The sequence below is a fragment of the Desulfoplanes sp. PS50 genome, assembly GCF_053851535.1.
This window is the reverse complement of the sequence record NZ_JBSPZA010000001.1, coordinates 115,344-173,014: the sequence shown is the minus strand read 5'-3', so window position 1 is coordinate 173,014 and position 57,671 is coordinate 115,344. Positions and strand designations below refer to the sequence as shown.

42 protein-coding genes and 1 tRNA gene (2 of these 43 cut by a window edge) are annotated in these 57,671 nt (G+C 54.9%); 14 read left to right on the top strand and 29 right to left on the bottom strand.

Features of this window, described 5'->3' with window-relative positions:
• Positions 1-1,937, top strand: partial view of an FAD-dependent oxidoreductase gene (locus ACTVJH_RS00745; protein ID WP_455986460.1) — the 3' portion only. It extends 1,093 nt beyond the left edge of the window; the window shows 1,937 of its 3,030 coding nt (coding positions 1,094-3,030); the start codon falls outside the window, past its left edge; its stop codon occupies positions 1,935-1,937.
• Between the two features lie 213 nt (positions 1,938-2,150).
• Positions 2,151-3,284, top strand: coding sequence for a DUF362 domain-containing protein (locus tag ACTVJH_RS00740; RefSeq protein WP_455986458.1), 1,134 nt, complete (start codon positions 2,151-2,153; stop codon positions 3,282-3,284).
• Between the two features lie 504 nt (positions 3,285-3,788).
• On the opposite strand, the gene ACTVJH_RS00735 is transcribed toward ACTVJH_RS00740, so the two are convergent.
• Genes ACTVJH_RS00735 through ACTVJH_RS00715 form a run of 5 tightly spaced genes read right to left on the bottom strand, consistent with a single transcriptional unit; the run spans position 3,789 to position 6,933 of the window.
• Positions 3,789-4,487, bottom strand: coding sequence for a cytochrome c biogenesis CcdA family protein (locus ACTVJH_RS00735; protein WP_455986456.1), 699 nt, complete (start codon positions 4,485-4,487; stop codon positions 3,789-3,791).
• A 3-nt stretch (positions 4,488-4,490) separates the two neighbouring features.
• Positions 4,491-4,916 (bottom strand): thioredoxin family protein, encoded by a 426-nt coding sequence (locus ACTVJH_RS00730; protein WP_455986454.1) that lies wholly within the window; start codon positions 4,914-4,916, stop codon positions 4,491-4,493.
• A 49-nt stretch (positions 4,917-4,965) separates the two neighbouring features.
• Positions 4,966-5,199 (bottom strand): thioredoxin family protein, encoded by a 234-nt coding sequence (locus ACTVJH_RS00725; protein ID WP_455986452.1) that lies wholly within the window; start codon positions 5,197-5,199, stop codon positions 4,966-4,968.
• A gap of 11 nt (positions 5,200-5,210) precedes the next feature.
• Positions 5,211-6,512 carry a permease gene (locus ACTVJH_RS00720; protein WP_455986450.1) on the bottom strand — a complete coding sequence of 434 codons (1,302 nt, stop codon included), beginning with the start codon at positions 6,510-6,512 and terminating at the stop codon, positions 5,211-5,213.
• Between the two features lies 1 nt (position 6,513).
• Positions 6,514-6,933 (bottom strand): hypothetical protein, encoded by a 420-nt coding sequence (locus ACTVJH_RS00715; RefSeq protein ID WP_455986448.1) that lies wholly within the window; start codon positions 6,931-6,933, stop codon positions 6,514-6,516.
• Between the two features lie 146 nt (positions 6,934-7,079).
• Between ACTVJH_RS00715 and ACTVJH_RS00710 the strand changes: the two genes are divergently transcribed.
• Genes ACTVJH_RS00710 through ACTVJH_RS00695 form a run of 4 tightly spaced genes read left to right on the top strand, consistent with a single transcriptional unit; the run spans position 7,080 to position 10,083 of the window.
• A complete protein-coding gene (locus ACTVJH_RS00710; protein WP_455986446.1) occupies positions 7,080-7,475 on the top strand; it encodes a response regulator in 396 nt (131 codons plus the stop codon).
• Positions 7,465-7,905 (top strand): potassium channel family protein, encoded by a 441-nt coding sequence (locus ACTVJH_RS00705; RefSeq protein ID WP_455986444.1) that lies wholly within the window; start codon positions 7,465-7,467, stop codon positions 7,903-7,905. Before ACTVJH_RS00710 ends, ACTVJH_RS00705 begins: the two co-directional genes overlap by 11 nt.
• Entirely contained in the window at positions 7,902-8,564 is a 663-nt protein-coding gene (locus ACTVJH_RS00700) for an NAD-binding protein (protein WP_455986442.1), read from the top strand. The genes ACTVJH_RS00705 and ACTVJH_RS00700 overlap by 4 nt, the downstream gene beginning before the upstream one ends.
• A gap of 16 nt (positions 8,565-8,580) precedes the next feature.
• A complete protein-coding gene (locus ACTVJH_RS00695) occupies positions 8,581-10,083 on the top strand; it encodes a TrkH family potassium uptake protein (protein WP_455986440.1) in 1,503 nt (500 codons plus the stop codon).
• Between the two features lie 104 nt (positions 10,084-10,187).
• On the opposite strand, the gene ACTVJH_RS00690 is transcribed toward ACTVJH_RS00695, so the two are convergent.
• From ACTVJH_RS00690 to ACTVJH_RS00675, 4 genes are all read right to left on the bottom strand, one after another.
• Entirely contained in the window at positions 10,188-11,498 is a 1,311-nt protein-coding gene (locus ACTVJH_RS00690) for an HlyD family type I secretion periplasmic adaptor subunit (RefSeq protein WP_455986438.1), read from the bottom strand.
• 248 nt (positions 11,499-11,746) lie between these two features.
• Positions 11,747-13,471, bottom strand: coding sequence for an ATP-binding cassette domain-containing protein (locus ACTVJH_RS00685; RefSeq protein WP_455986436.1), 1,725 nt, complete (start codon positions 13,469-13,471; stop codon positions 11,747-11,749).
• A 32-nt stretch (positions 13,472-13,503) separates the two neighbouring features.
• On the bottom strand, positions 13,504-18,195 hold the full coding sequence (locus tag ACTVJH_RS00680; protein WP_455986434.1) for a tandem-95 repeat protein: 4,692 nt from the start codon (positions 18,193-18,195) through the stop codon (positions 13,504-13,506).
• A 168-nt stretch (positions 18,196-18,363) separates the two neighbouring features.
• A complete protein-coding gene (locus tag ACTVJH_RS00675) occupies positions 18,364-19,644 on the bottom strand; it encodes a TolC family protein (RefSeq protein ID WP_455986432.1) in 1,281 nt (426 codons plus the stop codon).
• Positions 19,645-19,940: 296 nt separating this feature from the next.
• Between ACTVJH_RS00675 and ACTVJH_RS00670 the strand changes: the two genes are divergently transcribed.
• Positions 19,941-20,504 carry a hypothetical protein gene (locus ACTVJH_RS00670; RefSeq protein ID WP_455986430.1) on the top strand — a complete coding sequence of 188 codons (564 nt, stop codon included), beginning with the start codon at positions 19,941-19,943 and terminating at the stop codon, positions 20,502-20,504.
• Positions 20,505-20,727: 223 nt separating this feature from the next.
• Here the strand turns inward: ACTVJH_RS00670 and ACTVJH_RS00665 are convergent, their stop codons facing one another.
• The 4 genes from ACTVJH_RS00665 to ACTVJH_RS00650 all read right to left on the bottom strand — a co-directional run bounded on the left by ACTVJH_RS00665 (position 20,728) and on the right by ACTVJH_RS00650 (position 22,903).
• Positions 20,728-21,102 carry a helix-turn-helix domain-containing protein gene (locus ACTVJH_RS00665; RefSeq protein WP_455986428.1) on the bottom strand — a complete coding sequence of 125 codons (375 nt, stop codon included), beginning with the start codon at positions 21,100-21,102 and terminating at the stop codon, positions 20,728-20,730.
• Positions 21,059-21,355 (bottom strand): cytotoxic translational repressor of toxin-antitoxin stability system, encoded by a 297-nt coding sequence (locus ACTVJH_RS00660; RefSeq protein WP_455986426.1) that lies wholly within the window; start codon positions 21,353-21,355, stop codon positions 21,059-21,061. Before ACTVJH_RS00660 ends, ACTVJH_RS00665 begins: the two co-directional genes overlap by 44 nt.
• Before the next feature lie 604 nt (positions 21,356-21,959).
• Positions 21,960-22,532, bottom strand: coding sequence for an ATP-binding protein (locus ACTVJH_RS00655; protein WP_455986424.1), 573 nt, complete (start codon positions 22,530-22,532; stop codon positions 21,960-21,962).
• Between the two features lie 295 nt (positions 22,533-22,827).
• A tRNA-Ala gene (locus tag ACTVJH_RS00650) sits at positions 22,828-22,903 on the bottom strand.
• 158 nt (positions 22,904-23,061) lie between these two features.
• Here ACTVJH_RS00650 and ACTVJH_RS00645 point away from each other — a divergent pair.
• The 6 genes from ACTVJH_RS00645 to ACTVJH_RS00620 all read left to right on the top strand — a co-directional run bounded on the left by ACTVJH_RS00645 (position 23,062) and on the right by ACTVJH_RS00620 (position 30,318).
• Positions 23,062-24,636 (top strand): ABC transporter ATP-binding protein, encoded by a 1,575-nt coding sequence (locus ACTVJH_RS00645; RefSeq protein ID WP_455986422.1) that lies wholly within the window; start codon positions 23,062-23,064, stop codon positions 24,634-24,636.
• A 693-nt stretch (positions 24,637-25,329) separates the two neighbouring features.
• A complete protein-coding gene (locus ACTVJH_RS00640) occupies positions 25,330-26,325 on the top strand; it encodes an ABC transporter permease (RefSeq protein WP_455986420.1) in 996 nt (331 codons plus the stop codon).
• A 33-nt stretch (positions 26,326-26,358) separates the two neighbouring features.
• The gene (locus ACTVJH_RS00635) at positions 26,359-27,198 is read left to right on the top strand and encodes an ABC transporter permease (RefSeq protein WP_455986418.1); all 840 of its coding nucleotides are present in this window, start codon (positions 26,359-26,361) and stop codon (positions 27,196-27,198) included.
• Positions 27,199-27,292: 94 nt separating this feature from the next.
• Positions 27,293-28,924, top strand: coding sequence for a DNA repair protein RecN (locus tag ACTVJH_RS00630; protein WP_455986416.1), 1,632 nt, complete (start codon positions 27,293-27,295; stop codon positions 28,922-28,924).
• A gap of 34 nt (positions 28,925-28,958) precedes the next feature.
• Complete coding sequence (locus ACTVJH_RS00625) at positions 28,959-29,225, top strand: hypothetical protein (protein WP_455986414.1); 267 nt, start codon at positions 28,959-28,961, stop codon at positions 29,223-29,225.
• A 172-nt stretch (positions 29,226-29,397) separates the two neighbouring features.
• A complete protein-coding gene (locus ACTVJH_RS00620) occupies positions 29,398-30,318 on the top strand; it encodes a dihydroorotate dehydrogenase (RefSeq protein ID WP_455986412.1) in 921 nt (306 codons plus the stop codon).
• Positions 30,319-30,673: 355 nt separating this feature from the next.
• On the opposite strand, the gene ACTVJH_RS00615 is transcribed toward ACTVJH_RS00620, so the two are convergent.
• The 6 genes from ACTVJH_RS00615 to hisS form a co-directional block, all read right to left on the bottom strand.
• Positions 30,674-31,975, bottom strand: coding sequence for a transcription antitermination factor NusB (locus ACTVJH_RS00615; RefSeq protein WP_455986410.1), 1,302 nt, complete (start codon positions 31,973-31,975; stop codon positions 30,674-30,676).
• A 166-nt stretch (positions 31,976-32,141) separates the two neighbouring features.
• A complete protein-coding gene (locus ACTVJH_RS00610) occupies positions 32,142-33,032 on the bottom strand; it encodes a DUF116 domain-containing protein (protein WP_455986408.1) in 891 nt (296 codons plus the stop codon).
• A 32-nt stretch (positions 33,033-33,064) separates the two neighbouring features.
• Positions 33,065-34,030, bottom strand: coding sequence for a methionyl-tRNA formyltransferase (fmt, locus tag ACTVJH_RS00605; RefSeq protein WP_455986406.1), 966 nt, complete (start codon positions 34,028-34,030; stop codon positions 33,065-33,067).
• Positions 33,994-34,515 (bottom strand): peptide deformylase, encoded by a 522-nt coding sequence (gene def, locus ACTVJH_RS00600; RefSeq protein ID WP_455986404.1) that lies wholly within the window; start codon positions 34,513-34,515, stop codon positions 33,994-33,996. Before def ends, fmt begins: the two co-directional genes overlap by 37 nt.
• Before the next feature lie 234 nt (positions 34,516-34,749).
• Positions 34,750-36,555, bottom strand: a complete 1,806-nt coding sequence (aspS, locus tag ACTVJH_RS00595) for an aspartate--tRNA ligase (RefSeq protein WP_455986402.1) — start codon at positions 36,553-36,555, stop codon at positions 34,750-34,752.
• 402 nt (positions 36,556-36,957) lie between these two features.
• Entirely contained in the window at positions 36,958-38,208 is a 1,251-nt protein-coding gene (gene hisS / locus ACTVJH_RS00590) for a histidine--tRNA ligase (protein ID WP_455986400.1), read from the bottom strand.
• Between the two features lie 195 nt (positions 38,209-38,403).
• Between hisS and ACTVJH_RS00585 the strand changes: the two genes are divergently transcribed.
• Positions 38,404-40,212, top strand: a complete 1,809-nt coding sequence (locus ACTVJH_RS00585) for a chloride channel protein (RefSeq protein ID WP_455986398.1) — start codon at positions 38,404-38,406, stop codon at positions 40,210-40,212.
• 574 nt (positions 40,213-40,786) lie between these two features.
• On the opposite strand, the gene ACTVJH_RS00580 is transcribed toward ACTVJH_RS00585, so the two are convergent.
• The 10 genes from ACTVJH_RS00580 to drmD form a co-directional block, all read right to left on the bottom strand.
• Positions 40,787-41,530, bottom strand: a complete 744-nt coding sequence (locus ACTVJH_RS00580) for a Fic family protein (protein ID WP_455986396.1) — start codon at positions 41,528-41,530, stop codon at positions 40,787-40,789.
• A 123-nt stretch (positions 41,531-41,653) separates the two neighbouring features.
• Entirely contained in the window at positions 41,654-41,857 is a 204-nt protein-coding gene (locus ACTVJH_RS00575; protein WP_455986394.1) for a hypothetical protein, read from the bottom strand.
• Between the two features lie 248 nt (positions 41,858-42,105).
• Positions 42,106-43,005: an Abi family protein gene (locus ACTVJH_RS00570; protein ID WP_455986392.1), complete on the bottom strand. Its 900-nt coding sequence runs from the start codon at positions 43,003-43,005 to the stop codon at positions 42,106-42,108.
• Positions 43,006-43,380: 375 nt separating this feature from the next.
• On the bottom strand, positions 43,381-43,638 hold the full coding sequence (locus ACTVJH_RS00565) for a hypothetical protein (RefSeq protein ID WP_455986390.1): 258 nt from the start codon (positions 43,636-43,638) through the stop codon (positions 43,381-43,383).
• Between the two features lie 432 nt (positions 43,639-44,070).
• Positions 44,071-44,487 (bottom strand): very short patch repair endonuclease, encoded by a 417-nt coding sequence (locus ACTVJH_RS00560; protein ID WP_455986388.1) that lies wholly within the window; start codon positions 44,485-44,487, stop codon positions 44,071-44,073.
• Positions 44,487-45,263, bottom strand: a complete 777-nt coding sequence (gene drmC, locus ACTVJH_RS00555) for a DISARM system phospholipase D-like protein DrmC (protein ID WP_455986386.1) — start codon at positions 45,261-45,263, stop codon at positions 44,487-44,489. Before drmC ends, ACTVJH_RS00560 begins: the two co-directional genes overlap by 1 nt.
• Entirely contained in the window at positions 45,260-47,167 is a 1,908-nt protein-coding gene (gene drmB / locus ACTVJH_RS00550) for a DrmB family protein (RefSeq protein WP_455986384.1), read from the bottom strand. Before drmB ends, drmC begins: the two co-directional genes overlap by 4 nt.
• Entirely contained in the window at positions 47,164-51,093 is a 3,930-nt protein-coding gene (gene drmA / locus ACTVJH_RS00545) for a DISARM system helicase DrmA (RefSeq protein WP_455986382.1), read from the bottom strand. The genes drmB and drmA overlap by 4 nt, the downstream gene beginning before the upstream one ends.
• A gap of 15 nt (positions 51,094-51,108) precedes the next feature.
• Positions 51,109-55,185, bottom strand: coding sequence for an Eco57I restriction-modification methylase domain-containing protein (locus ACTVJH_RS00540; protein WP_455986380.1), 4,077 nt, complete (start codon positions 55,183-55,185; stop codon positions 51,109-51,111).
• Between the two features lie 2 nt (positions 55,186-55,187).
• Positions 55,188-57,671, bottom strand: partial view of a DISARM system SNF2-like helicase DrmD gene (gene drmD, locus ACTVJH_RS00535; protein ID WP_455986378.1) — the 3' portion only. Its footprint extends 684 nt past the window's final position; the window shows 2,484 of its 3,168 coding nt (coding positions 685-3,168); its start codon lies off the right edge, out of view — the gene reads right to left on this strand; the stop codon is at positions 55,188-55,190.

The window sequence follows — 57,671 nt, the reverse complement described above, 5'->3', positions numbered from 1 at the left end:
GCGCCAACGTTCAGAATGCGGCCATGGCCGAAAAAATGGGGCTCGACCTGAACCACTACCGATTCGTGGCCACCTCCTCCTTCACCCCGGTTCAGACCTCCAGGCCAGGGATCTATGTCTGCGGTTCCTTCCAGGCCCCCAAAGACATCCCCTCCTCGGTCATCGATTCCAGCGCGGCAGCCGGGGCCGTGGGCAGCCGGCTCGCCCCGGCCCGGTTCACCAAAAGCAGATTCCCTGAAGAGCCGTCCATCCGGGAAACCCGGGGAGAACCGGTCCGCATCGGGGTCTTTCTCTGCCGCTGCGGCACGAACATCGCCGGGGTAGTCGGCATGGACCGCCTGGAAGAGGCGACCCGCAAGCTGCCCGGAGTGGTCTATGTGGGTACGAACATGTTTTCCTGTTCCCAGGATACCCAGGAAAGCATCGCCTCGGAAATCCGGGAAAAGGGCATCAACCGGGTCGTGGTGGCGGCATGTACCCCCAAGACCCATGAACCCCTGTTCCAGGAAACCCTGATCAACGCAGGGATCAACAAATATCTCTTTGAGATGGCCAATATCCGCAACCAATGCTCCTGGGTGCACAAAGCCGATCCCGAGGCGGCCACGGACAAGGCCATCGATCTGGTGCGCATGGCCGTGGCCAAAGTTGCCCTGCAGGAAGCCCTGGATGAACCGCAGTTGTCCATCGGTCAGGCCGCATTGGTCATTGGCGGCGGGGTGGCCGGGCTGGAAGCTGCCCGCAATCTCGGGGATCAGGGCTATTCCACCTATCTGGTGGAGCGGTCCGACCGACTCGGGGGCAAGGCCTGGTTTCTTCAGCAGACCTGGCGCAAGGAAGATGTGCACGCCTATCTTCGCTCGACCATCAAGGCCGTTTCAGACCATCCCAATATCACCGTGCTCACGAACACCCGGATCATTGACGCCTCCGGATTCGTGGGCAATTTCACCACGACCATCGAGCGTGCCGGTGCGGTCAGCGATCTGCACCACGGGGTGACCATCATCGCCACCGGGGCCGAGGAACTCAAACCCGAAATGTACCTCTACGGCGAGGACCCCCGAGTGCTCACCCGTCTCGACCTGCACAAGAAATTCATCGAGGATGAGGCCTCCCTGGCCAGGACCAACACGGCCGTGCTCATCCAGTGTGTGGGATCGCGCATCCCGTCGCGCCCCTATTGCTCCAAGCTCTGCTGCACCCAGACCATCAAGAGTTCCCTGCATCTGCGCGAACTCAATCCGGACATGAACATCTACGTCCTCTACCGGGACATGCGCCCCTACGGATTTCAGGAGGACATCTTTCGTCAGGCCCGGGAAAGCGGCATCCATTTCATCCGCTATTGTTTTGAAAAACCCCTTGCAGTCACCCGGGCGGACAATTCCCTGCAGATCGATTTCAGTGACTGCGTGCTCCGAAGAAACATGCGCATCCACCCGGATCTGCTGGTCCTGGCCACGGCCATTGTCCCGGAAAAGAAAAACGCCCTGGCCAATATGTACAAGGTCAGCCAGGACGAATACGGATTTTTCTCCGAGGCCCACGTCAAATTGCGGCCCGTGGATTTCGCCACCCAGGGCGTCTTTGTCTGCGGTCTGGCCCATGCGCCCAAGCCCATTGACGAGTCCATCGCCCAGGCCCAGGCCGCTGCCGCCCGGGCCGTAACCCTGCTCGCGGCCAAGGAGATCCACGGCTCAGGCAGCGTGGCCCAGGTGAATCCCGCCTATTGTGTCAGTTGCGGGGTCTGCGTGACGGTCTGCCCGTACGGGGCCCCCATGATCGACGCCCAGTCCGGCAAGGCAACCATCCAGCCCTCCCTGTGCAAGGGATGCGGTCTGTGCGCGGCGGCCTGCCGTTCCGGCGCCATCCAGCTCAAGGGATTCACCGCGCCGGAGATCATGGCCGAGATCAACGCCTTCATGGATCTCTGATCTCCCTCCCCGGACGGCACCAGACACGTACCCTCTCAAAATTCTTAACACATCGAAATTTCTGAAATCTCTAAAATTTCTTAAATCTCTAAAATCTCTAAAATTTCTAAAATCTCTTAAATCTCTTAAATTTCTTCATCTTGCCCAGCATCGTATATTTTTGACTGGCATGCTGACTCAAAATACTATTCACCTCAAAAAAAGGGGAATCTCATGCATAAAGCACACGTCTATTTCACGAACTTTCGCACCAAGGCCTTTGGTGACGGTCTGCCCACCAAACTCAAGAAGATGATCCTACAGGCCGGGATCGGAAACATCGAGCTCCAAGGCCGATTCGTGGCCATCAAACTCCATTTCGGCGAGCTGGGAAACATCAGCTATCTCCGCCCCAACTATGCCAGGGCCGTGGCCGACGTGATCAAGGATCTGGGAGGCAAACCCTTTCTGACCGACTGCAACACCATGTATCCGGGCAAACGGAAGAACGCCCTGGAGCATCTGGAATGTGCCTGGGAAAACGGGTTCACCCCCCTGACGGTCGGGTGTCCGATTCTCATCGGGGACGGACTCAAGGGGACCGACGATATCGCGGTCCCGGTCACGGGAGGCGAATATGTCCAGGAGGCCAAAATCGGCCGGGCCATCATGGACGCGGATGTCTTCGTCAGTCTGACCCATTTCAAGGGGCACGAGATGACCGGATTCGGCGGGACCATCAAAAATATCGGCATGGGCTGCGGGTCCCGTGCGGGAAAGACCGAACAGCACAGCAGCGGCAAGGCGAACATCAACGAAGAACTGTGCACGGGCTGCAAGGCCTGCCTGAAGGAGTGCGCCAATGATGCCCTGCACTTCAACCCCGAAACCAAAAAGACCACCGTGGACCACGACAATTGTGTGGGCTGCGGCCGCTGTCTGGGTGCCTGTAATTTCGATGCCATCTCCTTTGAAAACGACGACGCCTATGAACTGCTCAATCGGCGCATGGCCGAATATACCAAGGCAGTGGTGGATGGCCGCCCGCACTTCCACATCTCCCTTATCGTGGATGTCTCCCCGAATTGCGACTGCCATGGGGAAAACGATGTCCCCATCCTGCCCAATATCGGCATGTTTGCCTCATTCGATCCCCTGGCCCTGGATCAGGCCTGCGTGGATGCCTGCCTCAAGGCCAAACCCCTGCCGGGCAGCCAGCTCGCCGACAATCTCTCCCATCCGGACTTTACAGACCACCATGACCATTTCACCAACTCCACCCCCGAATCCGAATGGCGCTCGTGCCTGGAGCACGCCGAAAAAATCGGCCTGGGAACCCGGGAATACGAATTGATCGTGGTCAAATAGATCCCCCTGCACGACTTATTTCCCGGCAGAACAACAAAGCGATGATCCCGGTTACCTCCATGGAGGTAACCGGGATCATCGCTTGAGAGCCAGGGCCAGGGATTCAAGCCGGAAAGCATGGAACGACCCCGATCAATTGGAAAAAACTCCCTGCTGCAGCCGGTCACCACCAGAACTCGGGATATTGCCTCGCGGAGGCCGCATTGTTGACCGGCAGGGCAACGGCTCTACCGCTCTCCTGCAATGCTCTTTGCGAGACCGTGTTTTCGTATGATCCGCTCCACCTCCTGGCGGACATCGGCAAGACATCAGCGTCCGTGTGGATTTTGGGTGGCGCACGAACACCCATTGGATCGCTTCTTGCTGACAATCCGTTCAAGAATGGTTGATCTTCCGTTTGTAACGATATCCTTCTCAATGTCGCTACGGCTATATCCAAAACAATAACACACACGCTCCTTCATAATTCTCCCATAAAGATCCGAACAATTTGCCATGCTGTGACTAGAGAAACGGCTGGATGATAAAATAGACACCAAGAATCGCTATCATCCCGCCCGCGATGCGTCGAAAGATCATGCCGCCCCGCTGCCAGGCAGAGTTGGCGAGAAGTCGTTTGACCATGGCGGTGGAACCACCGGCCACGGCAATGGGGATGCAGTGACCGATGCCGAAGAGGACGATAAAGGCGATCCCGGTGAAAATCTTTTCCTGCACCGTGATGATGGCGAGGATGGGGGCGATGAAGCCGAAGGTGCATGAACCGGACAACACGCCATAGGCAAGCCCGAGCAGAAAGGCTCCGAACATCCCCCGCACCTTCAGCCTGGTCATCATGCCGCCGGACAGGGAACATCCGGCAACGCCGAACATGTCCAGGGCGACCCAGAGCAAAATCAGCCCCACCGCAATGGTCCAGTACGGCCCGACATCGCCGAGCATCCGCCCCAGCAGGGAACAGGCGATGCCGATGACCGCGATGGTGATGAACAGTCCGGTGGTGAAAAGGATGGCATAGACCGTTGCCTGACGGCCTTTGACGATCCTGTCCTGTCCGGCCACATAGCCGACGATCAGAGGGATGGAGGCAAGATGGCAGGGGCTGAAGAGCACGCTGACCATGCCCCAGAGAAAACATCCCAGCGCCCCGAGGAACACCCCGCCTGTCATCCATTGATTGATGAGAAGAAATATCTGATCCATGGCCTAGTCCACGCCCAGTTCGTGCAGCACCTTGACAATGGAGGCCTTGTCCAGAAACCCCTCGTGCCGGAGCTGTTCGTTGCCCTCTGCATCGTAGAAGATCTGGGTGGGTATGGTCCGGATGCCGAACTGTCCGGTGACGTTGAGATTTTCCCAGACATCGATGAACACAATGGCGGCCCTGCCCTCATACTCCACGGCAAGTTCCTTGAGGATCGGGGTCATCATCTTGCAGGGAATGCATTTGTGGGCTCCCAGATCGAGCATGGTCACCTTTCCCGGGATGGGGACATCCTGCACCGCACCGGAAATCAACTCCGAGGGTGTCGGCTCAGAGGCATGGGCCGTGACAGCAGGCAGACTGACCACCAACGCGCAGAACACACCCATGACACAAGAAAGAAGAATGCTTCGGATAGACTGATTCAATGTACAACCCCCGGCGTTTTGCCCGCCGTGCCGACCACACACATTGTGATCAGGCGAGCATCTTTTTGAGTTCATCCACAGACGGCACCTTGCCGACCACCTTGACCTTTCCGTCCACCACCAGGGCGGGCGTACTCATGACACCGTACTGCATCATCTCGTTGATGTCGGTGATCTTGGCCAGTTCATAGTCCATGCCCAGATCCTTAGCCGCGGTTTCGACCTCTTTTTTCAACTTTTCACATTTGGGGCAGCCAGGGCCCAGAACGAGAATCTTTTTCATTGTCGTCTCCTTTATCCGAAAAACGTTCCATAGAACACGCCGCTTAGAGTGGCCATGGCCATGACCAGCAGCACGAAAACAATTGTTTTTTGCGTCCCCATGACGCTTCTGATGACCAGCATGTTGGGCAGGCTCAGGGCCGGGCCGGCCAAAAGCAGGGCCAATGCCGGCCCCTGGCCCATGCCGTTGCCGATGAGCCCCTGGAGAATGGGTACCTCGGTCAGGGTGGCAAAGTACATGAACGCCCCGGCAAAGGAGGCCACAAAATTGGACAGCAGGGAATTGCCGCCTACGGCCTGACTGACCCACGCGGAGGGAATCAGCCCTTCCTGGCCGGGACGCCCTAAAAGCAGTCCGGCAATGAGCACCCCGAACAGGAGCAGCGGCAGGATCTGCCTGGCAAACCCCCAGCTCTGATCGAACCAGTCACCCAGCTCGCCCTCACGGGTGGAGGTCAGCACGGACAATCCCAGAATCCCGGCCACAAAGGCCAGCTGCGGCATCTGGGGGAACAAGAATCCCAGGGCCACGGCAGGCACTGCGGCCAGGACCATCTGCCACACCCGGATTTGGAACCAGAGCACCAGACAGGCTGCAAAACCCAGGGAGAACAGCGAGGTGATGACCCACTTGGAGGCGTGGATGGCGTGCCACAGGCCTGCAGGTTCGGAAGGTCTGCCCCAATTGGCGAACACGAGCACCCCGATCATGGTGGCGAAATAGATCCCGTTCTGCCACAGGGGGCGATCCACCTCGGCCTCGGGGAGACCGGCCATCTGCGCACCCTTTTCCTGTTCCTCCTTGCGAAAGAAAAAATGCATGAGCAGGCCGATGACGATGCTGAAGACAATGGCCCCCACAGCCCGGGCCAGACCCAGACCCGGACCCAGGACGCGCGCCGTGAGGATGACCGCCAGGATGTTGATGGCCGGACCGGCATAGAGAAAGGCCGTGGCCGGACCGAGCCCCGCGCCCATGCGCCAGATCCCGGCAAAGAGCGGCAGGATGGTGCAGGAGCATACTGCCAGAATGGTTCCCGAACAGGAGGCCACCCCATAGGCCACACACTTGTTCGCCCGGGGCCCGAGGTACTTCATGACCGCGGCCTGACTGACAAACACGCCGATGGCCCCGGCAATAAAAAACGCGGGCACCAGACAGAGAAGCACATGCTCGCGGGCATAATCCCGGGCCAGATACAATGCCTCGAACACGGCGTTATCAAAGCGCTCCCCGCCAAGGGGGAGATAATAGAATGCCAGAAACACGCCCACAATGACGAGCAGCGGTTTCCATTCAGATCTCCAGGTCATTTCAAACCTCTTCAACGCTATATTTGCATTTTTCGCCAACTAATGGCGCAAAAAAATATCCTTCGCCAGGCTTCGTAACTCCTACTTTTTGGCAATATTGCCAATTAACGAGCTTGTCAAGACTCCCCAAATCACGAGTCTGACCCGCACAGCATAGCGGCCTTCCCGGAAGGGCGAAAAACATTATCGCGACCTCATGACCTGAAAGACAGTTTTGTTTCATCCAACCGCCTGGAATATAATGGCTGGTTTGCCCCGTTTTGGACGGTTTGACTGTCCGACCGAGCCAGGCATCGTTCATCGAGCCGTTGCCTGACATCGCCCGGAACATCTTGCCTGTATTGAGCAAAGGCTTGATGGTACGAGGCCCGCGAGGGAGTTTCAAACCGCCCAAAACAGGGCGAACCGGCCATAAGGACATATCAGCCCGCCTTCGATCTGAATAATCGCGAAAGATTGTTTCTTGGCCGCTTGCTATGGGCTGACAAAAAACGGTAGGGTGGATACATCCACTTCAAGATATATAGAATCGATCCAGATCCTGCCGACAACCGCCGGGACAAGCTCATGGAAAAACCATGCATATTGATCGTTGACGATGAAAAAAACATCCGTCTGACCCTGGCACGCGCCGTAAAACCGCTTGAGATTCCCGTCCAAACGGCAGTGAACGGCGAGGAGGCGCTTCAGAAATTACAAGACACATCTTGCGACCTGGTCTTTCTGGATTTGAAGATGCCCGGCATGGACGGAATGGAGGTCTTACGGAGAATTCGGGCCCGCTGGCCCTTTATTCCCGTGGCCATCGTGACCGGTCACGGGACCATTGAATTGGCCGTGGAGGCGATGAAACTCGGGGCGATCGACTTCATCCAGAAGCCCTTCTCCCCGGCCGAGATCCTGGAAGTGGCCAGAGCGGTTGTACCGCGAAACGACCGCAACGAGGGCTCCGATGACACATAGCCGATACATCGTCATCGTGGGGTGCGGACGGCTCGGATCGCATCTTGCGAACCACCTCAGCCGGGAGGGGCATGCCGTGGTCGTCATCGATCAGACCGAAAAGCGGCTGAACGAACTCTCAGCGGATTTCAGCGGATTCAAGATCAATGGCGACGCCACGCACATGGCGGTCCTCGAGGAGGCCAAGCTGAAAGATGCCGACGTGCTCATCGCCACCTCCCACGAGGACAACGTCAACCTGATGATCGCCCAGATCGCCCTGAAGATATATAACGTCCCCCAGGTGCTGGCCCGGGTCTTCGATCCCCAGCGGGAGGAGGTCTATGCCCTCTTGGGAATCGACACCATCTGCCCGACCTCGCTGGCAGCCGAGATATTCCTTCGGGACCTTGCCCAAGGAGAGAAACGCCGCCAAGAGGACGAGGCATGAAAGTGATTCTTGTCGGAGGGGGCAAGACTCTGTTTTTTCTGTGTCGCAGATTTGCGGCCAAAGGCTACCAGGTCGTGGTTGTCAACCGGGACAGGGACGAATGCGTTCAATTGAGCCGTCAGCTCTCCGCCCTGGTCGTCCTTGGAGACGGAAGCGACGCCGAAGTGCTCAAGGAGGCCGGGGCCATGGAGGCGGACGCCCTTTTGGCGATCACCCCCAATGATCAGGACAACCTGATCATCTGTCAGCTGGCCGCCATCAAATTCGGCGTGCCGCGCGCCGTGGCCCTGGCCAACGACCCGGACAACGCCGGGATCTTCGAAAAGCTGGGTGTGTCCGCCTTTTCCACGACGCAGATCGTGGGCAGTCTGATCGAGCAGCAGGCCTCCCTGGAGCCGATCCTCAATCTCCTGCCCGTGGGGGAAGGCCAGGTCAACGTGACCGAGCTTGTCCTGGAAGCGAACTCCCCCGTGGTCGGCAAACACCTCAAGGACATCGATCTCCCTGACAATGCATTGATCGCCGTGGTCATCCGCAACAATCAGCCCATCATCCCCCGGGGAGAAAACGATCTGCAAACGGACGACCGCGTGGTGCTGATCACCCTGCCGGAAAACCACGGACCGGTTCTCAAAACCCTGACCGGGGAACCGGACTAGCAAAGGAACGCCCACTGTGCGGGAAAAGGAATATCTCAGACAGCGCTACACGGCCATGCTCTCGGCCACAGGCCTGATCCTCTGCCTTGTGAGCGGGATCCCCCTCATCCCGCTCATCCTGCTCGTCCCCCATCCGGAAGAATTTTCAAACGCGCTTTGTTTCTGCCTTCCTGCAGCATGTCTCGCCCTGATGGGATTCCTGCTCCGTCGCATCTTCAAGTCACAAACAGATCCGACCCTGTCGATCCAGGAGGGCGGGATCATTGTTCTTGTAAGCTGGGTGGCGGTGATGATCGCCTCGGCCTGGCCCTTTGCCGCTGTCCTGGAGATGGAGTTCTCCAGGGCGCTTTTCGAATCCGTGAGCGGATGGACAACCACGGGATTGACCGTTGTGGATGTCACCCGGGCAGGTCCGATGATCCTCTTCTGGCGGAGCCTCATCCAATGGGCCGGCGGGGCCGGGCTGGCCTTCATCATGCTCTCGGCCATTGTCGGTCCCTCGGGCGTGGGCATCCCGAGTGCCGAGGGACGAAGCGACCAGCTCGTGCCCCAGGTCAGGCAGTCGGCCCGCCTGGTCCTGATCATCTATTCCATCTATGCCCTGGCAGGAACCCTGGCCTACTGGGGCGCGGGGATGTCCCTCTTCGATGCGGTGAACCACGCCTTCACCGCTGTCTCCACAGGCGGGTTTTCCACCAGGCCGGAAAGTATCGCCCATTGGGACGCGGTCTCCATCGAGGGGGTGACCCTGGTGCTCATGCTTTTGGGCAACCTGAGTTTCGTGACCGCCTGGTTCCTCTGGCGGGGTCGATTCAAGGTTGTCCGCAAAAACGGCGAAATCCGCCTGCTGGCCGTTCTGATCCCCCTTTCTGCCGCGGCCCTCTTTTTTCTGACCTGCCGAACCCTCTATCCGCACATTGACAAGGCCATGCGGGCCGCCATCCTGGAAACCGTGTCCGCATTGACGACCACGGGATTCTCCACAGTCAGCCATGCCGAATGGAACTCCTTCGGGATCCTCCTTGTGATCATCCTGATGGTCATAGGAGGCGGCACCTGTTCCACGGCCGGTGGGATCAAGCAGTTCCGCATCCATCTCCTGTTCAGGATGACCCTCTGGGAGATCCGGCGCCAGCTGATCCCGAAAACAGCGGTCACCGAGCTCCCCCTGTGGGACGGTGACAGACGCATTTTCGTGGACGAGGCCAGGCTGCGGCAGACCGCGGTCTTTGTCTGCATCTATCTGGGCGCCTATCTGGCGGGGGTCATGATTCTCTGTTCGTACGGGTACAGCCTGAGCGATTCGCTCTTCGAATTCGCCTCCGCCCTGGGAACGGTCGGACTCTCCGTGGGGGTGACTTCCGCCACAATGCCCGACGGCGCCCTCTGGGCCGAAATCCTGGCCATGTTCCTGGGACGGCTCGAATTCATGGTCGTCATCGTCAGCCTGCTCAAAATCGGCCAGGACATGGCCCAGATGGCTCACACGGGTTCAGGAAGATCGGCGGAGGCAGGATAGATGTCCTTCCTCTGAGATGAATGCACTGATACATGCACAGGGTAGACGCATAGGGAGGATGGAAACACCATGTGTATCAACGGAAACGATATTTTGTCTTGGACTTATCTTTCCTGCAAGGCCTGATCCAGGGTGTTCAGGTAGGGTTCGATGAAGTATTCCAGTACGGTTCGTTTACCGGTATGGATGTAGGCTACCACCTGGACACCGGGATAGAGACGGTATTCGTGCCCGTTGGAGGTGAAGGATCGGGCAGCTGTCTCGATGCGGGCGGTGTAGAAGGTCTCTCCGTCTTGTGCCGCATAGGCATCCGGGCTGATTCTGGTCACCTTGCCTTTTATGCTCCCGAAATATCTCGCATCCCGCGAGGCGAGCCGGATGACCGCCTTCTGGCCGGTCTGGACGAAACCGATATCCCTGATGGGCAGGCGGGCGTCCACGACCAGTCTGTCATCCTTGGGAACGATATCCAGAATCGGTTTTCCCGGAAGGACGATGCCCCCAGTGGTCACCAGGTAGATGGTCTTGACGATTCCATTGACCGGTGAGCGGATGATTGTTCGTTTGAGGGTGTCGGAAAATTTTTTCAGCCGCTGTTCGAATTCCTTGAGCTCCTGCCGGGCCTGATGGAGACGTTCCCCTGCCTTTTCCCGGAATTGCTGTTTGAGAACCGAGTGCTTTTCCCGTGCACCTGCCAGGGCGGACCGGGCCTTTTTGAGTTCGGATCTGTCCTCCTGCATTCTGCCGTCCAATTCGGCTTTTTCCCTCAAAAAATTGAGATGCTTGTACTGGGTGGTCAGGTTGTCTTTCAGCAGTTCCTCGCTGATGGCAATCTGCTCGTTGAGCAGTTTCAGGCTCTGGCTGTTGTGTACGAGTCGATCCTCGATCCGGGTAATATCCTGCTGACGCTGCCGGATATGCTCGGTCTGTTCGGCCAGCTGGCCGGTATGGCGGCGGCGACTGGTCACAAACTGCTCTCGTGCCTGTTGAACAAGCTCGGGATGGGACCTTTGCAGGTCAGCGGGAAAAGCGATCTCGCCAGCCTCCCGGGATTCGGCAGTGAATCGGGCGATATCCGTGCGCAATGCCAGGATGCGCAACCGGATTTCCTCCACGCTGGCCCCGCTGGCGGTTTCTTCCAGCTCCACCAGGGGTTGGCCCACATCGACCTCCTGTCCCTCCTTGACCAGAATTTCCTGAATGATCCCCCCTTCCAGATGCTGAATGGTCTTGACCTTGGAACTGGGCACAACCTGACCCAGGGCCATGCTGACGATATCCAGCTCCCCGATCCACGCCCAGGTCAAGGCGGAGGCGAAGATGAGCACGCAAAGGATGAAGAAGAGATGGGTGTGACGCTTTATGGATGGGGGTACGGAAGACGAGGAGGTATCTGGAGTGGATGCGGAGGGCATGGTTTGTCTCTGTTGTCCGAGTGAAAGATTTTTTCCGTGCACGGGGCCGTGGCGCGGAGAAAGACGGGTTGAGGGACAAGGGGCTCGTCGGATTTCACGCCGAAATTTCATCTCCAACCGTCATTACGGCCAAGGCCGGGATCTTTGACCATATGGAGATTGTTGTGACTCCAACCCATGGGGCAGATTTCAAAGATCCCGGATCGGTTCCGGAATGTACCCGCTACGCACTGTATCCTGCGCACTATCTATCGGTCGCTCACCTGCGGAACCGGCTTGACACTCAGATCCAGGACCGTGCGTGCGCCCCGGAGAATCTTCTCGTCCTGGGTGCAGACCACGATGGTTTTCCCTGCTTTGGCCAGGGTGTTCAGCAACCCGTACAGGGCGTGGCATCCGGCCGGGTCGAGGCCCTCGGTGGGTTCGTCCAGGATGACCAGGCTGCCGTTCGTGACCAGGCCTCTGGCCAGGGCCAGACGGCGGCGGATACCCAGGGGAAGGTGGTCACCTGAATCGTGCAGCACGGTCTCCAGCCCTTCCACGCTTTCATCCAGAAAAGGCCGCAGATTGGTGGCCGCGATGATTCTGTTCAGTTCTGCCGGATCGATATCCGGACGGGCGAGGGTGATATTCTGGAGAATGGTCGCGCGCAGAAACGTGGGTTCCTGGGGCACGTAGATGATCTGCCGACGCCACCAGTCCGGAGCGATCTGGGCCAGATTGATCCCGTCGATCATGATCCTGCCCCGGATGGGAAAAAGGAGCCCGGCAAGCAGTCTGGCCAGGGTGGTCTTGCCGGCACCGTTGTATCCAACGACCGCGAGCACATCTCCCGGAGACAGGGAAAGATTCAGTGATTCGAACAGGGGCTGGGACTGACCGGGCCAGGCAAAGGCGAGATCCCTTGTTTCGATCCTGCCGGCATAGGTGCGAATGGCCGTACCGGATTCCCGTTCCAGGGGCAGGGAGAGAAAGGCCGCGATGTCCTGCTCGGATTTCTTTAACCCGGACATCTGCTCCTGAACCTGGACGAAACGGGAGACAACCGCCACCGCCCGGGATGCCAGAATGCTCGTACCGATCAGGGCCCCGATGGACAGGGTTCCGTCCACCACATGGGAAGAACCGATGGCGTAAACCGCAACGGTCATGACGGTGGTTCCGGCCAGGGTCAGAGAGTGGGAGAGTTCCCGGGAATCGGCCATGGAGTGGGTCAAACGGGAAAGGGCTGCGATATGGTTGCCCATGGTCCGGGCAAGAAAGGATTTCCCCCGAAAGGCCCTGACAGTCTCACTGTTTTCAATGGCCGAGTTCTGGTCGGACCGGTATTTCAGGGTCTGTTGCTGCAGCTCGAGCCCCTTTTTCGTGGAATGGATAGTGGCAACCTTGCCCACGATCCATACGAGAACCATGCATACCATGGTGACCAGGGCCAGGATCTGGCTTAGAAACCAGATTGCTGCGATATACAGAACCACAAACGGGGTATCCAGAAGCGCGTTGACATTGGAGGCGTCCACGAGCCTGTTTTGCTGCTGGATGGAGGAAAAGATTTCCTGAATTTTTCCCCGATCCAGCCGCATGAGCTGCTCCATGCGCGCCCCGGCCAGAATCGCAGCGGCTTTGGCAGCCAATTGCCGACCCGGTTCCGTGAATATCCCGGTAACCAGCTTGGTCCGAAGAAACCGGATGGCCAGCTGGAAGACGATCACCAGAACCATTCCCGCCGTCAGGGTGAGAAGCGTCCCGGTAAACCCGCTGGAAACATACCGGTTCAAGATGACCATGGCATACAGGGGAGCGGCCAGATTGAGCACAGTGATCATCAGGGTGGCCAGGAGGATTTCCCCTGCCACCAGGGGGTGGGAAAGAAGAATGGAAACGAGTGGTTTCATGCCGTGTAAAGGGGCGGATTTGCCCCCTCCATCGTGTCTCGATTTCTGATTGATTGTCCGGGTATGAGGGGTACGCATGAAGGGACTCAAGGCGATGAATAATCGAGAGCCTATCCATTGTAGAGTACGATGTCGGAGGGCGCATCCAATGAGATTTCCGCCTCGAATTCCGCGATGACAACGGCATCGTGGAGTGTTCCGGTACCATCCGGGTCATAGCAGAGTCGTGTTGTGTTCCCGGAAGAATCTGTCTCAGAATAGAGAGATTCTTCTTCACTCGTCGGGGGACCGGCAAGCAGGCTGACAGATGGGGAAATCAGGCAGCCCGCCAGGTCGATGCCCAGAACGTCCTCTCCGGAGGTGAAGTCATGGATGACATCGCCGAAATCATCAGGGGATGCGTAATAGAATTCATCCATGCCCTCGCCGCCAAAAAGATGATCCTGGCCTGGTCCCCCAAAGAGGTAATCGTTGCCCTGACCTCCGTGCAGAAAATCGGATCCTGCCCCGCCATCGAGATCGTCGGCTCCACTACCGCCGAAAAGGCTGTCATTGTCGTCAAGCCCGAAAAGCATGTCGTCGCCGTCCTCGCCCCAGAGAATGTTGGGCCCGTAACTTCCCTCCATCTGATCGCCAAACGCCGAACCAACGATGTTTTCGATCTCGACCAGGGTATCGGTGCAGAGCGACTGACCAAAGGTGGCCTGTACAGTTTCTGGTTCACTCTCCGTATGGATTCCCAGGGAGCTGGAAAGATTTGCCACGATTCCTGTTTGTGATTCTGCGTAATCAACGGTGTCAAAGCCCCAACCACCCGACAAATAATCATCTCCCGGACCGGCGATGATAAGGTCATTGCCGGTCCCGCCCTCAACGGAATCCTCTGCTGAACCACCGATGAGGCAATCGTCGCCACTGCTTCCGCAGACATAGTCCTGATCGCCATTACCGGCCAGCAGATTGGGGGCGGCACTGCCCATGATCATATCCTTGCTGGCTGATGAGCCAATGACGTTTTCCATGTCCTGCAGGACATCGGTGTACACGACCGCGCCGGATCCCTGGTCGTAGGGTGCCGTTGCAGAGGGCGATCCCTCCTGGGCCCCCGGGTCCAGAAAGACCTGTGTATAGAGATCGTACGAGTATCCCCCATCGCCGGTCACTGTAGCGCTGACGGACTCAGAATAGTCGATGGTGTCCGAACCTTCCCCGCCATCGATGGTGTCGTTCCCCGGACCGCCGCGAATGATGTCGTTTCCGCCAAGTGCCTGGACCTCGTCGTCACCGGCAAGAGGGCTGAACCATTCATCCACCATGGTTCCGGTCATAAAGTCATTGCCGTTCGTACCGATGGTCCCGGCCGCATAATCAGGGGAAACAGTGTCACCATTGGTATCGATATCCACGATCACATCCAGGGCCACTGTCGCCTGGCTCGAAAAGCCCTGATCATTGGTGACCTGGTAGGTGAAACTGTCATGGCCCTGAAAATTGGTGTTTGTTTTATAGACAAAGCTACCGTCGGGGGAGATGGAAACATTCCCGTTGTCCGGATCATCGACCAGGGAAAAGGCCATGTCATGATCTGGATTGAAGATCTCGAGCCTACCGTGCAGGGTGTAGTTTTGGGGGATGACCAGCAATTGATCATGGGCGCACAACGGATCAGCGGGCACAATGAGAATGTTGGCGGGGCCTATGGGATCGCTGGTCTCGAAGGTGGCGATCAGGGTAGCATCGATCAGGCCCTGTGTCCCGGATCCGGCGTTGAAAAGGAGCTGGGGTTCGGGATTGCTTGTCGTTGGGGCCAGGTAGACAAAGGCGTCCGTGGTGATAGGAGTCTCCATTTCCTGGGCAAGGGCAAGACGATACGCGTCGGCCTCGCTTCCAGAAAGAGAGATGAAATGCTCCGCGGACAATTGCCCGGTGATCCCTTCAACGCTGGTCCCGAGAAAGCAGTTGCTGCTAAAGACCAGGGCATCCATTTCCTGGTCGAACATCCGGATGGTATCTCCACCCTCATCCAGCGATTCATACAAAAAGAGATCGCCGTTTGGACCGGTGGAATCTCCTTCGTCTCCGTCGAGAATATCCGATCCCCATCCACCATAGAGCATATCGCTCCCGGCATTTCCCGCGAGCAAATCATTCCCCTCATCACCATGGAGGATGTCGTTGCCGGACATACCGTCAATCCTGTCATCCCCATCATTGCCCCGGAGAATATTTGGGTTGGCGTCGCCTGCGATGTCATCCGGACCGTGTGATCCGACGACGTTTTCAATGGCAACGAGGGTATGCTCAAAATTTGAGCAAGAAAAAGAGACGGATGCTGTTTCAGCCGCCATATCGACGGCTACATGGTCCGCAAAGGAATAATCTATCGTGTCGGTGCCCTCTCCCCCGTCGTGCTGGTCCGCACCCGGTCCTGCCATGAAATAATCGTTGCCCGCATCGCCGAAAACATGGTCGGCGTCCGGCTGCGAGCAATCACCAAGAGGAGAGATGATGTCGTTACCTCCGGCGCCATAAATGTAATCGTTTCCTTGGGTGCCTTCGAGATAATGTCCCTGGTCGCCGTCCACGTACGGTGCTGTGGCGGAAGAAGTGACCTGGGTTGGAGTTTGCACGTCAACGATAAGGTTACCCCCCATGGATTGAAGGGTCGAAATATCCGTGAGTATGTAGGAAAAATTCTGGTTCCCAGACGTTTCGGAATATCCAGAATAGGAGAATGTCCCGTCCATATGGTAGGTAGGACCGTCGATGCTGTAGCTGCCTGCAGTGGGGATGCAAAAAACATCCTGACAGGGATCCATCGGGAGGACGCCCTGATAGAAAAGGGTGTCGCCAATTGTCAGCAGAACATCGTCCGCGTCTGGGAAGAGATCATCGGACAATGCAGTCACATCCACGGTCACAGTATTTGGGTGTTCACTGAATGTCGTGCCATCCCCGACTTCGAAATTTAGAGCGGCATAGCCCTGGCCTGAAGTGTTCGGCTCCGGAGTGAAGACAAGCAGACCGTTTTCAATGTCAGCTCTGGCAATGGACTCTCCCGCCTGGACAGGGATGCCATCAATGGTCAGCGCACCCTGGGTGCAGGCATCGGTGAATCTGACGTACTGCAGAGTGTCCCCGTCATCGATATCCTGAAAACCAAAATCTGCTACGCAAAAGATATGCGCGCTGTTTTCTGAAAGGATAATTGTCGTGTTGGTACCTGTTGGCGGATCGTTTACAGGGGTTACGCTCAAATTCACAGTGAAGGTTTGAGCCTCTGAAACACCGTCGGTAACAGTTGCCGTAAATTGATCGGTACCAACGTAATGTGGATCAGGTGTATACGAAAAAGTTCCTGATTGATTGAGATAAAGAGTTCCATGTGCAGGTTCTAGGACATTCGAGAACACAAGAGCATCTCCATCAGCATCGGTGACTAGGATGTCATTGATCGACGAGTCCTCTTCCATGGAAAAGTCTGTATTGTGGATAACCGGTTTTGAGTTGGTAGGCTGTGGTGGTACAGGCGGATCATCCGGGGTATCCTCTTCCTCGTCCTGCTCATCTTCTTCCTGTTCGTCGTCCCCGTCCTGGTCGTCCACGGGCTGTTCGTCACCGGGTTGATCATCTTCATCCTGGTCATCTACGGGCTTTTCGCCACCAGATTGATCATCTTCGTCCTGGCCATTCCCGGATTCCCCTTCCCCATCCTGCTCATCTTCTTCCTGTTCGTCGTCCCCGTCCTGGTCATCCACGGGCTGTTCGTCACCGGGTTGTACATTTCCAGGATTTTCAGGATCCGGGGTTTCCGGCAGGATGGTGTCGTCTTCGTCAGCCAATGGGTTAGAAGGTGTTTCGGGGGGAACGAACGCCATTTCGAAGCCGGCCTCGCCAGAGGTAAGCTTTATTGCAACCGGTTGGACGGAATCGGGGATGTCGAGCTCAACCACCTGTGGTGAGAATGTTCCAGCCTGTGGTTGGGGTTGGGGAGATATATCCTCAGGGGTGCTCGGAAATTGAGTTTCCTGAGGCTCTCCCGGAACTGTAGGCGGAGCTTCCAGTAAGGGACCGCCCCCATCTGTCTCGCTGTCCCCGAGTTCCTCCCCCTCCGCTTGTTCTTCTCCACCATCTTCTGTTCCCATCTCTTCGAAAGGCTCACCGGCATCTTGATCCTCTTGAGCAGGTGCATCGTCCTGGTCACCGCTCTCGGTTGTCGAAGAGATGGGCGTGGATGTCTCGAGTTGCTGCAACTCCTCGCGGTCGGCCATGCGTAACGGCCCCATGGGGGTGTTCCTGACAAGTGTGGCAAAGGTTCCAGTGGTATTCATGAACCGGATGGTCCCGAATTGGTCCTGGACGACCATGATATGTCCGGGTTCGATGTCACCGAGATAGACCCTGTCCTCACCCTCCCCTGTAATGACCCAGAATTCGGTTCCCCGGATGCCGATGGTTGCCAGCGGTGATTTGACCGTGAATTCATCGGGGTTCTGTTCGGCAATCTTGCCGGTCACGGTTCGCAGGGTGCCCTCGGCCATGTTCAGAAGAAACCGGGAAGCACTCGCATCGTCCTGGTCATAGACGTAATCGTCGATGCTGATGCGGCTGTTTTCCGCCTGTGACAGGATGGTATTGTCCTCGAACCTGATCTCGACTCGTCCGTCATCCTCGGTGACGATCACGGCCCCTTTGGCGATCGCATCCCCCTTGGCAAGGGGGATCAGACCGGACTCGGTTTCCAGAAAGACCTGGCCGCTGACAAAGACAATCGTTCCAATGTCGTGTGCGTTTTCTTCCATGGCGGGACTCGGGGCTCTATGGTTGAGAGATCTACAGACAAAGAAGAGATTCGACAGGTCCGGAGGCCGAAGACGTCATCATTCCCGGATTCCTTCCGGATCGATGGTGAGAGAAGGCGCTGTGCCACGACGACTCTCCACCTTAATTCTTCGGTATATGCCAAATGGTTAGAAAAGTTCCAGGGTGAGATTGCCCATGGCATAGTAGAGCTGATAGGCGGCCAGAAAGGTTTCCACGTGGGCGGCCACGGCCATGCTCGTGGCATTGATGAAGTTGATTTCTCCGTCCAGCACGTCCAGCAGGGATCTGGTGCCGAGCTTGCGTTCCTTGCGGGCCAGATTGAGAAATTCTTTGACAATGACGACCTGATTTTCGAGATATGTATGGTTTTCCCGGGAGATGAGCAGATTCTGCCAGGCATTGGCTATCTGTTCTTCCACAAGATCCGTGGTGTTTTTTTCCATGTTCTTCAGGCGGAGAATCTCGGACCGACCCGATCGAATGGCTGCACTGTCCGATCCACCGTTGAAGAGATTATAGTTGAACTCGACACCGGCACGGCCTTCATGGCGGATACCGCTTGCGCCATCGTCGTTTTCCCGACGCTTGCCTTCCACGACAAGATTCAGGGTCGGAAAATAGGCTGCCTTGCGCACGTCGAGATCATGCTCGGCCCCCTTGATGGCCTGCCGGGCGAGAAGGATGTTCAAATTGGTGTCAAGGGCATGCCGGGTGGCCTCTTCCATGGTCATGGGGATCTTGACAAAGGTTTGCTGAGGGAGAGTGAAGGCAGCGATCTCTTCATCCGTTGGCAGGCGCTTAAAAACGGCCTTGAAACGATTCTTGGCCAGAAGCAGTTCTCCCCGTGCCGTAACCCGTCGTGCCCGCGCTCCGGCAAGCTGGGATTTGATCTGCAGGACGTCGGAAGACAGTCCGGCCCCTTTCTTTACAAGGGTTTCCTCCATCCCTGTCTGTCTGGTGATATTTTCCTCGGACTTGATGGCGTATGCAAGCTGTTCCCGGGCTTTGACAACCTGCAGAAACGCGCTGACCCCCTCGAGCAGGACTTCCTGACGGACCTTCTCCAGCTCGGTCTTGGCCTGTTCGACCTGTTCCCTGGTACGGTCGATCGTCCCCGAGGTCCTTCCGAAGTCGGTCACCAGCTGTCTTCCCCGGATGGTCTGCACATTGCGCAACTCGGATGTATTCGAGTGATCCGTCCTGCGGATGTCTTCCTGACCGGCTTCGGAAAGCAGGTCCACAGAAGGATACCACTCTCCCCAGGCCTGATCGAGTGCAGACAGGGCTGCATCGCGCTTGGACTCTGCCGCCTTGATCAGTTCGTGCTGGTTCATGAGTTCGGGCAGGATGTGTCGCAGACCCTGGGCCTGAGCGAATCCTGCAAGAAAAAACATCACGGCCATGGAAGCGAGGATGGTCTTTTTCATTGTCGGTAGGGGGTTGAAAATGAAAAGGAGTACGAATTGACCGAGAAACACGTATGACACTTACCTCAAGTCATACAACTTCCATGGCACAGCTTAAAATTTTCTTTAACACTATTTCCGAGTGATTCGCATCCAATATGACACAGGATAAGAGACAAATCATTACGCACTTTGACTGGATAAAACGTCTGACCAAACTTTGATTTTTATCGACCAGGGTATATGAGGGCCGGAAGCGGGCTGAAACGCAGCGTGTGTTCATAGCCCCTGCATTCCATTATCCACAGGAGGATGTGATGGCCGGTAACAACCTGATTCGTGTGCATAGTTATTCCTTTCCTTCCACCAGCCTCATGTACGTAGACATCATGCTTGACCAGAAACGGCCTCCCTACAAGCCGGGATATTTCGTGTTTCTGAATGCGGCTCCGGGGAAAACCGCGCCGGACTCGTCCACAGGGAGAACCTTTGCCCTGGATGAACACCTGACCATGAAAATTTCGCCCCTCAAGCTGGCCTCCCTGGCCTATGCCGTCAGGTGCTATGCATCAGGGACCCCGGGCAGGGCGGGAGGGAAGTTTGTCATGTACACGGATTCTTCCAAGTCATCGTATGTGAATCGTCAGGAGGGGGCCAAAAAGTCCGTCATGCTGACATACAGTCAGGAACAGACCGGGAACAGGGATGCTGCGGTGCCGCCCGTCCAGCTGCGGTTCAAGGCAGGGCAGGACAAGCCCATCGTCATCACCTGCACTCCGGCAGAGGCAATGGCCCTGGCCGGAGAATTGTCCGATGCCGTCACGAGGTGTCATGATCTGGAGTTTCAGCGGTCGCTGAAGTTGGCGAAAGGGGAGGGGTGAAAACCGATTAGGTCCGGTGCGAAAAGCTTTTGCCGATCCCCGGTTTTACTCTGTTCTTCAACCGCAAAAAAGGCCGACTTGAAAAAGTCGGCCTTTTCGCGGCATTCAAGAATTTTTTGTGAAGCATTGTAAGAGGTTAATGGCGGAGCTGATCAGGATCGAACTGACGACATCTTTCCTGACACAGGGGGTTTGCGTGAACTACGAAATCGATATCAGTATGCTACAAGAAAACCCGCCGGTCGGCATTCAATGCCTTGGCCAAGCGTTCAGCCACCTCCTTGCCGATGGGACGTTTGCCGGTCTCCATTTCTGAAACATGGTGAGGCTTGAGGCCCGCCATTTGGGCCAGCTCTTTCTGGGTTAAATCTTCCCTGTACCGAAATCCCCGCAAGATGGTTCCGGGGGTGCTATCCGGAAAGACTTCGGATGCATCGAACAATTCTTCAGCCATTTCATTCTTTTCCCGCACCTCATGCCCGGCAAGCCTGAGAAACGCCTTGGTCGCGTCTATTACCCGGTTTGCGTCCTTGACAGGGACCCGAAGGCACATTTCAACAAATTTTTCCGTAGTCTGCTTTTTCGTGAGTTCCAACATACTTGATCTCCACCACCTGAATCTTGTTGTCGGCTATCTTCCATACCGCCACATATCGAGGCTTTCCCTTGTTCAAATGGCAATGGTGATATCCTGTTTTTCCTTTGATTTTTCCATAGTTGGGCCATGATTTTGCCACGGGACCGTTGATTTCGATATCCCGTCTCAAGGCATCAAGTACGTCCTGCCATTGTTTAGGCAATTTTTCTTTCTGTTTCTTGGCCCTTCCCGTAAACATAACGTTCCAAGTCATTTCAATGTCACCTTGTTACCATTCATTGGTATTTGTCAATGGTAATATTCAAAGAACAACTACCTGTCCGCATCTTGGAAACGATGAGGGATTCAAATCACCGACCACAGCTCTCAGGATTATAGAAACACCACCGATACCGATTCTGCCATCGCCCTGGACTGCAGATATATCCAAATCAAGGCCGCACCTGTCGCGAGCAATATCAGAGATCTGATGATCTGCCAAGGTTCGAGCCGACTACGGTTCCCCCAATTTTAGGACCACCGATTATAAGCCTTGATGCTTTAACTCGACTTTCAGGGTTGAGACTAAGCGTTTTAAGTGGTGGAGCTGATCAGGATCGAACTGACGACCTCTTGAATGCCATCATTGCGGAAAAGATACAGTGACTTGATCGTAACAAACTATAATATTTGTAGATTTTTCGATTCCGAACTCGTTTTTGTTCCCCGAGCATAGTGTGCATGCTGTGAATAAAATCAATATCTTCCATACCGCCACATATCTGGGAATGTAAACGTATAGTCATTGCTGTCGACGCCAGTTGTTAAGTATCCCTTAACAACTGAATTTTGTCGTTCGTAGCAAATTCACACACATACTAGTTTTTCACATCCCAATAACCCCCCAGATTTGGCCCTCTTCTTATGATGAAGCCAGCCCTTTTCAATTTTGCTGTATAGTTTTCTATTGTTCTTGGTGTTTTCTCTAACTTCTCAGCAATCTGTTCGGCTGTGAACTCGGGATGCTGACAGATAATCTCAAAGGCTTTGGCAGGTTCGCTTCCGAATTCTTTCCGAATTCTTTCCGAAATCGTCCCGAAATCATCCCCGCTGCTTTCCGAAACAACCTTTTCGGAAGTAGGTGCTTTCAATAACTCAACCGCAACACCGCCCGAGTTTTCTTCAATAATCGGCTCCGGTAGTCCAGCCGCTTTGCAGGCGTCCGTGATCTTTTCAATGCCACGTCCCCAGGAATCAATATAACCGACCCGATAGCACACCTCGGCAATGAGCGGGTTACGAGGAATTGATCTGTGCGTCTGAAAAAGTTTTTCAACGGTTAATTCGAGCGGCAGCGTGCCAGCATTCCACAACGAAAGGCGGTCATCCATGACGCGAAGTTGCGTCATGCTTCCCATGTAATTGCGATGCACCAGCGCATTGCGCAACATTTCACGTAATGCCGGAACCCCCCTGTGTCAGGGAAGTTATCGCCTCTTCTAAAATTCACCTAAGGGGGCCAGAAAGATGAGGTGATGGAGATGATTGGCCACAAAGATATCCGGAGTACGCTTCGATATACACATCTAAACGCCCTAAAAAAAGCTAGTGTTCAGGAGAGGTTAGCAAATCACTATAATGCAGGTTAGAACATATTTGAAACATAAAACGCAAAAAAGGCCGACTTTTTCAAGTCGGCCTTTTCGCGGCATTCAGAGGATTTTCAATAATACTAAACGTTTTAAGTGGTGGAGCTGATCAGGATCGAACTGACGACCTCTTGAATGCCATTCAAGCGCTCTCCCAGCTGAGCTACAGCCCCAAACGCGAAATTGGTTTCTATAGAAATCGTGGCGTTTGTCAACCCAAAATCTTGCCTGGGATCATTTTTTCTTGATTTGATGATCGTGCCGGGTAGATATAGGGAAGATCATGTCTGGTGATTTGCCCTTTTTGGATTATCGTCTTGGAGAAAAATGAATGCATACCGGTTCCGGGCAGTACATAGAAGTCATCCTCAAGGACCTCGATGTCCATCTCGGGGGAGTACCTGTTTTACGGGATATAGACTGGCATCTGCGCCGCGGAGAGCATTGGGCCATTCTCGGTGCCAACGGGGCCGGCAAGTCGACCCTGCTCAAATTGATTCACGGTATGCTCTGGCCCAGACAATTCAAGGGCGAGAGAATCTATCTGCTGGATGGGACGACCCGCATCACCCCCGTTGAAATTCGTCGGATGGTTTCCCTGGTTTCTTCGGAGATTCAGGATCTCTATTGGAAACGTTCCTGGAACCTGCCCGTGCGCACCGTGGTTCAAACCGGATATTTTGACACGCCTTTTTTATACGAGTCCCTTTCAGACGACCAGAAGGCCCGATGCGTGACCCTGTGCGAACGAATGGGCATCGATCATCTCATCTCCCGAGGGATGCTCGAGTTGTCCACCGGCGAGGCCAAGCGGGTACTTTTGGCACGAGCCCTGGCCAAAAAGCCCAAACTGCTTTTGCTCGACGAATGCTGTCTGGGACTCGATCCAGCGAGCCGCAAAGATTTCCTGGCCATGATCGACGAACTGGCAGCACACGACCACTTCCAGATCGTGGCCACGTCCCATCGTAAAGAAGAACTTCCACGGTGCATCACCCACTTTGCCACGATCGAGGCGGGCGCGATCGCCGCGATCAGACAACAATCCCCGCCGGATCAGCTCTCTTACGACTCCGGCCCTGAACGCGCCCATCTTCCTGCCCAAGCCCGAACCAGTCGTTCTCTTCAAGGACCTGAACCTGGAGTTGAGGGAGAGTTGATCCGCATCTCCAACGCCTTTGTGCGCATGAACGGCACGGACATTCTGCGCGACATCTCCTGGTCCATGACCACGACCCAGGACTGGGCCGTTCTCGGACCCAATGGGGCAGGAAAGACAACATTTCTCAAGTTGATCCACGGTGCGGTGCATCCGCTGCCAGGCGGTCGGGTGGATCGCTTTTTCACCCCGGAAGCACACAATCTCAAGGATATCCGCCGGCACATGGGCTATGTGTCGACCTCCCAGCAAACCACCTACCCGGAAGATGTTTCGGGCAGGGAGATCATCCTCTCCGGTCTCTACAACTCCCTGGGAATGCACGAAAAACCAAGCCCTGCAGAAATCGGCCAATGCGAGCTTCTGGCTGAATCCCTAGGCGTTAACGATCTCCTCGATCGCACGGCAGCCTCCCTGTCCTACGGCCAGATGCGCAAACTGCTCATTGCCCGGGCCATGATTCATTCCCCGGTCCTGCTCCTGCTGGACGAGCCCTTTGCCGGCATCGAAGCCGCATGGCGGGAGGAGATGCGCCGACTTCTCATGACCTGTCGAAAACAGGGAGCACGGCTGATCCTGGTCACCCATCACCAGGACCGACTCGAGGAACTGGTTTCGCATCGACTGGTCCTGGAAAAAGGAAAGATCACAGAAAGTACGCAGTTCGCAGGGCACAGTGCGCAGGGATGCAGGGAGACGGGAGCCCGGAGGCGGGAGACGGGAAATACGGAGATAGAAACGGGGTAAGTGTGCAGTACGCAGGGCGCAGCGCACAGAAAAGGCTCAAAGAAGTGACAACTTTTTTGGCTCATCCGGTAAAAGGGTACTTTTCATCTCGAACCCAACTCCCTGTAGGCATTGTGGAAGCACATCTTCGGGCGCACCCAAAGAGAACGAGTACATGGACGCTGTAGCCCCCCTCCCGTAGTTCAGGGAGGGGCTGGGGGAGGGTTTCAAAGAGCTGGAGGAAGGGACCGATAACACGACCCGCCCCTAGCCCCGCCCTTGCCAGGGTGGGGGACCTGTTCAACGCCCCCTCGATGGTGTTGCTTCCCAAAAGGGACTGACAACTGATGACCGGCAAGTACGTTATTCCCGGATGAACCACTTTTTTTCCTGACTGAACAGGAGACGGAAAAAGTGAATGCTTAACGAGCTTACGAGCTTTAGCAGACCGTATGCGTAGCTGACAGGCAGTCCCTGAAGCCCAACCTATCGGCCACATCGCTCCAGATCAGGTCCACGTGCCGATCTGCGCACTGTGCACTGAGTACTGCGCACTTTTTTCCCGTCTCCCGTTTCCGGTCTCCCTGGGCACTGCCTCCTGCGGACTGCGCACTCTCATTCCCTTCCTTGATTCTTCCCCTGAAATGGGCAATAAACCGACGCGTCAGGGACTTTTCCCTTTGATCTGTTCATGATCCTGTTCCGGGTATCCGCATGATCCATCCCCTTTTCAAACACATACTTGCCAAAATCCTCTGGCTGGGCGTTGTCTTTGTGGGCATTACCGTGCTCAGCTTCTGGGTCATTCACCTGGCCCCGGGCTCGCCCACGGATCTGCAGACCACCCTCAATCCCATGGCCGGGGAAGCGGCCAGGGAACGGCTGGAAAAGCTCTACGGGCTGGATAAACCGATTCATGTTCAATACCTCGGCTGGATGAGCCGGATCGTCCGTCTCGACTTTGGCCGCTCCATGAGCGGGGATCACCGGCCTGTCTGGGACAAGATCAAAGAGCGCCTTCCCTTGACCCTGAGTCTCAATGTCATTGCCATGATGCTCATCCTGGCAATCTCCATTCCCATTGGGGTGATCGCCGCCCAGTACCAGGGCGGATGGTTCGATCGGATCTCCACCATCCTGGTCTTCATCGGGTTTGCCATGCCCGGGTTCTGGCTGGCCCTGTTGCTCATGCTCTTTCTGGGCATCGCCTATCCCTTGTTTCCCATTTCCGGGCTGACCTCCCTGGATTTCGCCTCCCTGTCCTGGTGGGAAAAATTCGTGGACCTGGCCAGACATCTGACCCTGCCCATTCTGGTGTACACGATCACCGGGCTTGCCGGAATGTCCCGGTTCATGCGCTCGTCCATGCTCGAGGTCCTGCGCCAGGACTATATCCTGACCGCCCGGGCCAAGGGGCTGCCCACGCACACGGTCATCTTCCGACACGGTCTGCGTAATGGGCTGCTTCCGGTGATCACCCTGCTCGGACTCTCCGTACCCGGACTCATCGGCGGCAGCGTGATCATCGAATCCATCTTTGCCCTGCCCGGACTCGGCCAGCTTTTCTATCAGGGGGTCATGGCACGGGATTACCCGCTGATCATGGGTAATCTGGTCCTTGGCGCGGTCCTGACCCTGGCCGGGAACATGCTGGCGGACTTCAGCTATTCCCTGGCCGATCCAAGGATCAGAGCGGGAAAAAAGGAATAAAAAAGCCAAGCGCGCAGGAGACCTTTTCGGTTCATGATTTCGATACACACACGACTTTTCGTTTCCAGATACGGCCTGTTCATCCTGGGGCTCATCCTGGTGGGGATAATGGCTGTGCTGGCCCTGCTGGCGCCGCTCATCTGCCCGTATGATCCCAACGGGCTGAATGTGGACGCCATCCTGCTTCCGCCGGGAAGCGACCACCTTTTGGGCACGGACGCCCTGGGCAGGGATGTCTTCACCCGGCTGGTGTACGGCGCACGGGTCTCCCTGTGGGTGGGTTTCGTGGCCGTGGGCATCTCCGCGTCCATCGGCATGGTCCTGGGGCTGATAGCCGGATATTTCGGCGGCCTGGTGGACGAGATCATCATGCGCGGGGTGGATGTGATGCTCTGCTTTCCCTCCTTTTTTCTCATCCTCGCGGTGATCGCCTTTCTGGAACCCAGCCTGAACACCATCATGATCGTCATCGGGCTGACCTCGTGGATGGGCGTGGCCCGACTGGTTCGGGCCGAAACCCTGAGCCTCAAGGAACGCGATTTTATCAAGGCGGCCCGGCTTTCCGGAGCCAGTGTGCTCCGCATTCTGGCCCGTCATGTCCTGCCCAATGCCCTGACCCCGGTTCTGGTCTCGGCCACCCTGGGCATTGCAGCGGCCATCCTCACGGAATCCGCCCTCAGCTTCCTCGGCCTGGGTGTGCAGCCGCCGACCCCCAGCTGGGGGAACATGCTCATGGAAGGCAAGGATGTCATGGAGATCGCTCCGTGGCTTTCCGTGTTCCCGGGAATGTCCATCCTGCTCACGGTGCTCGGCTACAATCTTCTGGGGGAAACCCTGCGCGACCTCCTTGACCCGCGCCTCAAAAAACGTTGATCATGCATGGTTGCAGCAATGTGACGCCCGTTGTACGCGTTCACCGGTTTCAAGCCCTTCAATCCTTCAGATGAATCATGCTCCAAGGTAAATCATGCTCGAATTCTTGCGAATCAGAAACCTCGCCCTGATCGAGGATGTGGAAATGGATTTTGCTTCCGGCCTCAATGTACTCACAGGAGAGTCCGGGGCCGGCAAATCGTTCATTTTAAGCGCCCTTGATTTCATCCTCGGGGACAAGATCTCCGCATCCATGATTCGGGCGGGATGCGACAGGGCCCAGGTCGAGGCCATTTTCATCCTGGACGGTCAGGAGGTCATCCTCAGGCGCGAGATTCTGGCCGAGACCGGACGCAGCCGGATCTTCATCAACGACGCGCTTGGATCCCAGGAAAAGGCCCAGGCACTGCGTCCCGGCCTGCTCATTCATACCAGCCAGCACGGCCAGCAGAAGCTGCTCCGCCCTGCCTACCATGTGAACATTGTCGACGGGTTTCTGCCGGACCAGAATCTTCTCGGCCGGCACAGGGAACTGCTTCGGGAAATGGGCCAGATACTCACCCAGGAGGAGGAAATCCGGAATCGGGTCAAGGGACTGGAGGAAAAACGTGATTTTCTGGAATATCAGCAGGGTGAAATCCAAAAGGTCGGTCCCAAACAAGGCGAAGAAGAGGCCCTGCTGGCCGAGAAGCGGATCATCCAGGCCCAGGCGGATTCCAGGGAGATGATCCACCAGTCTCTCGATGTCATCAACGGGCAGGAGTTTTCCCTGCTGGAAGGGCTGGGGGTGCTGCAGGGCCATGTGCAGCGGCTGGCCGGACTGGACGAGCGGTATGATCAATATGCCTCGAATCTTGAAGAGGCACGGCAGTCGGTTGTGGAACTCGACCGGGAGCTGCGCGGCGAACCCATGGATTTCGAGCACCAGAACCGGCTGGAGGCCATCGAGTCCAGACTGTGGAAACTCGCCCAGCTCCAGCGCCGCCTCAAGCGATCCCTGGACCGGATTCTCGAACTGGAGCAGGAAATCGAGGAGAACATCGCCTTTCTCGACCAAAGCCAGCTGGAACTCACCCAATTGGAACGCAAGCGAACCGCCCTGGCTGAAAAGCTCACGGTCTCCACCTCGCAGCTGAACATGGCCCGTTCAAAGGCCTCGGCCCTGCTCAAAGAACGGCTGGAAGAACGCCTCAAGGATCTGGGGTTCTCGGATAAACTCGAAATCGTCTTTGAAATCGAAAAAAAGGAGATCCACCCAGACATCTTTGAAGATCGCCCGCGTATCTTCTGGGTCCCCAATCCCGGTCAACCGCCCCAGCCTTTGGACAAGATCGCCTCAGGAGGGGAGCTCTCACGCTTTCTCCTCGCCGTTGTCGGCCTCCGGGCGGAGCGGGAGATGCCCACCCTGCTGTTTGACGAAGTGGATTCGGGGATCGGGGGCATCACCCTGAACAAGGTCGCCGCGAGCATCCGGGATCTGGCCGGACGCCAGCAGGTCATCCTGATCACCCACTGGCCCCAGCTGGCGGCCATGGCCGAGCGTCATTTCTATATCCAGAAGCAGGTGCGCGACGGCAAGACCTATACGCTGTGCAGGCGTCTTGGTGATGAAGAGATCCTGACCGAACTCGCCCGCATGGCCGGAGGCGGCACCAAGGGCATGATCCTGGCCAGGGAGCTGGGAAAGGCGGAAGGGCGCAGTACACAGGACGCAGTGCGCAGTTGATGCGCCAGGGACACCATCACATACGGAAACAGAGATGATTGATTACAGAAAACTGCGTTTTGCCCTGGCCCATTGGCGCATCGGGCTGCATCTGATCCTTCGGACCCGCCATTTCGGGGTGAACAACCGGTGGTGGGAACCCCGGTTCCAGTCGGTCCTGGGCAAACCCCTGTGGGAAGTGCTCCTGCGCATCCTGCTCATCTATCCGCTGATCAGAGACTACCGCTTCGTTCGGGTCAGAATGACCGCCATGGGCATGATCCATCCCGACGAAAGCGCGGTATTGTTCGGAAAAGAATAAAAAAGTACGCAGTGCAACAGAGAGTACACAGTACACAGTGCGCAGTGCGCAGAAAAAAATGAGAAACAAGGCGCGGTAAGCAAGAGACCGGGATGCTGCCAGGCTATTCACAGTCAAAATCAAAAAAAACTGCGCACTGCGTCCTATGCACTGCGCACTTGAGGATATCTCCATGGACCTTTCCGTCGATTTTGCCGGTCTCAAACTCAAGAATCCCGTGATCACGGCGTCCGGAACCTTTGGCTATGGCGTTGAGCTGGCCCAGTTCGGGGATCTTGCCCGGCTCGGCGGGATTGTGGTCAAAGGACTTTCTCTGGCCCCAAGAAAGGGCAACCCTTCCCCGCGGATTGCCGAGACCCCGTGCGGGATGCTCAATGCCGTGGGGCTGCAGAATGTCGGGGTGGAATCCTTTCTGCGGGACAAGCTTCCTGTCCTGCCCTGGAAAAAGACCCCGGTAATTGCCAATCTCTATGCCCATAGCTGCGAGGATTTCGCCGAGCTGGCCGGAATTCTGGCTGTAGAGGAGGGGGTTGCCGCTTTGGAGGTGAACATCTCCTGCCCCAATGTCCGGGAGGGCGGGGCGGCCTTTGGTCAGGATCCGGACCAGGCGGCCCGGGTGACCGAGGCGGTCTGCCGTCGGGCCGGGAACAAGCCCGTCATCGTCAAGCTGAGCCCCAATGTCACGGACATAACGATCATCGCCCGGGCCGTGGAAGCGAGCGGGGCCCACGGACTTTCCCTGATCAACACCCTCACCGGCATGGCCGTGGACATCCGAACACGCAAACCCCTTTTAGGCAATGTGACAGGGGGGTTGTCCGGACCGGCCATCCATCCGGTGGCCCTGCGCATGGTGTATGAGACCTGCAGGGCGGTTGCCATCCCTGTCATCGGCCTTGGGGGAATCGTAAGCGCCGAGGACGCCCTGGAGTTCATTCTGGTGGGGGCCCACGCCGTACAGGTGGGCACGGGATCGTTCACCAATGCGAATTTTGCCTTTTCCCTGGCGGATAAGATGGAGAGACTGGCCAAAAAGCTGAAGATCGAACGCTGGTCGGATTTCAGAGGCTGCCTGGACACGTCTGAGAAATGATAAGGGCAGAATCACGCAAAGGCGCTGTGACGCGGAGAAAGGCGGTTGTGATGGTTGTTCCTCTTGGAACGCCGACCGTCTGGTCGGCATTTTGGGGGATACGTATGCCTGTACCGCTATTGTTGGAGAGCCTGCCAGTCGACCACAGCGAGCGATGCCGAGCAGACGCTCGGCGTTCCCAGGAACGAAACTGACTTTTACGCTGCATGGTGTCGAATCCTAAAAAAATGTCACTTTTGAAGCCGGGCTGTGCTGTCGAATCCATTCTCCCGCCTCCCTTTCTCCCGTTTCCCTTCTGCACCGCCTTTCCTGCGTCCTGCGCACTTTTCTCCCGACTCCCTTTCTCCCGCCTCCCTTACTTTTTCCTGATCGTCGCCCCGTAAAAAAACTCCCCGAATCCTTCATCCCTTCCTGTTTCATATTCCCTGATCACGACCCCATTTCCCTGCTCGCGGCAGAGCCATGCGATCTGATCCTGATTTTCGGCCGGGTTCAGGGTACAGGTGAGATAGGCGAGGACTCCTCCCGTGGGCAGGGTGTTCCAGGCATTCTCCAGGATGGCCCACTGGGTTTGTACCAATGCGGCCACATCCCTGGGGGTTCGTTTCCATTTGCTGTCGGGACGACGAGAGAGAACGCCCAGGCCGGAGCAGGGTACGTCCAGGAGGATGGTTTGTGGAGTTGTGCGAAACGGTGGCGTGTCTTTGGCCGAGGCACGGAAGATGGGGATAGATATTCCGGTTCGTTTACATTCCCGCAAAAATCCGGCCAGCCGGGTCGTGTGGATGTCGCTGGCCCATACAGGCGCGATCCCCTGACTGAACAGGGCCAGACTCTTTCCCCCGCGGCCGCAGCAGCCATCCCAGACAGGTGTCGGCCATGAAGCCGGCGTAAGCCCATGCAAGGCGATTTGAGCCGCATAGCTCTGGCGGATGATCCGGCCCTCCCTAAGCAATGCGTCCAGGTTGCCTGGTGTCCGCTCCAATGCAAGGGCATGGCCATTCCTCCCTAGCAGAGTATCTTTGAAATCCCGTTCCAGTATCTCTGCATCCGTTTCTGACGCACACCGCAATCCCAGGGCCGGGCGACACACGGAGGCCGCGAGAAAACCCGTTGTCTTTTCCTGACCATACCTTTCCAGCCACAGTTTCACGATCCATTGCGGACAGGAATAGTAACGGGCCAGGAAGGTGATCGTATCGGGTCGGTCTGTTTGAAAAAAGTCCGGCTCCAGGCCGCTTTTTCCGAGTTCTCCGATCCTTCGAAGCACGGCATTGCCCACGCCGGCCAGCTTTCTCCCCAGATGCTTCTTGGTCCATTCCACCGCCCAATCCACCGTGGCATAGGCGGGGATTTTGTCCATACAGACGAGTTCATACCCGGCAAGTCCCAGCACAAGCAGCAGGGGGGGGGGAAGTTTTTCAGGAGATTTCAAAAAGGATGCAACCAGAAAATCCGTTCGCGTCTTGTGACGCAGATACCCATAGGCCAGCTCCGTTGCCAGCCCGGTGTCGCGTTGAGACAGGTCGCCCGAAAAAATGGCCTGATCCAGGGCGAATTGAAGATCCTGATTCTTGAAGAGACAGCGATACACGGTCTGCAGAGCAACCCGCCGCGCAGGGGGAAGGAGAGAGAGGGGGAGGGATTTTAAGGACATAAGAAAGTGCGCAGTACGCAGTGCTCAGTACGCAGTGCTCAGTGCGCAGAAAAAGATGTTGGGAGGTTGGAGACGAAATCTTGATCACGTCGTGGACGACATTCTGATACGATCAGCAAAAAGCCGCAAAGGCTATGGAACATGAAAGAGTATCCGACTACGCGGATCAGCCGCGAGACGCGTCCTTACTGCGCCCTGCGCACTGCGTACTGCGCACTTCATTTTCACTGCGCACTTCATGTTCACAGTCCGCATCCTTTTTGAGAAACCGTTTGATCGCCCATTCCACATGCTCGAGCGGCACCTGGGTATCCAGACAGGGACCATGGGGGCGCTGATTGAGCACGCCGAAGCAGGGCAGGGGATAGACATCCTGGATGCCGCTCGAGAGATCCCGTTCGCAGGCCACGGCGATGATCAATTTGGGTCTGTTCTGGACCACGATACGCCGGGCAATGGTCCCGCCCGTGGCAATGGCCAGTTTGATCCCATAGGCATCGCTCATGTTCAAGAGTCCGGCAATGGGACATTTGCCGCACCGTTTGCAGTTGTAGATATTATAGGTCAGCCGGATTTTACACCGGCTGTTCTGCAGACAATGGGGCATGAGCATGAGCATCTCGTCAGGCCGGTAACGCTTCTTTTCCCCGAGCACCAGTTCATTGTTCACCTTGATGAACGAAGCCCGGATCTTGGCCTTGGGAATATTCAGGAACCTCCCGAGCATGGTCATCAGAGGCAGGAAAAGCTTGATGGTCAGCCCGCGCATCCTGTGCGAGAAAAAAATCTTTCTTCCCAGAAGGATGTTCAGGATAAGAGCAATAGAGGACCAGGCGACCAGCAGAATAGCAACAAGGATGAGCAGCCCGAAAATCCAGGGAACAACGGGATGAATGGTCGAAAGGCCGATCGTGGGAACAAGCCACAAAAAAATCAGAATGAGGCAGATGAGGACCGATGTCCCGGTGATCAGGCCTATGAACAGCCGCTTCTTGGCCACATACGTGGATTCAATGGCGTCTTCCAGGGCAAGGAGATTCTGATCTTTTTTGGGCATGGGCTATCGTATATCCTCTATCCGGAGAGTTCTCAACACGTCGAAGACAGATACCCGCAAAAAAAACTCTTTCCATCGAGCGGTTTGCCCCCGGCGGGCTTGATCCTCGGCAGGAGGTACTCCCGATCTGCACAGGCAATGGCCAGCATGTCCCCGCGCATGCCCTGGAAGGTTCCGGGCGTGGTGCCCGGCTCCACGGGATCACCGATGCGTCCCGGATAGAGGGTCAGCTTGACCGTCTTTCCCGGTCTGCGTTCCCAGGAAAACCAGGTCCCGGGCCAGGGGAAAAGCCCCCGAATCTGATCGTGAATCGTCTGGGCGGTCCGGTTCCAATCCACCAGCCCTTCAGATTTCTGGAGCTTGGGCGCATAGGTGGCCAGAGCATCATCCTGGATCTTGGGATGGATGCGACCCTGGTCCAGCTTGGTCAGAGCCTCCACCAGCAGCTTGCCGCCCATGGCGGCCAGATCGTCATGCAGGGACTCGGCCGTATCGTGAATCCCGATTCCCATGGCCCGCTGCAACAGAATAGGGCCGGAATCGAGTCCCTTTTCCATCTGCATGATGGTGATCCCGGTGACATGATCCCCGTTCATGATCGCCCGCTGGATGGGAGCGGCCCCGCGCAGCTTGGGCAGGAGCGACCCATGCACGTTGATCGCGCCCATGGGGGCGATGTCCAGAACCGATTGGGGCAGGATGAGGCCATAGGCAGCGACCACCAGAAGATCGGGTTCGAGATCGGCCAGCGTTTGACGGTCTTCTTCCTGCTTGAAATTCTCCGGCTGATAGACGGGCAGCCCCTTTTCCAGGGCCAGTTTCTTGACATCGGACGGCTTGCAGACCTGTCCGCGGCCGCAGGGACGGTCCGGCTGGGTGTACACACCAACGACCTCCCCGCCCTGGTAGGCGAGGAGGTCAGTAAGGATCACGGCCGCAAATCCGGGCGTGCCCATGAAAACTATTTTTTTGCGTCGCGCTGTTTGGTTTTCAGCCATTTCGTGAGTTTCTTTTCGTAAAGGTTGCGCTTGAGCCTGCTGATACGGTCGATAAACAACACCCCGTCGAGATGGTCGATCTCGTGCTGCAGACAGATAGCCATGAGATCCTCGGCCTCGAACTCGACCGGATTGCCATCCAGGTCGAGTCCCTTGATCCCGGCCCAGGCGGACCGTTTCACCTTGGCCCGGTAGCCGACCACACTCAGACATCCTTCCTCGGATTCTGTGGATCCGGTTTTTTCGACAATTACCGGATTGACCAGAACGCGCAGATCCTTACGCTCCTTGGGACCGGAGATGTCCACAGTCACCAGCCGGAGGTTCTCGCCCACCTGGGGGGCGGCCAGGCCGATCCCGTCATTGGCGTACATGGTCTCGACCATTTCATCGGCCAGGGTGCGAATTTCCTCGGTAATATCTGAAATCACACCGCTCTTGCGGGCCAGAATCGGATCAGGATAGGTTACGATTTTCTTGCTCATTGTATTCACTCTTGTAGCTATGAAGGTCAAAATTTTGATGCTGCAACACTCTAAAATATAACGCTGAATCTGAGTGCTGAGCAACAAATTTTGGAAATGAGAGAATTTAAGAAATTGACGACCCGCATATCAACCGCCTGTAATCTCTTAAATTTCTTAAATCTCTTAAATCTCTTAAATCTCTTAAATTTCTTAAATCCGAAATTCTAATTCTTGAAACATGCACCTGCGTAGCTACTCGTTTTTCTGGGTTTCCCGAAGCCGGATGCCCAGTTCCCTGAGTTGTGCCCGATCCACCAAATTCGGGGCGTCAGTGAGCAGGCAGGTGGCCTTCTGGGTCTTGGGGAAGGCAATCACGTCCCTGATGGAGGCGACATCCCCGAGAAGCATGATCATTCGATCCAGACCAAAGGCGATCCCGCCGTGCGGGGGTGCACCGTACTCCATGGCGTGGATCAGAAATCCGAATTTGTCTTCGGCCTCTTCCTCGCCGATCCCTAGCGCCGCAAGGACCTCCTGCTGCAATTCAGCGGAATGGATGCGGATGGAACCTCCCCCGATCTCGTTGCCGTTTAAGACCATGTCATAGGCCTTGGCTCGGGCCTTGCCCGGATCGGTCTTCAGAAGTTCCAGATGGCCGTCCTGGGGACAGGTGAAGGGGTGATGCATGGCGTTCCACCGTTTTTCGTCCGCATTCCATTCGAGCATGGGAAAATCCGTGATCCAGACAAACCGGTACGCGTCCCTGGCAATGAGGTCAAAACGCTCCCCAAGTTTGAGGCGCAGATTGCCCAGCGCCGCATTGACCATATCTGGAGCTCCGGCCTGGAAAAAGACAATATCCCCGGGCGCAAGCCCCAGGGCCTCGGTGAGTCCGGCACGTTCCTCGTCGCTTAGAAATTTGGCAATGGGTGACTGCCAGCCGTCTTCCTTGATCTTGATCCAGGCCAGTCCCTGGGCACCGTAGATGCGCACGAAATCCGTATAATCATCGATCTCCTTTCTGGAAAGAACCGAACCGCCCTCGACCTTCATCGCCTTGACCAGTTCGGCCTTGGCAAAGAGACGGAATCCCGAGCCGCGGACAATGGCTGTCACATCTGTGAGGGGAAGGCCGAAACGCAGGTCGGGCTTGTCCACCCCATAGGTTGCCATGGCCTGGTCATAGGTCATCCGTTCGAAGGAGGCCGGAAGTTCCACACCCAGGGTCTCTTTGAACACGGCCTGGATCATGCCTTCGGCCATGGTCATGACGTCCTGCTCCTCCACAAAAGACATCTCGATGTCGATCTGGGTGAACTCGGGCTGGCGATCGGCACGCAGATCCTCGTCACGAAAGCATTTCACGATCTGATAGTACCGTTCCAGACCACCGACCATGAGCAGCTGCTTGAACAGCTGGGGAGACTGGGGCAGGGCATAGAAGGAACCCTGATTGACCCGGCTGGGAACCAGAAAATCCCGTGCCCCTTCAGGGGTGCTTCGTGTGAGGATGGGTGTTTCTGTTTCGATAAAGTCCAACCCGTCCAGATACCGCCGGACGCTCTGGGTGGTCTTGTGGCGCAGGATGAGATTCCTGGCCAGTTTGGGGCGGCGCAGATCCAGATACCGATATTTGAGACGCAGATTTTCAGAGACGTCGATCCGGTCCTCGATGAGAAAGGGGGGGGTTTTGGCCGTATTCAACAGCTTGAATTCCTTGACCAGAACCTCGATCTCGCCCGTTGCCATATGCGGATTGATCATGTCTGCGGGACGGGCCAGAACCGTACCCTTGACCGCAAGCACGAATTCCGTGCGTAGATGGCCCGCGTTATCATGAATCTCCGGGTGTTCTTCCGGGGAAAATTTGATCTGGGTCAGACCGGTCCTGTCCCTCAGATCGATAAAGATGATCCCGCCGTGATCCCGCCGGTACTGAACCCACCCCATGAGGCAGACCTCCTGGTCCACATCTCCGGCGCAAAGCTGCGCACAGGTATGGGTTCGCTTCCAGCCGTCCAATATATCGATTTGCAAATCAGTGCGTCGTTCGTCCATGAAAATGCCTTTTTTGAAAGATGAAGGATGGAAATAGGGATATGAAATAATATGATATACGATAAATGATATGTAATTCTTCAGTTGCGTTTGTTGAAATGCAAATTTTAGAAATTTAAGAAATTTAAGAGATTTGAGAAATTTTAGTGATTTTAGAGAGTTGAGAAATTTTGGAGATTTGAGAGATTTCGATATGTTAAGAATTTTGAGAGGGCACGTGTCAGGTCCTCGTCCGAGGGGAGATCAGAGATCCATGAAGGCTCTATCCCCCTGATCAGAAAGTCACCAAAGAAGGATTGCCACCCGACCCAAAATCGCCTTCAACTGCGCACTGCGTACTGTGCGCTGCGCACTTCGTCTATCTCCTGCGCACTGCGTACTGTGCGCTGCGTACTTTTTTCCCTAACATTGCAGCCCCAATGCCTGTTCCAGATCTTTCTGGCCGACCGCCTTCTGGGCTCCGGTGGCCATGTCCTTGACGATGATCTGATCTTTTTCCAATTCCTCGGGACCGAGTAGCAGGCAGGTCTTGACCCCAAGTTTGTTGGCCTGGCGCAAGAGACTCTTGACACTCTTGGTTTCGAAACTGACCTCCCCGGAAAACCCCTTGTCCCGAAGATTCTGGGCGATAAGCATCGCCTTGTTCAGGGCCTGCGTGTCCAAAACGGCCAAAAAGAAATCGAGCTGGGGAGTACCGATTCTGTCCAGCAGCAGGGCAAGGCGTTCCATGCCGCAGGCAAATCCCAGTCCCGGGAGATCCGGACCGCCGAGCTGCTCGACCAGGCCGTCGTAGCGCCCTCCTCCCGCCACGGAGGACTGGGCGCCGATATCGGTGGAAACCACCTCGAAGGTGGTCCGTTGATAATAATCCAGACCGCGGACCAGACGATCATTATGCATATAGGCAAGTCCGGCCTGATCCAGAATGGACAGAACCGTGTCAAAATGCTCCCTGCATTCAGTGCACAGGGAATCGCTGATCCTGGGGGCATCCTTGACCAATTCCTGACAGGCCGGGACCTTGCAGTCCAGCACCCGCAGCGGATTGGTGGCCGCCCGCCGCTGGCAGTCTTCACAAAGCTGCGACTGATCCAGCCCGTTCAGAAAAGCCTTCAGCCGATCATGAAAGACCGGTCTACACGCCCTGCACCCCAGAGAATTGATCTCGATGGACAGCTTGTCCAGTCCAAGCGCCTTGAGATACGACCAGACCATGAACATGAGCTCGGCGTCGGCCTGGGGAGCGTCTGTCCCGACAATTTCCACATTGATCTGATGGAATTGACGCATACGGCCTTTTTGAGGACGTTCGTACCGGAACATGGGGCCGCTGGTGAACAGTTTGGCGACGGGGTTGTGGGAGTAGATCTTGTTCTCGATGAAGGCCCGGATCACACCGGCAGTGGCCTCGGGCCTGAGGGTCAGCGAACGGTCCTTGCGGTCCGGAAAGGTGTACATCTCCTTCTGGACCACATCGGTTTCCTCGCCAATGGACCGGGCAAAAAGCTCGGTCTTTTCCACCAGGGGGAGCCGGACCTCCTGGCAGCCGTATCTGGAAAAAATTTCCCGCGCTGTCTGCTCCATGAATACGAACTTGTCGCTTTCAGGGGAAAACAGATCGGCAAACCCTTTGATCTTTTGAATTTTAGACATAATGACAGGATGTTGTAAAAGGGGGGAAAGAAAAGGGCAGCCTCCAGTAAATAAAGAAACGTATTTGTTTAGTAGATGATCCTCTGGATGTCAAAAAATCCGCACTTGGCGCATGGGCCGGAATATGTTTTAACAATCAGGATGAGTTACTAAAAAATCGTGTCTGAAACCTTCTCGAAGCCTTAAGGATTGCATATGCCGAATACAGACACCCAGACAACCTTTTCAGTTGTCGGCAAATGGACCCTGTATTGTATGGGGATCGGCCTGGTTGCCGGTCTCGGAGCCATGATCTTTCATGTTCTCTGCGATCTGGGGTTTCATTTTTTCATGCACCAGCTGGCCGGCTACCATCCGCCTTCCCCGGCCGGCGAGCATTCCATGCTTGCCCAGCCCCAGAATGAACTTCTTCGGTACATGCTCCTCATTCTGCCCTGCATCGGCGGGCTATTGAGCGGATTTCTCGTCTATACCTTTGCCCCCGAGGCTGAAGGGCACGGTACGGATGCGGCCATCGACGCCTATCACAACAAGGGCGGGCTCATCCGGGCGCGGGTTCCTGTGATCAAGACCATTGCCTCGGCCATCACCCTGACTTCCGGGGGATCGGGCGGCCGCGAGGGTCCCATCGCCCAGATCGGAGCCGGATTCGGATCCTTTCTGGCCACCAAACTCAAACTTTCCCGCCGCGAACGACGGATCATGCTGGCAGCAGGCATGGGCGCGGGCATTGGAGCCATTTTCAGGGCCCCCCTGGCAGGCGCCCTGTTCTCGGCCGAGGTTTTGTACAAGGACCCGGACATCGAACCCGAGGTGCTCATCCCCTCGGGCATGGCCTCGGTGGTCGCCTATTGCGTGTTCTGTTCAGTCTTTGGATGGGGCTCTCTGTTCCACTCCCCGGGCTTCACCTTTCAAGACCCCGTGGAGCTCTTCCCGTACACCATCCTGGCCTTTGTCGTGGCCGGGTTCGGCTGGCTCTATGTGCGCTCCTTTTACGGAGTCACGGGACTTTTTCGAAAATGGAAAATCCCCAATCACATCAAACCGGCCATAGGCGGACTGCTCACCGGGATGATCGGATTCTTCCTCCCCCAGACCCTGTCCTTTGGCTACGGCTACATGCAGCAGGCCATCAACAACGAGCTGACCATCTTTTTTCTGCTGACCATCTGCATCGGCAAGATCCTGACGACATCCTTCACCATCGGCTCAGGCGGCTCAGGCGGGGTATTCGGCCCCTCCGTGGTCATCGGCGGGGCGGTTGGAGGGGTTGTGGGAAAAGTGACCAACATGATCATTCCCGGAATGGTCAGCCATCCCGGCGCCTTCGTAGTCGTGGGCATGGCCGGATTTTTCACGGCCGTGTCCAACACCCCCATCTCCACGATCATCTTCATCAGCGAGATGACCAACTCCTATCACCTGCTCCTGCCGAGCCTCCTGGTCTGTTCCATCGCCTACATGATCTCCAGGAGATACACCATCTATATCAAACAGGTGCAGAACAAGATCGACTCCCCGGCCCATGCGGGAGATTTCTTCGTCGATGTCCTGGAAACCATCCGGGTTCGCGATCTCAAGGAGCGCTTCGTTCAGCCGACTCTGGTCCGGGACGACATGCCCATGTCCACCTTCAAGGAGATTTTCAGCCACACCAAGCAGCATTATTTCCCTGTCGTGGATCAGCAGAACCGGTTCGTGAGCATTTTCTCGTCCACAGATATCCGGGAGATCCTGTTCGAAAAGAATCTGGACGATCTGGTAGTCATGGGCGACATCGGCACCAAGGAGATCATCGCCACCACACCGAGCGAAGACCTGAATACCGTGCTGGGCAGATTGACCATCAGAAACATCGACAGTCTGCCCGTGGTCAAGGAAGGCGACCCCTATACCTTGCTGGGCATGCTTCCAAGAAGGGCGGTCATAGATTTCTACAATCAGCGGGTGGAAGAGGTGAAAAAGAGAATGGAAGAGGTGAAAAAGAGAATGGAAGAGGAATAAAAGGAGAACTGAAGTGCGCAGTACGCAGTGCACAGTGCACAGAAAAGGCGGGGAGAGGCGGTAAAAAACTCGACAGCACAGAGGGGACTGAGCTTCTTTTTTCCGATTTGTAACTATTCAGAAGTCGCCCAAAAGACGCAGGTCATCTTTGATCGTCATCCCGGACTTGATCCGGGATCTTGTTCGACTGGGCAGCTGCTTGTTCGACATACAATGCCCGAGACCCTGGAGATCCCGGCCTGCGCCGGGATGACGTGCTTACGACATCCGTTTCAACCCTACTGAATAGATACTCCGATTTTTCCCTTTGACCGGGACTCATCGACCGCAGCCAGTTGCTGAAACGCTCTTTCCCCGATCAAGCCGGTTGCGAAGCGCTTTAGCTGCTTTCAGAAATTCAGATCCCAAGTCATTCAAAAGCTGCAAAGCCGGGATCAGGGAGAGATATTTTTCGCTTATCTTAAATATATTTAGTACCTTACTCGTGAAAGTCTGCCATAAAAAACAAGAAAATTCCATAACCGCTTGAACTTAAATCCTAAATCATAAAACCTAAAACTGCGGCTCGGCCGCATTAGCGGATTACACCCAATGCATGCCAATAGGGTTTGAATCCCGATTCCACAATATTCGCAATAAGCATCAAAAACGGTTTATAATCATTTTTCCTATGGGCGGTATCCAAAGCTTCGTAATACTCCAATCGCTTTTCCACAGGCAGGACAGCGGGCGGAAACCCGCTTTTCATCAATTCCAGATTCATCAGCAGCCGTGATGTTCTGCCATTGCCGTCAACAAAGGGATGGATTTTCACACAATCAGCATGAACACGGGCCGCTCTTTCTACCGGATGGAACGATGCCCCCTCGGTTTGATACCAGTTGATAAATCTATTCATTTCACTTTCTACGTGCAGGGCATCGGGCGGCACATGCTCGCCACCTGAAATAATGACATTTGTTTTTCTATAGACACCCGCATTTTTGTCATCGATGTTTTTCAGGATCAATTGGTGGATAGACTTAATCTGCCCTTCAGAGAACGGCTCGTTTTTTCTGACCAGATCTTCCACAAAAAAAATGGCCTCCCTGTGGTTGATCGCTTCAAAATGCTCCCGCATGGTTTTCCCGCCAACCGTGATACCTTCCAGGACAACCTTGGTTTCCTTCAGTGACAGCGTATTGCCTTCGATTGCATTTGAATGATAGGTCCAACGAAGCACCAGATCCTCATGAAGATTGGATACGATCTCTGATGGTAGTGGGCGGAATGAATCAAGCTCTTGTTTTAATAGATCAAGCTTGTTGAAATGTATCATTTGTAGCGTCTCCTGGTTCTAATCGCGGCAGGCATCACAAAACATGGAACCGCAGATGAACACCGAGCAACCATCCGGGGATAAAGTTTGGCAAAGGAGGGGGGCCAGCTTATAATTCCCCCCTCAATCGTCACTATCGTCTCTATCGTCACCGTCCGCCCTGACAATCACCGGCCCCTCCTTGCGCTCCTGTTCCTGTTCGGCCCACCACTGCGCATTCATCCTGTCCTGTGTGGTCTCCTCTCTTTTCGGTTTGCCCTTGTTCTTCCAGATCACAAATCCGACAAAAACGACCATCACCAGAATGCCTATGGATACTTCGCTCATGTGCATGCTCCTTTTGGGCTGTATCCCCCTCCGTAGATACTCTGTTCGAAGGCAAGAATTTTTTTGTCTGTTTTCTGGCTTGTGTACTCTGACCTCTATTTGGCTTGGAACTAACATACAAGGGGCGGACCTTATGTCTGCCCGGATCCTTTTGTCTGCCTCAATAGCGCCAGCGCCCCCAAGAGAGGACATGACGGTTAGTCTCGAATGAGCTGTACTCCCCGATTAGCGGATGTATCAGCACCATATCAATATTGGGCATCAGGGTGCCAAAAGGGTAGGTCACGCCAATTCCGGGGAATACGCATATGGTTGTGGATATCCAGGGGCCAGGAGGCGAGGAGAGTGGCTAGGCGATCAGACCATGAAGAGCCCGCCGCAACTCGCTTGAGCATGGTTTGCACCACTGCCAGGGAAAAATACGGGGTGCCAGGGTCGATATGTTCGTGGGTGTAGCGGACCGGATTTTTGGCCTTGGGAGGAAACGCGTGATTCCAGAACCGGCCATGATGTGCCACATTGTTGCGGATCAGGGTCAGGGCATGGAGCCAGGATGAGAAATGTTTGAAATAGAAATCAAACGGCTTGGCGATTTTTTTACGTAGGGAGTCTTCGCGAATAGCTGCATAGAGCCTGGACCATGTGCCCAGTGGAAGAACTTCGATGACCATCCATGAAGGAGGAAGGTCCGGGGATGAGTATGTTCGAAAATAGTGAGAACACGAGGTGTTTCTTCTGGAGGCTCTTTTGTGACCTGTACATGTGGCCACATTTTCGAGGAATTCATCGTGCCTGTATTGGGGGGTGAAATGCTGCGCATCAAGGTACCAATGTGGTCCAAGACGCTCGCTCATGACATTGGATATGCTGGTTCGTACGGCGATTTCTATCCGCTCCAAGGCATCCATGACCAGAATTCTGAGCTTTCGGTCTGCGATGTAAAGACTCAGAATATTATCAAAAGTGGTGTCCGGGTTGAACCGGTCTTTCTGCGCCTGAAAGGGGATATAATATGCGGAGAGGCGATAATAGCCGATGGTCTGCAGATAGCGCTCTGCCCTGGTGATGTCCGGGATGACCAATCCCCTGTTTTTCAGCAGTTCGATCTGCTCAGATACGGTCAAGGCTGGTTTGCTGAACTCTTTCATGGTTTTTCCCCCAAAAAAATAACCTACCGCCCCCGCTTTCGCGTGTTACCCATGAAACCATGGAGGACGGTAGGTATTATTCAAGTTCAGAAGTATGTATTTAACCGTGCCTTGGGGGACTGTCAACTGGTTTAAAATGGGTTATGACGTCTAAGAATCTGAATTAAGACTTCGGATAACACACACGCCTTGTATAGACTCTACCAAGCACTTTCTCCATTCTGTCTACCCAATAATGCCCGTTATGTTCTAATCACAATCCTGCATCAGCCTGAACATGCAGGAAGGAATGGACAGGGACGATTTTGAACGGTTCTAATTACTCCCCCCGTCTGTTTCCGGACAGGCGGGGGACAACTCCGGATGATCATTTTTTTATGGGATGGAGATTATACCAAGTTGGATGCCAAATATACCAACCGCTGATAGGCCTCCGCCTTGAAGGCGATCTCGAACGAACTCTTGAGCATCTCGGTCATATTCACCTGGAGGCCAACCAGTTTCAATTTCAGCATTCAACAACGAAGCCAGCTGTTCAGGGGCTTCCAATTCTGCAGATACGATCTCTGACGGCAGTGGGCGGAATGAATCAAGCTCTTGTTTTAATAGATCAAGCTTGTTGAAATGTATCATTTTTAGCGTCTCCTGGTTCTAATCGCGGAAGACATCACAAAACATGGAACCGCTGATGAACACCGAGCAACCATCCGGGGATAAAGTTTGGCAAAGGGGGGTCCACCTTATTAGCAGATTGAACTCCGTTGGATATTTGAACCATAAGAAAAAACCTACCGCCCCTGATTTCTCATATTACGCACTTCACGTGCGGGGCAGTAGGTATTGTCCGTGGACTGACTTCATTCAATATATAGCGGAAAGCCGTTATCATTGCAATCGTGCGGTAATGGCTGGAGATCATGCTACAGCTGTTTGAAGATTCGTATCCAGGGACTAGTCCGCTAACTAATCGAGAATAAGGATAAAAACGGGAATAAATCGAAACTTTAGACTTTTTGCAACAACATCAAATCAAGAAAAAGGATTTAGGAGAGCAGCGCTACGTGCTCATCCCTTTCCGACCAAGAATCTTTCGACTCGCTCGATCAAACCACTCTTCAACGAATTCTTGATCTCACACTCCCAAACCACCAAAACCCTCCATCCCAGCTCCTTCAATTTTTCCTCATTCCTCTTGTCCCTTTCGATATTGGCCTTGAACTTGGCTTCCCAGAATTCTTTTCGGGTGCTGGGGGTGGTTGTGTACTTGCATCCATGTCGATGCCAGAAACAACCGTGGACGGATAGCACGGCGTGGTACCTGGGGAAGACGATGTCGGGTGAGCCGGGCAGGCGCTTGTCGTTGACCCGATAGCGGAACCCCCTTCGGTGCAAAGCCTTCCGTAGTCGGATTTCCGGAGAGGTTCCCCGCTGGGGGACACTCCTCATGATTTTCGAACGGGTCGTCCTGTCGACGGTATCCATCAAATTTTCTCGACAATCCTCGTTGTGACCAAGGCATCCAGATGATCTTCCAACATGCCGGGCAAGTTCCCCCCTCGGACAAGCACTCCGAGTTCCATGTTTTTCTCCATGGCCGCCCTTGTCAGGTTCGCACTCGTTATGAAGGCCATGAATCTGTCGGCTACCGCACATTTGGCGTGAACGGCCCCACTCCATGTATCACCGCCGGATTTGGACTCGGCATTCCAAGCGTAAACGTTCGCCGACGGGATTTTTTTCTTGAAGGTGTCGATGGAGTCGATATCGACCCTTCCCCCATGGCTTTTGCTTGACTCCAGCAACAGGTCGATTCGGACATTCCTTCCAACAGCATCCTTTAACGCACCGATAACCGAACTGATATCGTAGGCCACGAAACTGACAATGAACAATCTCCGCCGAGCTGACGTTATCACTTCGAGAAGGACCTGCTCGGTATGTCTGGACGCGACCAAGCCGGTGAAAGGCCCGGTCCAGACCATTTCCACAGCTTCGCGTTTTTCCATGATGGACGCGGTTCCGGATGCCCCGCGCAACGCGGCCGCAATTTCCAGCGGAGTGATTTCAGGTGTTTTTCTCCACTCTTGCTGAAGTTTAACCAGCATCGCCTTGCTCTGGGAGGACCCCGAAGCGGTGACCGCCTTGGAGAATTCGTCCACCGAAGACAGTGACGCTATTCTTCTTGCAACCACTTGGACCCTATCGGGATGAAACTCGATACCGATATCCGCTACCACCTTCCAGAGATCGGCATTCATGACGTTTCCGTGGGAGCATAGGGAGCTGGGTTTTCAGAGACGCAATAATGGTCCTTGGTCATATCTTTGAAGAATCCTGCGTCTTTACACTCGAAGGTACTCACCAGAAGCGCTCTGTCCAAATACCGGTTCCCCCTCTCACAGGAGGTCTCGGCTACGAACGTGCAGGCATGGCAGGCAGCCGCATGCAGTGAGCGGTCATCACTGGGATCGTGTTCCGAACATAGGGGGTCCGATGAGCAGACTGTCGCCCTGTTCAGGGCTTGCTCCATCAGTCGACCGAGATTTTCCGGCTTTCCAAGTTCCACCAACCCTCCCAACGTTCCATCGGAATCCGCAGCAGCGGTATAAACGAGAATTCCGGCTTTGGGTGTATCGCCAGTCCCCGCGTAGATTCTCTCACGGATGCTTGCAGAGTTGTAGCCACATTCGAGCGCCAGTTCCCTGATCAACAAGTGGGCGAGCGTATGGAGCATGACATACCGAATCCCTGGATAACCGACTCCCGGATCGAGTCGCCGAGCATTTCTCCACCCAACATGTCCCTTTTTGATTTTTCGGTCTCGACGCTTGACCGATTCCTGCTCCTCCCACTCGGAAATCACACTTTCTTTGAATCTCAAAAAAATTCCTTCCCCATGAACCTCGCTTGCAGGAACCCATGTCGGGTTACCTCTGCACAATCTGGCCATGGGGGGGCGCTCGTCTTCATCTGCCGATTCTTCCGGAGCTTCGACACGGGTATACCCGACCAGGGCATTCACTTCTCTCAACCGTTCCAAAAGCAGCACCGACTCCAAGACATTGGTGAACGCTTCTGGCCTTTCCACTTTTCTACTCAGAAAATGCGGCCAATCCGTCGGAGGATTCGGAGATATCAGGACATCCCATTCCGGCCCTTTGATGTCCCCCTCGGAAACGACTTCTGTGGAGTTTCCATTCTGGCGATCCTGCACAGCCAACCAAATATCGTCGACTTGATACTTGTCGATTCCGGGCAAACTGCTCGTCTTGACCAAGGTTTTCACGATGGCCTTGATCTCCGTCGCAGACTCGGCGTCCTCGAAATAGTCCCAGCCATCCAGAATCAACTGTGACAGTTCATTTTTTTCCAAAGGAATCGCGAGCACCGAAAGCGTGACAGGAAACCAGCTATTCGTCGCACCCAGGAGCACCGCTCTAGGCTCCGCGTTGCAATCTGAATCGAACGTGTCGAGGTGTGGATGACGGCCTCTACAGGCGGGCAAATTTTCCTTTCCTGCTTTTCCAAAAGCAAAGGCCATCGATTTCTTCGCTCCGCATTGTTTACACTCGACCCACAAATTTTCAGTCTGCAAGGAGGCTCCCTGCTCGTAAAAAACCAGAACGCCCCGACAATCGGAAGGTCCACCATGAACGAACCAGTGCCAGGGAAAGTCATCGAGGTGACCGTTTTTACATGCCAGCAAAAAACGGACAGGTACGGCATCGGATTCTTTTTTCGTTCCCGTACCTTTCTCGCAGTTTCGATGTACGAAATGGGTCAATTCCGGTCTGAATGGATTTTCCTTGAGGGCAAAATTTCCATTGTCGTACTCACCAAGGTATCCGCATCTGACACACCGAAGAAAACGGGGAAACGGCCTCACCGGCACACCGACCTTGCCTTCAGCGGAAAACGGATTTGCATCTTCATTCTGAATGATCGGCGGAATCCTCAAATGAGACACTTGCGGACCGAGGATACGACGAACTGCGGCCAGCAGTCTGGCTTCCTCCACAAGCGTACACCTGTCGGTATCCCATCTGTCCAGCCCCATCGTGAGCACGGACAGGTTCGGCAGGTCGATCAAGGCACCGGGGCCATAGGTCCACAACAGCTGACTCGGCCTGACTTCACCTACGGGTACTGGACCTTTGCTCATGCCTCCCCTCCCTCGGTATCGGCACTTCTGGCCGTCTTGATTCTCCACTCGGGAGACTCCGACAAGGAACCTGTGTCCATGACCAGCTTCACTCCGGGTTCCACTTCACGCATCGACATCGGGACCGTGAATTCATCCCATGCAGCGACGCTCGGCTTTTTCAACAAAGCTGCCACGACGCCCTTGCCCTGTTTGGCTTTGACCCTTTCGTACCCCAGCAAACGACCAGGCTTGCCCGACTCCCTCACCCAGCGGTCGGCTCGATCGGAAACCATGACCTCGACATTGTCTTGAGTTGCTTTCTTGTCGGTAGCTTTCCTGGCCCTGTTCGCCAATGCATCCCTCGCACTCGCAATTTCCGGCGCGGCGACGGAATCGAGCGCCATGGCCCCAAGGTTTGGATTGAACTTGTCATCCCCCAAGCGCATCAAACTCACGAGCGTTCCGGTCAGCCCACGGTCCAAAGCTCTCGGCGCAAAAGGAGTCACGGACTGGGCTTCGACATGTTTGTAGAAGGTTGCATGATAATGCTCGAAGGTTTCGTAATGAGACAGGTCACGCGGCTTCGACCAGGTCAGCACGGTGCAGACCAACCCAGGAAAGGAGCGCCCGACCCGACTCGTGGCCTGAATGTACTCCGCAGTGTTTTTTGGCTGACCGTTGACGGCCATCAGGCCCAAACGATTCACGTCCACCCCAACCGAAAGCATATTGGTGGCCAGAACGATATCGATGGCCCGTGTTTCCCCTCGCTGCCACTTGGAAACGAACCTACCATGCTCCAGCGTCGCGTTGAACTTCACTTCCAGTTGATCGAGTTTCTTCGGTATATCCTTGCTCGAAACACGCGAAGTCAGTTCATCCACGTTTCTGACAGCCCTCTGTTCGAGTCCCGGGCGACTGACATCGCTCATCTGGACCCTGTAGGCACGGGTCTGGACGTCATCCTCGGCAAGCCGTCTCATTCCCCCAAGCTCTCTCAAGGAATTGAAATAGCCGACAACGGTCATGTACGGATCGACGGCTTGTCCAAACCTTGCGAACAGAGATCGAGCAGCCGTCAACATGGCCACATACACCCGAATCAGCACGGCAGGACGTGAACTCCCCGGAGAACAAATTCCCATATAACGTCGCCCAGGCTTGGCATCGATCGGGCGTTGAACCGAAAAGAAGTTGTCTTCAACATCCAGACCATGGGGAGGGAAAACGGCAACCTGTCTCAAGAAGACGTTGTTCACCTGGTCGCCGGCCTTGCGCACCGTTGCTGTCGAAGCGATCACTTTGGGTCGAACCGACTTGCCGTTTACCTGCCACGTAGACAGTTCATCCACTGCCGTTTCGTAAAGTCCCACCATTGTTCCCAGCGGTCCGCTGATGAGATGGAACTCATCCTGAATGATCAAATCCGGAGGCCGAATCGGCATGATGTCCTTCACAGCCACCCTCGGAAGACTCCCCTTGGCGTGGTGATTGCCGTTACATCCGGCATCCGGCCAAAGCAGCCCATGCCGGGGGCATTCCTGTGTCGCACGGCCGAAAAGAGTTCGAACTTGTCCACGCCAGGCCATCATGGCGAATTTATCCACCGTGGCGATCAACATGCTTGGCGGATGCCTATAGATTTCATCGTCAACCACCAGCGCGGGAATTCCCATCCCCCTTGATTCACTCCGTCCAAAATCACACCGTCCGAGTTTGTCTCCGCAGTATATGAGCGTACGGCCGGTATCCTTGTTCACATCGATATCACGGCCCTCGGCAATCTCGGCTCCACACCACGGACAGGTGGTCAATTGAGCCGGAGAATTGCTGCCATGACGTTTTCCGTCCCTGAAATTCTGAATGGCCTGATGCGCATCTTCGGTCGTTCCGGGCGTCACCCGGTTCCCGACCCAAAGTCCGATGGTGAATGGAGTGGAGCCCCATTTTTCGGGATCTTCACGGCGAAGGACCTCCATGGCACAGATCAAGGTCGTGGCACGTTGGAACTGCTGGAGGGTCAACAGGCGAAGAGTGTACCTCATGATCACTGCAAGCCCCCGGGTTCCATCCAGACCCCCCATTTTCCCTTGCAATCTCCGAATGGCCATGGTGAAAGCGGCAACCCCAAGATACGCTTCCGTCTTGCCACCCCCAGTCGGGAACCACAAAAGATCGGCATAGGCATCCAGAGGCTCTGTTCGATCCTGGTGCTCGGGATTGGCCAGAGCAGGCAGGGAAAGAAGCATAAAGGCCAACTGAAACGGCCTCCACGACCTGTTTTTACGAACGTTCAACGTGTCGAGGGAAGGCTTCTCACCACGTCTTGTTTGCAAGGCGTACATACTGCGAACACGTTGGAGCGCCATGGCGCGGTTGGCAAAACGAAACGCCTCAAGAGCATCTGCATGCGTTTTCAACGTCTCGATTCCTTCTTTCAACCTCTCCAAAATTTGAGAACAACGATCCATGGCCGCCGATGCCACGCCGTCATAACCAACGACATCGACGCCTATGCGCTCCCTCTGTTCCGATATCCACAGCCCGTAGTCGTCTGTCAGTATCTCGAGTCCGGCGACAAGAGCGTCTCTATCCAACTGTGCAAGGTTCTTCATATCGAGAAAACCTTCCGCAATCATCTGCCGCATTGCCGGGCGATCCTCTTCGGCCACTCCAGGTGTTTCCGTCACCGGCACCTCATATTGAGGAAGGATGGAAGTCTTGATTTCGACAGCATGTTCCGTATCATTCTCCGCCGTGGTCGCATGAACGGAAATGCCATGCCCCACAGCGAACTCCACCTGCTTCCTATAAATCATCTCAAGAGATTCGCGTTCCTCATCGGCTCCGTCGGAATCAAGAACCGGTCGTCTCCTGAATATGGGTCTATTTTCAGTATCCCTTACGATCAACTCCGGCTGAAAGACCCATATCTGATCTTGATTCTTGCTCTTTTCAGATAAATTTTGATTGTTCACGAAAAAAAGCGTGACGAGCCGATCCCCGTTCTCCAAAGGGATACTGGTCGAACCTTGAACCAAGACCTCCGGGCAATTCTTGTCTATAACAAGAGGTCCGATCTCCCGTCTGTCCATCGGAATGACAGCCGTGCCGCCTGAGGGAATACGCTTCCAGCACCGAAACGGTTTGTCTTTTTTCTCGTCGATTCGTTCGCTATCCGTTCTTTCGTAACGTCCCCAGAAGGCCCTGAGCTCGACCTGGGTGACCCTCGAATCTATACAAAAAGTGAAGCCAAAAGATGAAGGTACAAGTGATTGGTTGATCGATGCGTTGATTTCTTTAGACCCTTCTTGTTCATCATCGCCTCCGGCACCGGGCAAATCGTCATCATCCACGATAACCGTGTTTTGAGGAGCAAGTTTACCGACCAAATAGCGATCTCGAACGCTCATGCCGACAATCTCTTCCTCCGGCCCATTTGCAGGACCAAGAAGATCATCCATTATGGCTGCCTGCATCAATTCACGAAGGTATGACTGTTCGTGAGGAGTGTCACCCGAAATAGCAGGAAAAGTCGACCAGCTCGCACCGGTCGTCGTTTTCAGAGCATTCTCGAACAGCGCCCAATCCAGCCGATTGATCGGTGCCTTGTTTTCCGGAACGGGTATTGTCTGCTCGTCCAGTGTGGCCGCCGGTGATGCAGGTAGATAGCCGTCGAAATAGAACGATGTGTCCTCGAGCGAATAGCGCTTCCTGAAGACTCGGCCCACACCGATCACGGTGAACTTTCCGTCACGCTCTTCGGTGACCAGCATCGCGTCTTCCGTCTGGATGCCGCGCAGACTGGAAGAGCCGAAGTCGATGGTAAGCACATAGCCATCGAGGCAGGCTTCTTCACCGAGCCTCACCAGCCATGCGTTGTTATTTCTTCCCGAAGGCACCGGCGGGGTCTGTTCGGGAGTCACATTGTCATTATCAGTCATTTACAAACCTCCATATCATTTCGACCCCTTCGGTGAAGCGTTCATGAAATTGAACATATCCATATTGCCGTCGTCTTTGGGCGGGGATGTTTTCTTTTTGCGGGGAGTCGAGGTCTTCTTTTTCTTTTTGTCGTGCAGCCCTTGGGCGACCTCTTCCTCGTAGCGTTCGTGATTCAGTTTGAGCAGGCGTTGCAGAACTTCACGCCGGGCTTCTTCAGAAATGGTAAAGCGGATGCCTTGTTTCGTTTCATGGAATCCATGACCAAGGTCTAAATCATCCCAGCCATAGGCGGCCGCAACAGCTTCATCCATTTGAACATGGAGCTCACGGAAGAGTAAAACATCGTCTTCTATGTTTTCGGGCAAATGCAACAAATTGTAGAGGTCAGTTAAACCAATATTTCTTGCTTCTTGTAATGCATCGCGAAGTCCATGATATTTTCTCCCGACGTCCCCCAAACTGGTCAAAGATTCAGGGAAAGGAAACGTTTCAAAACAATCTGATACATTGTAACGTGGTCTGTTTTCGAGTTTTGAACCATTGGTAATGGCCCATGTATGATGTACTGAAGATTGAAGTAATGAAAATGTGGAAAAATCATCGAATGCAAATACATTTAGAGCGTTAGAATAAATGTATGAGGCAGGTAGAAATGCAAACATGTGATGCTTGCTTACTGCAGATGCGACTAACACCTGCTTAAGTCCATTTATAGCCTCGTACAATTCCACTGTTGGACCGGTAAATTTCCACCATAAATCACGGCGTTGCTTTGCCATATTGTTTTTCGGGATGATTTTATCCCGTTCAGGCTTAACCCGTTCCTTAACTATATCCAGAGCGAGTGGAAATTTTTCACAATCCTCCAAACTCCAATTTTTGAAATAAATTACTCTCCTTCCAGGAGTAAGTTTTGGTGAGGTGTTTAATTCTTGTCCGTTGATAAACGGGAAAATAACATCCGTATATGTAGTTGATGCGCCAATTAGCTGTTCTGCCTCTTCATTACTGAGAAAAAATCCATCGCCCAATGGTACTGAGCCTTTAAAGCATTTTGACTTGTTTTGCCAAAGGGTGTGTACCGTTGTTAAACCTTCAAATGGCTCTAAGCTCGTGGAAATTTGAGGTACGACTTCTTTGTCTAGTACCCAAATTCCTTTCCACTGTCCTTTAAATAAAAAAATGTTAGAAACTCGAACATTTGCAGAACCTGGCCAAACAACTTCTGAATTTGCAGAATAAAGAGACACCCCATTGGCTGTCAGATAATCAAGGGTAGTCTCTTTCGTGTCAGCTTCAGAAATAGAATTTGTCGTAATGAGGCCCAAGGTACAATTTGTCTTTAGTAACTCTGCAGCCCTTAAAACAAAGTATGAACATAAATCAGCATTCTTTTTAGCATGAGGCCACTGCCTCTTCAAAAAATGGCTAAATGGCACTGAAATACGAATTGAGATCCTTAGTGCCCATAGAAAAGGAGGGTTACCCACAAAAGAATCAAATCCACCACGCTCGAAAACCTCCGGGAACTCCAATGCCCAATGAAAAGGCTTCCTTGGTGGCTTGCCTGCCGGAAGGTCTATACTCAGTGACTTTCTCGCCTCGGCAATGATCTTCCGTCCGGTCTCGTTGTCGCCTTCGATATAGGCGGCCGCCCATGTGGACAGGTTGTCCATGGCGGCACCCAACGCTCGCTGGTTTCCACCGGATGCCAAAGCTTCGCCGATCATGGCGTCGGCAATGTGTTCGATATGTTCCAACTTTTGCCGGGCCTCCTGATCCAGCCGCTCCATGTATTGAACGTCCCGGATATCCCGAATCGGGGTTTCCCGGAGCTGTTTGCGTAACGTGAGCGCATCAGTGACCGCCGCTTCAATGTTGGAAGCAAACATGGATATGGTCTTCTTCTTTTCCGGATGCAGCGAAAACTTGGTCAACTGTTCCAGCTTATGCAGTCCAAGTAGACTGTCGCCGGAGCGCAGATTGTGGTCGAGAAAGCCGAAGGGTCTGCCCTTGGCCAGCGTGATCAGCCAGATGGAAAGCTTGGCCAGCTCCACGGCCAATGGATTGAGATCGACACCATACAGGCATTTTTCCGCGACCAGACGCCGGGCGATCAACAACCGTTCGTCCAGCGAGTCCGGCATCGGCTCTGCGCTGCCTGCCGACTCGAGCGCGACACCGTCAACGGTGATGAATTTTCCCTGACCCGCTTCCTTACCCCATGCTTCGACCAGTCGTTCGGACAACCAGCGGCAGACCTGAACGAGAAAGGCTCCCGAACCCATGGCAGGATCGCAGATTTTCAGTTCCAGCAATTCGGTCGATGACTTCAGCAGCCACTCCTCACGCGGCTTGCCTTCGGCCGGGCCGACATAGGCCACCGGTTCGAGGGTGGTCTCGACGATGCTTTCCGTCAGGGATTTGGGCGTGTAATGTGTACCGGTCTCCCGCCTGTCTGCACCGAGGGTGACGGCAAAAGAATGGGCACGATAAACGATGAATTCTCCCCATGCATCGCTTCGAAGCAGATGGGCGAAGGGTTTCAGGCGAGTGGCCAGTTCCATGTCACCACCGCAGACCGTGACGATCCTGCCGAAGATGACGTCGTCCACCTCCTTGGCCAGTGCGTTGCCGATGGCGCTCTTGCTTCTCGAGGTGGTGGCTTCGACGATGGATACCAATGCTTCTTCACCATCCAACCGAGCCGATTCGAGTTCGGCGAGTGCGATGTTCGGATTCTTGGCTTTCTGGGAGCCGATCAGCCCAAGGGTATCTTTTTTCAATCTGCGAACGGTATGTTCCAACAGACCTTCGTAGACATGTCCGATCTGCTCGACATCCAGTGCCTTGTAGGAGAGCAGAAGCGCTCCGCCTCGTTGTTCCAAGACCTGCAACGCTTCGAGCAGCAACAACACGGTTCGATTGTCGATAGGAAGTGGCTGTGCTGGTGTCTCCTGCCAATGTGTTCCCTTGGCACGGCCTTCCAGAAACGGAAAACGGTCCGGGTCGAAAAGCGATCCACCCAATGCGGGCATCCGCAGAGATTCATGTTCGATACCGCCATAGACAGCCCTGAACACGGCAAGCAGCCGGGTCCAGGCATCGTGCCGTCTTTCCAGAATTTCATCACCATGCTGAACGCGCTCTCCGTCAAGCTGGTCTCTCAGTGTGACAATTGCATAAAATTGATCGTAAACCTGATCTCCGAGAAGCATGAGTCCACGTTCCTCGGCACAAAGAACGAACACCAGCCGCATCATCACCGTCAAGCCTGCTTCGTAGAGTTCCGCAGGTGGAACGTCATGCAACAGCTCCCGGTTTCTGTCCTGGTCCGCCTTGTCCAGACATTGCACGAGCACCTCGACGGCACGCTTGACCTGTTCGCCGAGAGTGTCCGTCACTTCTTCGTGGTGCTGGAGAGATTCTTCCAACATGACAGGAAGGGTCTCTTCTTCGGGACCGAACCAGCGCCGCACGCCCAACAAGGACTGAAACGCTTTCAAGGTCACCGGCTCTTGAAACCAGAGACGAGCGTACCACGACACATAAGAAGAGGTGCTGCCCACCGGGGCATTGACCAGCATCCAGCGCTCGCCGTTGGTGACGAGCCCGAGCCGAACGGCTTTGTCCCGGCACAGCAGGGTCATTCGTTCGAAAACCGGAACCGGCCAGCCATCGCCGATCTTCACCTTTTCCAGATCCGTGCCTTCGGGCATGATGGATACGAACAACATCGGGGAACTGCCTCCATCTGCCCGTAGGACAAAGTCGGGCTTGAATTGGCCATCCCCTTCCGGAGACTTGTAAGTAAATTCATCGGATGCGGTTTCGAGTACCGAATCCTCGTATTCCAGCAGTTCGTCGAGCACCAGTCCGATCCAAGCCCGGTGCAGTTCGGGAAGCTGGGGATCGTCTTCCTGGACGGCATCACGCCATTCTTCGTATGCGGAGCGGATGCGTTTCTTCCTGTATGTTTCCAGTGACTCCAGCCCCTGCGGGAAAACCTTTTCCAGTACGGATACGGCCAGAAAAGGACCTGAAACTTCGATCATCGAGAGCCATTCGGTATGCTGTGACATGTTCTTCATTTTCAGCAGCCTCCCATTTGTGACTCAGGCACGAGAAAGGCCACGGCCACCGGGAAGGTTCTATCGGTCAATCCTGCATACCGCCTTTCAATGGCCTTGGCCTCCAGTTCCTTTTCTTCGGGAATGCGTGCAAGCCTGGCTTTCAATGAACGAATGTCCTTCTGGATTTGTTTCTGCTCTTCGACACCGTAAATGGGCAAATACAGCCATTTTTCCAAGGTCTCCTCGTGCATCTCCTTGCGGATGTTTTTATCGAGTTCTTCCAGAATCTGATTCATGTTGGAAATTTCAGTGTCCCTGCGTCGAGACAATGTGTTTTGAAGGAAACGCATTCTGTCCCTGGATCTGGCCTCCACTGTACCTCGAATGGCTGCCTCGTTCCGCTCGAATCGTTCGGCCAGAATCTCGAACGTTCGCCGCTCCAGCTCCACCGGCGAGGAAAGCTCCACCAGCTCGTTCAAACGACCGATACGGGTGATTCTGGAAAACCCGGTGTGCTTCAACTCTCCGCCGGAGAGAGTGATTTCTTCGTGCAATCGGTGATGGTCTCCCCCAACGATCACCAGCCTCGACCACACGATCACCACTGGACTGGTCAGGTCCGAGTTCGGGACAGTCGCGACCGTCACCCGATGCAATTTCTTGACGTCGTCCCATTTCCACAACTCTTCACGCAACAGGCGAAGACACCGCTGGACTAGAGGGTGATTGAGATGAGCCAAGACCACGTCATCTCGACCTTTGGCCACATCGTGATCGAACGTGATAGGGCGCGGTTGTTGTGTATGGGGATGATTCAGGCCCTCAAGTGTTTTCCCCCATGACCCGGGTAGAATAGGGGGCTCGAAAACGGGATTTTCAGGAACTCCTGGAAGTGAAACCGGCTTCAGAGGAGGTTTTCCCGCCAACTCCAGCGCAGTTTCGACAGCCCTCGATATATGATCGGGGGAGAGGTGGAAATCATTCTTGGCCTCCATGAGCCGGTCGTGAAGATTGGCGATCTTTTCCTTCAGCCTCCTCTCTCCTGCCATGGACTTACGCACTTCCCTCGCTTTCTTCTCCACGCCTCCTGTATCCATGATCGAACCCTTTCCGAGCATGGCAGCTTCGATTTGCCGAGCGATGACCGGACCGACACTTCCAAGATCTTCACGGATGTTTGCCACTTTCTGCACGGCACGCATCAAGAATTCGTGATCCCCTTCGATCTGGCCAACATTTCGAATGGCATCGACCTTCTCGTATTCGAACCCCTTCCCTACCGGATGAAGGATGAACACTTCCGGTTCCTTTTGCCCATGCCGATCGATCCTGCCGTTTCTTTGTTCCATGACGTTCGGATTCCAGGGAATTTCGACATGAATCAAATTATTGCAGTGATTTTGCAGATCGATCCCCTCCGAAGCGGCATCCGTCGCGAGGAGTATCCGTACCGGTGAAATGTCGGGATGAGCCTGAAATGCGGCCTTGATCACTTCCCGGTCCTTCGGGTCCGTTCCACCATGAAGGCTCATCAACCGTTCTCCAGCGAAGCGGTGTGCAGCCAGCATCTGCTCGAGCCAGCCGTGAGTGGCTCGATACTCGGTGAACAGAATGACCCGCTTCCCGTTCCACGTTCCATCTGTCTTGAGTTCGTTCTCCAACCAATTCAGGATTGCTCGAGCCTTCGAGTCGGCTCTGCTCTTGTTTTTTTCGGCCCAATCCGAAAGCTCGCGCAACATGTCCCGTTCTTCGGGGGCAAGAGGAACAGAAAGTCGTACAGCAGTCTCCAAGGCTTCATGCTGGATCTCTTCTGCCTGGAAGTCGTCATTGTCTTCGTCCACTCGTTCGATGGCCTTACGGAGAATTCTGTTGTCAAACAGTTCATTCCGAGAACCCCTTGGTCCAGCCTCCAGCGACAGCCTATATTTTTCCAATGTCCCGGCAAAAGCCATGGGGGAGGAAAACAACCGTTTCTTGAGAAGCTTGTGAATGAATTCAGTCCCGTAGGCATGCGCGGTTCCACGAACGCTTTTCCGCCGACTTGCCGTGAACCTACTCAACAACTCATGGGCTTTTCCCTCGTCATCTGTATATTCGACGTCCAGGGTCTCCAACTTTCGAACCGGAAAAACAGGATTGCCATGTTCGTCGACAATATCGTTTTTCAAACGACGGACCATGACGCGTTGCAACTGCTTGGGGTCGGGCTCGATGGTTCTGGCGAATCGCTGGTCGTCCAGCAGTTCAAGCAAGGAGGTGAAGGATTCAAGATAGCCGTTATGAGGAGTGGCGGTGAGGAACAGTCTATGCTCGAAATGGGGGGCCATGGTCCTGATGGCCCGCGTTCTCTGGCTTTCCAGAGCGTACTTGGATGCAGTCGACGGCGCGACATTGTGCGCTTCGTCGACCACCAGGATATCGAACTTGCGGGGATAGGTGATGGTTGGAGGCAGGCAGCCTTTCAGGCGACGCATCCCTTCACCAGCCTTCACCCAATCCATGGA

Bases quoted from the DNA above. Each gene is read 5' to 3' on its own strand.
- ACTVJH_RS00740 (WP_455986458.1), top strand. From the start codon at position 2,151: ATGCATAAAGCACACGTCTATTTCACGAACTTTCGCACCAAGGCCTTT.
- ACTVJH_RS00735 (WP_455986456.1), bottom strand. From the start codon at position 4,487: ATGGATCAGATATTTCTTCTCATCAATCAATGGATGACAGGCGGGGTG.
- ACTVJH_RS00725 (WP_455986452.1), bottom strand. From the start codon at position 5,199: ATGAAAAAGATTCTCGTTCTGGGCCCTGGCTGCCCCAAATGTGAAAAG.
- ACTVJH_RS00720 (WP_455986450.1), bottom strand. From the start codon at position 6,512: ATGACCTGGAGATCTGAATGGAAACCGCTGCTCGTCATTGTGGGCGTG.
- ACTVJH_RS00715 (WP_455986448.1), bottom strand. From the start codon at position 6,933: ATGTCCTTATGGCCGGTTCGCCCTGTTTTGGGCGGTTTGAAACTCCCT.
- ACTVJH_RS00710 (WP_455986446.1), top strand. From the start codon at position 7,080: ATGGAAAAACCATGCATATTGATCGTTGACGATGAAAAAAACATCCGT.
- ACTVJH_RS00705 (WP_455986444.1), top strand. From the start codon at position 7,465: ATGACACATAGCCGATACATCGTCATCGTGGGGTGCGGACGGCTCGGA.
- ACTVJH_RS00700 (WP_455986442.1), top strand. From the start codon at position 7,902: ATGAAAGTGATTCTTGTCGGAGGGGGCAAGACTCTGTTTTTTCTGTGT.
- ACTVJH_RS00690 (WP_455986438.1), bottom strand. From the start codon at position 11,498: ATGCCCTCCGCATCCACTCCAGATACCTCCTCGTCTTCCGTACCCCCA.
- ACTVJH_RS00685 (WP_455986436.1), bottom strand. From the start codon at position 13,471: ATGCGTACCCCTCATACCCGGACAATCAATCAGAAATCGAGACACGAT.
- ACTVJH_RS00680 (WP_455986434.1), bottom strand. From the start codon at position 18,195: ATGGAAGAAAACGCACACGACATTGGAACGATTGTCTTTGTCAGCGGC.
- ACTVJH_RS00675 (WP_455986432.1), bottom strand. From the start codon at position 19,644: ATGAAAAAGACCATCCTCGCTTCCATGGCCGTGATGTTTTTTCTTGCA.
- ACTVJH_RS00670 (WP_455986430.1), top strand. From the start codon at position 19,941: ATGGCCGGTAACAACCTGATTCGTGTGCATAGTTATTCCTTTCCTTCC.
- ACTVJH_RS00665 (WP_455986428.1), bottom strand. From the start codon at position 21,102: ATGTTGGAACTCACGAAAAAGCAGACTACGGAAAAATTTGTTGAAATG.
- ACTVJH_RS00660 (WP_455986426.1), bottom strand. From the start codon at position 21,355: ATGACTTGGAACGTTATGTTTACGGGAAGGGCCAAGAAACAGAAAGAA.
- ACTVJH_RS00655 (WP_455986424.1), bottom strand. From the start codon at position 22,532: ATGTTGCGCAATGCGCTGGTGCATCGCAATTACATGGGAAGCATGACG.
- ACTVJH_RS00645 (WP_455986422.1), top strand. From the start codon at position 23,062: ATGCATACCGGTTCCGGGCAGTACATAGAAGTCATCCTCAAGGACCTC.
- ACTVJH_RS00640 (WP_455986420.1), top strand. From the start codon at position 25,330: ATGATCCATCCCCTTTTCAAACACATACTTGCCAAAATCCTCTGGCTG.
- ACTVJH_RS00635 (WP_455986418.1), top strand. From the start codon at position 26,359: ATGATTTCGATACACACACGACTTTTCGTTTCCAGATACGGCCTGTTC.
- ACTVJH_RS00630 (WP_455986416.1), top strand. From the start codon at position 27,293: ATGCTCGAATTCTTGCGAATCAGAAACCTCGCCCTGATCGAGGATGTG.
- ACTVJH_RS00625 (WP_455986414.1), top strand. From the start codon at position 28,959: ATGATTGATTACAGAAAACTGCGTTTTGCCCTGGCCCATTGGCGCATC.
- ACTVJH_RS00620 (WP_455986412.1), top strand. From the start codon at position 29,398: ATGGACCTTTCCGTCGATTTTGCCGGTCTCAAACTCAAGAATCCCGTG.
- ACTVJH_RS00615 (WP_455986410.1), bottom strand. From the start codon at position 31,975: ATGTCCTTAAAATCCCTCCCCCTCTCTCTCCTTCCCCCTGCGCGGCGG.
- ACTVJH_RS00610 (WP_455986408.1), bottom strand. From the start codon at position 33,032: ATGCCCAAAAAAGATCAGAATCTCCTTGCCCTGGAAGACGCCATTGAA.
- fmt (WP_455986406.1), bottom strand. From the start codon at position 34,030: ATGGCTGAAAACCAAACAGCGCGACGCAAAAAAATAGTTTTCATGGGC.
- def (WP_455986404.1), bottom strand. From the start codon at position 34,515: ATGAGCAAGAAAATCGTAACCTATCCTGATCCGATTCTGGCCCGCAAG.
- aspS (WP_455986402.1), bottom strand. From the start codon at position 36,555: ATGGACGAACGACGCACTGATTTGCAAATCGATATATTGGACGGCTGG.
- hisS (WP_455986400.1), bottom strand. From the start codon at position 38,208: ATGTCTAAAATTCAAAAGATCAAAGGGTTTGCCGATCTGTTTTCCCCT.
- ACTVJH_RS00585 (WP_455986398.1), top strand. From the start codon at position 38,404: ATGCCGAATACAGACACCCAGACAACCTTTTCAGTTGTCGGCAAATGG.
- ACTVJH_RS00580 (WP_455986396.1), bottom strand. From the start codon at position 41,530: ATGATACATTTCAACAAGCTTGATCTATTAAAACAAGAGCTTGATTCA.
- ACTVJH_RS00575 (WP_455986394.1), bottom strand. From the start codon at position 41,857: ATGAGCGAAGTATCCATAGGCATTCTGGTGATGGTCGTTTTTGTCGGA.
- ACTVJH_RS00570 (WP_455986392.1), bottom strand. From the start codon at position 43,005: ATGAAAGAGTTCAGCAAACCAGCCTTGACCGTATCTGAGCAGATCGAA.
- ACTVJH_RS00565 (WP_455986390.1), bottom strand. From the start codon at position 43,638: ATGATACATTTCAACAAGCTTGATCTATTAAAACAAGAGCTTGATTCA.
- ACTVJH_RS00560 (WP_455986388.1), bottom strand. From the start codon at position 44,487: ATGGATACCGTCGACAGGACGACCCGTTCGAAAATCATGAGGAGTGTC.
- drmC (WP_455986386.1), bottom strand. From the start codon at position 45,263: ATGAATGCCGATCTCTGGAAGGTGGTAGCGGATATCGGTATCGAGTTT.
- drmB (WP_455986384.1), bottom strand. From the start codon at position 47,167: ATGAGCAAAGGTCCAGTACCCGTAGGTGAAGTCAGGCCGAGTCAGCTG.
- drmA (WP_455986382.1), bottom strand. From the start codon at position 51,093: ATGACTGATAATGACAATGTGACTCCCGAACAGACCCCGCCGGTGCCT.
- ACTVJH_RS00540 (WP_455986380.1), bottom strand. From the start codon at position 55,185: ATGAAGAACATGTCACAGCATACCGAATGGCTCTCGATGATCGAAGTT.